Below are 41,037 nucleotides of genomic sequence, written 5' to 3'. Positions count from 1 at the left end.
AAATAAACCATCCGGGCTTCTCGGGTTGGTTGGAAAAAAGAGCCTTCGGGCTCTTTTTTTTTGCCCAAAGATACCAATGTCTCCAGGGAGACTCCAAGTGGCTTCCAGCTACTCGGGTTACCCAGTCTTCTCAATAACAGCCCAGTGTGACAGGGTCATGAATCAACCTGTCCGATGGTACAATGGGGCTGAAGAATAACGGATGAGATGTAGACCATGACACGAGCCGAAGATCGAATTCTGGTACAGGAGCATCTGGCCCACCAGGCAGAGCCAAAAACCCTCAGTGGCGATGAGAAGGCCGCGCTGGAAGCGCGTATTCGCCAGGCCCTGAAGGATCAGGATGCCGTGCTCGTGGCGCACTATTACACCGATCCCGACATTCAGCGACTGGCCGAGGAAACCGGCGGCTGTGTGGCTGACTCGCTGGAGATGGCCCGCTTCGGTCGTGACCATGCGGCATCCACTGTCGTCGTCGCGGGTGTGAAGTTCATGGGGGAGACTGCCAAGATCCTCACGCCGGAAAAGCGGGTGCTGATGCCGACTCTGGAGGCAACCTGTTCGCTGGATGTGGGGTGCCCGGCGGATGAGTTCGCAGCGTTCTGCGATCAGCATCCGGACCGGACCGTGGTGGTGTATGCCAATACCTCCGCGGCGGTGAAGGCGAGGGCGGACTGGGTGGTCACGTCCAGCTGTGCCCAGGCCATTGTGGAGTCCCTGGATGCCCGTGGCGAGAAGCTGATCTGGGCGCCGGACAAACATCTGGGGCACTACGTCCAGAAGACCACCGGCGCTGATATGCTGCTGTGGGACGGCTCCTGCATCGTGCATGAAGAGTTCAAGCATCGTGGGCTGGAAGATCTGAAAGCCCTGTACCCGGATGCGGCGATTCTGGTGCACCCGGAGTCGCCGGATGCGGTGGTGGAGATGGCGGACGTGGTCGGCTCCACATCGCAGCTGATTCATGCAGTACAGACCCTGCCGAACGACAAGTTCGTGGTTGCCACCGACAACGGCATCTTCTACAAGATGCAGCAGCTGGCGCCCAACAAGACCCTGATCGAAGCACCTACGGCCGGAAACGGCGCGACCTGTCGCAGCTGTGCCCATTGCCCGTGGATGGCGATGAACGGCCTGGAAAACCTGCTCCATGTGCTGGAGTCTGGAGATCAGCAGGTGCACGTGGATGACGCGTTGAGAGAGCGTGCGCTGGCGCCTTTGAAGCGCATGCTGGATTTCACCGCCGACATGAACCTCAAGGCCGCTGGCAACGCCTGAGGGCATTCAGTCCACCGTCAGCGGCGGCGTTTGGCCAGAGCCTGGCTGACCTCGTTCAGTCTTGATGACAGGCTCTGGTAGGATGGCGTCCCCGGGGGCGCCTTCTCCTGCGCCTCCAGCAGTTGCCGGTGGGCTGATTCCAGATCCCCCATCAGAATCGCGTACTCCGCCCGGGCTTCGTGCACACCAACGATGTTCCGCGCCTGACCTTCCGCTTCCGCCAGTCTCAGCCAGAGATTCTCCCGTTCCGGATATTGCCTGATCAGTGTGCGCAGATAGCCGCTGGCGGCGCGGGCATTGCCATCCGCCAGTTCGGTGCGGGCCAGCATGTCGGTGATCGGAGCGTTCTCCGGGTTGCGGCCCAGTGCCTCGTGCATCAGGGCGTTGGCCTCGGTGGCGCGCTCCTGGGCGAGCAGGGCCTCGGCCAGCGTCACCTGGTAAGTTATGCGGCCGGGCTGGTGCGCCAGCAGCTGTCGCAGGGTCGATTCGGCCTCGGCAGGCCGGCGATTGCCCAGATAGGCGACTGCCAGTCCGTAATGATCCGCGGGGCTCTCGCCGATCGGGGTGCCGGCAGTGCGGCGCTCGAAGAAGGCGACGCCGTGTTCCGGCGTGGTGGCGTAGTGGGCCTGCAGGCGCGCTCTGACCAGGTGATACTCCAGCCGGTCTGCAACCTGCGTGATGGGGTACTGCTCGGCACGGGAACGGGTGTCCGAGACCCGGCTCTGGGTCAGCGGGTGGGTGGACAGGTATTCCGGCGGCTGATTTCCCTGCAACCGGTTCTGGCGCATCATGGTTTCAAACATGGCCGGCATGCCGCGGGGGTCAAAGCCGGCATCCGCCATGATGTCGAGACCGATCCGGTCGGCTTCCTGTTCGTGGGCGCGACTGTATTGCAGCATGTTCTGGATGCTTAGGGCCTGGGTGCCGGCAATGGCCGCCAGGCCGACGTCGGATTTTGTGACGGCGGACAGAATGATGCCGGTGACCATGCCGGCGATCGCCAGCGGGGCGTTGGTTTCCTGCTGTTCCAGGCGGCGGGCAAAGTGGCGCTGGCTGAGGTGGGCCAATTCGTGGGCGATAACGGAGCCAAACTGCTGCTCGCTGCGGGCGTAGAGAAACAGGCCGCCGTTCACACCGACGATGTTGCCGGGTACCGCAAAGGCATTGATATCGGGACTGTCAATCAGCACCAGGGTCAGGTGCTTGTCGCCCAGAGGCACCGAGGGCAGCAGGCGGTGGACCATCGATTCCAGGTAATCCGCCACCAGCGGGTCCTGGATGCGCGGTGCGGAACGGCGGATGGACCCCATAACCTGACGGCCGATTTCGGCTTCCTGCTGTTCGGAAATCAGCCCTCCGCCGAGGCCGCCAATGGTTGGCAGGGCCTGATCGGTCGCCGCCAGTGGCGTGGCCAGCAGGCTGCAGATGGCCAGCGCGGCAAATCGACGGCGAAACCGGCACCTGAAAGCGGAGCAGGTGGTGCCGGTTACGGTGCGAAGCTGTTTGCGGTAAGCCATAATGCGGTACTATTCCTGGCTGCGTCATACTTGGCCGCTGGATCGGGCGATGGTCGTCCTGTCGACAGTCAGGCCTGGTTCAGAGGGTCTTGGGATGCTCTGAATGCGTTCAGAATCCTTCTGGGGGCGGGTGGTTCACCGGTCCCTCGCTGTGTTGCCTTTACTACTTTACCTTTGCCTCATCCGAATTGTGACCGAATCATGCCAGACAAGTTGCTTGATGCGTCAGGGCTGCAATGCCCGATGCCTTTACTGAAGACCAAGTTGGAGCTCAGCGCCATGGTGGCCGGGCAGCAGTTGGAAGTGTTGGCTACCGACCCAGGCTCGGCCCGAGATATTCCCGCCTACCTGGCGATGTCCGACCATCGGCTAATCAGCCAATCCGAAACCGAAGGCCGCTATCGCTTTGTGATAGAGTGCGGCCAGTCCTGAGTCCCTGCCGGAGCCGTTCATGGTCAGAATTCTACGTGGTCTAGCCGATAAATACTTTTCAGATGACGAAGCTGTCATCCTGCTACTGCTGTTGGTGGTGGGTACCCTGGCAGTGGTCTTCTTTGGTGCCATGCTGGCGCCCGTGATTGCATCGGTGATCGTGGCTTTCATCCTGCAGGGGCTGGTGAGCAAGCTGATGGGATGGGGAGTGCCGGAGACGCTTGCCATTGTCGGCGTTTTCCTGGTGTTTATGGGTATCCTGCTGGGTTTCCTGTTTGGTCTGATGCCGTTGGTGTGGACCCAGGTCACTGCGCTCGCCGGGGAGGCGCCTCGCATCTTCCGTGAGTTACAGAGCTACATGGAGGTGCTGCCGGATCAGTACCCGAACCTGATTTCTATTGACGCGGTGAACACCGTCTACCACGAGGTGACGTCAGAAGCGGCGCGGATGACTCAGTGGCTGGTGTCCTTCTCGCTCTCCAGCATTCCGGATCTGCTGGCCGTGCTCATTTACATGGTGCTGGTCCCGATTCTGGTGTTCTTTTTCCTGAAGGACCGCAAGCTGCTGCTGGGAGCACTGGCCCGTCTGCTTCCTCACCAGCGGCCGCTGATGCTGCACATCTGGGAAGAAGTGAATCTGCAGTGTGCCAATTACGTCCGCGGCAAGGCGGTCGAGATCCTGATCGTTGGTGGCGCCACCTACGTTGCGTTCAAACTGCTGGGCGTTCCCTACGCCGCTTTACTGTCGCTGCTGGTGGGGCTGAGTGTGGTGATTCCCTACATCGGCGCCGCCGTAGTAACCATTCCGGTGGCGATGATTGCGCTTTTCGCCTTTGGTTGGGGCAGTCACTTCATCTGGGTGATGGTGGTGTACGGCATTATTCAGGCGCTGGATGGCAATGTGCTGGTACCGGTGCTGTTCTCTGAAGTAAACAACCTGCACCCGGTGGTCATCATCGTGGCGGTATTGTTTTTTGGGGGTGTCTGGGGGCTGTGGGGGGTGTTCTTTGCGATCCCTCTGGCAACCATGCTGAAGGCGATTTTCTCCGCCTGGCCGGTCAAGCGAGAGCCGCTGGGGCCGATTGACGACGTGGGCTGACGAGGCGCCAGCCCATTGGAAGGCCCGGGTTGCCGGCTGTCGGTAACCCTGGTCTTTGAATGCGATGTTAGCCGTTCACTTCCTGGGCGGCAGCCAGCACTTCGTCAACATGCCCTTTGACCTTGACGCTGCGCCACTCCCGGCGCAGGACGCCTTCCTTGTCGATCAGGAAGGTGCTGCGATCGATGCCCATGTATTCCTTGCCATAGAGCTTCTTCAGCTTGATCACATCAAACTGCTGGCACAGTTCTTCATCCTTGTCTGAGATCAGCTGGAACGGAAACTCGTGCTTCGCGCGAAAGTTGGTGTGGACTTTGAGGCTGTCCCGGGAGACACCAAACACGACCGTGTCACAGGCCTCGAAAGCGGCGTGCTGATCGCGGAAGTCCTGCCCCTCGGTGGTGCAGCCCGGGGTGTTGTCCTTGGGGTAAAAATAGATCACCAGGTTTTTCTTGCCGCGGAAGTCGGACAGCCGGACGGTTTGATCTTCCGTTGCTGGCGCTTCAAATTCGGCGACTGGCTGATTCAGTTCGACAGTGGGCATGGGAACTCCTGTTTGCTGTTCGAGATATAGTTTGCGAGTTGGGACGTCTTACTATCTGAAGGTCTTACAACCTGAAAGTCTTGCAACCGGGAAGTCTTGCAAGAAAGTCTTGCAAAAACGTCATACGGCGACGGTGCGTCTGGCGGTTCACTCCCCGGGCCGGATTGCCCGTCACTGCTGGCGTGAATGCAGGGTAGGGTGATTCACTGGGAATCATGACTTTATGCAAGGGCTCCCTTGTGTCGGTTGGCACCCAACATTACCATAACCGTTTTATCTGGACGGAGTCTTTATGATTACTGGTAGCCTCGTCGCGCTGGTGACGCCCATGCATCCGGATGGCAGTATCCACTGGGAGCATCTGGACGCACTGGTAGACTTTCACATTGAAAATGGCACCGACGGCATTGTTGCGGTCGGCACCACTGGGGAATCTGCAACCCTGGACCCGAAAGAACACTGCCAGACGATTGGTCACATCATCAAACGGGTGAACGGCCGTATTCCGGTGATTGCCGGTACCGGCGCCAACAGCACCCGCGAGGCGATCGAGTTGACCACTGAGGCGCACAAGCTGGGGGCCGATGCCTGCCTGCTGGTGGTGCCTTACTACAACAAGCCCAGCCAGGAAGGACTCTACCAGCATTTCCGTGCCATCGCCGAAGCCGTGCCGGTCAATCAGATGCTGTACAACGTGCCTGGCCGTACCGCCTGCGACATGATGAACGAAACTGTGGAGCGTCTGGCGGACATTCCCAACATCGTTGGCATCAAGGACGCCACGGGCAACATCCCCCGTGGTGCCGAACTGATCGAGGCGGTCAAAGGTCGTCTGGCCGTCTACTCCGGTGACGACGCCACAGCGGCTGACCTGATGCTGGCCGGTGCCAAGGGTAACGTGTCGGTAACGGCCAACGTCGCGCCCCGGGCCATGGCCGATCTGTGCAAGGCTGTCATCGCCGGTGACCGGGATGAAACCGCACGCCTGAATGACCTGTTGAATCCGCTCAATCGCAAACTGTTCCTGGAAGCGAACCCGATTCCGGTGAAGTGGGCACTGGCCCGGATGGGACTGATTGGCGAAGGTATCCGCCTGCCGCTGACTGTGCTTGATCAAAAATTCCACAGCGAAGTGGAAGACGCCCTCAACGCCGCTGGTGTCCTCTGAGTCAACGCACTAACTGGAGATGCCTGATGGTTCAACCGTTCAGGACAGCACCGCGTTCCCGCGGTGCTTTTGCTGGTCTGGCGGTCGGTTGCGCCCTGGTCGCGGTATCAGGGTGCAGTGCGGTGGACGACCGCTCCCTGGAGTACGTCAACGCCCCCGCTGGTGAGCCGCTGAAAACGATCGACGAACGTCAGCGTGACCGGATCGGCAACGCCTACCCCATTCGCGAGATTGATAGCGCCGACAGCGGTGGCATGTACGCCGGCGATCTGCCGCGACCACCCGACATGACGGCCGATATCCTCGAGCAGAACTACCTGATCGAAGAACTCGACGACCAGGCCTGGCTGCTGATCAACGAAGTGCCAGGCCAGGTCTGGCCTGGTGTCACCGCCTACCTCAATGAGCGGGGCTTCGGTGTTGCCCAGGACAGTCCCCAGCTCGGCCTGGTGCAGAGTGAACTGGTGAACTTCAGTCGTCGTGCCCGATCTCTGGTAGGGCTTGAGGATGGCCAGGCCAATGAGCCTCGGATTCTGGTCCAGGCCCGTGTTGCGCCGGGTGTCCGTCGCAAGACCACCGAGGTGCAGTTGCGCCCCCGTGTGGTGGAGGGCAACCCCGACGAGCTGATGTCCTGGCAACCGCGCACGGATGACAAAACCGTGGAAAAGAACCTGCTTCAGGATCTGGCCACCTTCCTGCAGGCGCGGGCCGACACCAAATCCTATTCCCGTGCGGCGCTGGGCATCAGCAATGAGCCGCGGGTGAAACTGGTGTCGGAGGATGAGATTCCCCGTGCCATTCGGATGGATCTGGCCTTTGACCGGGCCTGGGGCGAGGTCCAGCGGGCCCTGCGGGAGGCCGAGGTCGCTGTGGTTGACCTTGACCGCAGCCAGGGGCGCTTCTACGTCGATTATCGCTCGAGTGAAGAGCTCGACCCGGGCATGTTCAGCTGGTTCGCTGACGAGCCGGAGCCGAAGTACACTTTCTACGTCAATCTCGAACAGCAGGGGCAGGCTATCCAGGTGACCACTGGCCGGGCGCCGGATCACGACGGCGCCAATCGCGCCACGCTGCTGCTGACGGAACTATTTGATCACCTATATTGAGCAGCCACGGTGGCTTTGAGCCACCGCTGCCGGAGATACCAATGGAAAAGCGCGAAGAGCTTTACGCGGGCAAGGCCAAATCGGTCTTCCGCACTGACGACCCTGATCTGTTCGTTCTGGAATTCCGTGACGACACCTCGGCCTTTGATGGCGAGAAGAAAGAGCAGCTGAACCGCAAGGGCATGGTCAATAACCGCTTCAATGCCTTCATCATGGACAAACTGGAAGCCGCTGGCGTTCCAACCCATTTTGAGAAGCTGCTGTCTTCCACCGAATCCCTGGTCAAGAACCTGGACATGATTCCGGTGGAGTGCGTGGTACGGAACATCTCGGCGGGCAGTCTCTGTCGCCGTCTGGGCGTAGAGGAAGGTCAGACCCTGAATCCGCCGACCTACGAGCTGTTCCTGAAGAACGACGAACTGCACGACCCGATGGTCAACGAGTCTCTGTCGGTCAGCTTTGGCTGGGCAACGGAAGCAGATCTTGAGCAGATGAAAACGCTGACCTACAAGGTCAACGGTGTGCTCAAGCAACTGTTCGATGATGCCGGCATGTTGCTGGTGGACTACAAGCTGGAGTTCGGACGCGCGGGTGGCCAGGTTGTGCTGGGTGACGAGTTCAGCCCCGATGGCTGCCGGATCTGGGACAAGGAAACCCGCAAGAAGATGGACAAGGACCGCTTCCGTCAGGGCCTGGGCGACGTTATCGAAACCTATGAGGAAGTCGGGCGCCGGCTTGGCATTACGTTTGACTGATTCGTCAGCCTCGCCGATGTGCAATCATTGGTAGCCAACCTCAATGGTATAGTGAAGGGGATAGTTATGCGTAATCGTATTCTGGCGCTCGGAGCCTTGCTGGCGGCGGCGCCACTGGCCCAGGCGGACATTATCGGGGCCGGCGCCTCGGTGAGTTACTGGGACGCGGAAGTGGCCGGCAAAGCCGGCCAGAAAGGTGACCTGCTGGATGTCGAGAACGATCTCGATCTGGGGGATAACAGCAACACGACCATCGCCCTGTACCTGGAGCACCCGGTACCGTTGCTGCCAAATGTCCGGATTGCTCACAGCTCTCTGGACCAGTCAGGCGATAGCGAACTGACTACCGATTTTGGCGGTATTGGCGCCGGTGTGCCAGTGACATCGGACCTGGAGTTCGAGCAGACGGATCTGACGCTGTACTACGAAGTTCTCGACAACTGGGTCAACCTGGACCTGGGGATCACTGCCCGGGACTTCAGCGGCGAGCTGGTGGTTACCCAGGTCGGTGGTGCTATCAGCGACACCACCAAGGTTGATGCCGTAGTGCCGATGGGCTATGTGGCTGCCCGCTTTGATCTGCCGTTCACCGGCGTATCGGTGGGTGCAGAAGGCAACGCCATCAGTTTTGACGGTGACTCGATGTACGACGTCAACGCCTATGGCCAGTACGAGATTGCGCTGGTTCAGCTTCGTCTGGGCTACCGCGAGATCGCAGTGGACTATGAAGACGGCAGCGATCGCTTCGACATCGATGTGTCCGGCCCCTTCATCAGTGCCGGCCTGTCATTCTGACACCGGAAGCGGCGGTTGGTTGAATGATGGTTGTCACCAGGAGCGCCTTTTGGGGCGCTCTTGTTGTTTCTGAGGCACCACATTATTCAGCGCCACTACTGGCAACAGGCTGCATTCGCTAAACTAACCTCAGTGACCGATGCTGGACCATCGGAATCCCTTTTTGACCCTGGAGATATCACCTTGAAAATCCTGGTTACCGGTACCGCTGGTTTCATTGGCTCCCATCTGGCCCATCGACTGCTGGATCGTGGCGATGAAGTTATTGGTGTCGACAACGTCAACGACTATTACGACGTCAATCTCAAGGAAGCCCGGCTGGCCCGTCTGCTAGAACGGGACGGTTTTACCGAAGTACGGGAAGACGTGGCCGACCGTGACGTCATGGCAACGGTGTTCCGGGACCACAAGCCGGAACGGGTCGTCCACCTGGCGGCTCAGGCTGGTGTGCGCTATTCCCTCGAGAATCCCCATGCTTACGTAGACGCCAATCTGGTGGGGTTCATGAACATCCTCGAAGGTTGTCGGCACAACGACGTCAAGCACCTGGTGTACGCGTCCAGCAGTTCGGTCTACGGCGCCAATGAGGCCATGCCATTCTCTGTCCACGACAATGTCGACCACCCCCTGAGCCTGTATGCGGCGTCCAAGAAAGCCAATGAGCTGATGGCCCACACCTACAGCCATCTCTACAACCTGCCCACCACCGGTCTGCGGTTCTTTACCGTGTATGGCCCCTGGGGGCGCCCGGATATGGCCCTGTTCATTTTCACCCGCAAGATTCTGGCGGGGGAGCCGATTGATGTGTTCAATCACGGCCACCATCGTCGGGACTTCACGTACATTGATGACATCGTCGAAGGCGTTGTCCGCACCCTGGACCACGTAGCGCCCGGCAATCCGGACTGGTCCGGTGAAAAGCCGGACCCGGGTACCAGTCGTGCCCCCTATCGAATCTACAACATTGGCAGCAATAATCCGGTGGAGCTTTCCCGGTTTATTGAGATCATTGAGGAGCGCCTGGGCCGTAAGGCCGAGAAGAACCTGCTACCACTGCAGGCGGGCGATGTACCGGCCACCTACGCCGATGTGGATGCGCTGATCGAGGATGTGGACTACAAGCCATCGACCACCGTTGAAGACGGCATTGCCCGGTTCGTAGACTGGTATCGCTCGTTCTACAACGTGTGATCTGAGTGTACGATCAGTTGTGAGTGCGACCAGTTGTGAGTACGACCAGCGATGAGTAAGACGAGCTGAGATTTTACGACTAGCCACGAAGGGAGACCGCAATGAGCAATCTGAAAGAGCAGGCCTGTGAGGCTTGTCGAGCTGATGCCCCTAAGGTTTCTGGCGCCGAACGGTCGGCACTGCTGAAGGAAGTGCCCGACTGGGAGGTGGTTGAGCTGGATGGTGAGCTCCAGCTGCGTCGGGCCTTCAAACTCGCCAATTTCGCCGATGCCCTGGCCTTTGCCAACCGGATCGGAGACTTGGCGGAAGCGGAAGGCCATCACCCGGCCTTGCTGGTGGAATGGGGTAAGGTCACGGTGCGCTGGTGGACCCACAAGATTGGGGGGCTCCATCGCAATGACTTCATTATGGCGGCGCGAACGGACGTTTTGGCCGCGGGCTAGTGCCCCGTAACGACGTCATCCTGTGCTGGTCTGCCTGACAGGGAAGTGGGCCCGTCTGGGCTCTGTATTGACGGATGCATTATCGCAGGGAAGGACAGGATGATTGTTCCAGAGTTCTGGGCTGAAGCCAGCGAACGACGCAGGGTCGACGGCCGGCAGTTTACTGTAAAACGTTTTGGCTGGTCCGACAGCAGCGAGGCGGAGGCCCGGCAGCATGCCCAAACCCGGTTGGCCGAAGCGCTTGAGGAACTGGTTGAACGGGGTACCGTTCGCCGCGTCGATCACAAGGTTACCTACAATGGCGCCGAGGGTCTGCCGATTCGTGAGGAGGTTGTGGCCCGTCACGGCGATGTGGTGATTTCCCGCAATGGTTATGGTGCCCTGTGCCTGAATACGTCGGATGTGTTTTTTGCCGACATTGATGTATTACCGACGTCTTCCGAGCTCTACACCCTCACCGCCATCGTCTGTCTGGCAACGCTGGGCTGGTTGGCCGGCTCCAGCGCGGGAGGCCTGGGATTGGCGCTGGCGGGCGGTATCGTCGGGTTGCTGTTGGCGTTGCCATTGGCGAAGCTGCTGTTTGCCGCGGTGATGACGTGGCGAAAGAGCCCGGAAGAGCGCGCACTGGCCAACATCCGGCGTGTATCGATGGCCCATCCGCAACTGAATCTTCAGGTCTACCGCACACCGATGGGCTATCGCGTACTGGTGCTGAATGAGACCTTCGACCCGACCAGTGAGCGTACCCTCAAGCTTCTCTCCGAGTTCAATTCCGACCCGCGTTACATTGCCATGTGCCGCAATCAGCGCTGCTTCCGAGCCCGGGTCAGCCCGAAACCCTGGCGCATGAAGCTGGATCGGATGAAACCCAAATCCGGTGTCTGGCCGATCCGACAGGATCGCATGGCTGAACGCCAGGCCTGGGTGGAGAGTTATCAGCAAAAGGCAGCCGACTTCGCTGCCTGCCATTACCTGATGCACCTGGGCGCAGACACCCGAACCGACCAAGCGGAACGGGTGCAGGCACTGCATGATGACTACAGCCAGGCTCACCGAACCAGCCTGCCTGTCGCCTGAGCGCCATCTTTCTGAGGACTGTCGGCCTGAGTGCTCTCTGCCTGAGTGCTCTCTACCTGAGTTGAGTACTACCAGCGTGCGGTCAGTGCCGCCCGCAGGGTGCGGCCAGGCTCGTGCACCCGAATCGCTTCGGGATTGAACGGGTCGGTGTTGGCGCGGCTGACATGGGGGGCCCAGGTCTTGTCAAACAGGTTGTCGACAGCCCAGGTCAGCGACAGGCCTTCCATCAGCGGGTGAAGACCGGTCAGATTGATCACCCCGTAGCCTGGTGAGGTGTCTGCATCCTGTCCGGACCCCAGGTCCACCCGGTCCTGGCGGCGGGCGAGCTGCCATTCGATCCCGAGCTGATGTCCCTGGTTGTGCCAATCCAGGGTCTGGCTGAACTGCAGCGGCGGTATCTGGGGCAGAGCGCTGTTGCTGTCACGGTTGGTGCCCCGAACCGTTGCCAGGGTGCTGGCCAGCTGCCAGGGGCCGTGGTGCCAACTTACCTCCGCCTCGGCGCCGAGCAGTCGGGCGTCGACATTGCGGTAGACCGACACCTGATCGGCATTGCGGGTGCGCAGGATGAAATCCTCCACCTGATCCACCCAGATGGCGGGTCGCCAGCTCAGTGCTCCCTCACGACCCTCAAGCGCCAGTTCCAGTTTGTGGTGTTTCTCGGTGTCCAGCGCCGGGTTACCGACCCAGCGCTTGGCGGGCATCATGCTCCAGCTCGCCAGGTAGCGCTCGGTCACGCCGGGGCTGCGTACGCTGCGACTGGCCGTTACTTCCAGGGCGTGACCCGGCTTGAACTGCCAGCGGCTGTCCAGGAACGCGCTGATGTTGTGGTCGGTCTGCTCAAGTTCGGTGGTGCCATAGACCTGCTGGTAGATCGCCGCGGCAGAGTTGCTCATCATGCCCATGCCGAATGGTTTGTCGGCGGAGTCCGGGCTCATTTCCACCCGGTCGTAGCGGACACCGCCACCCAGCTGCCAGTGGCGTGTGAGCCGGTGGCTGGCCTCTGCAAACAGGCCCACGCGGTCCCGGTCCACGTCGGGCCAGATCACCGAGGTCAGCATCGCCAGGTCATCCCCGCCAAAGCGTTCCGCTTCCCAGTTGTTACGCTCCAGATCCAGGCCAGTCGCCCAACCGGTTTGGGCCGATGCGGTTTGATCGAGCGTCAGGCGCAGTCCCTGGGTTCGGGTCTGGGAATCGGTGACCATCGCCATGCCGGAGGTTCTCAGGCTGACGCTGTCCATGCGATGGTCGACATCCGCCTGCCACGCCACCAGTTCCCAGTCGCCGGACCCTACCGGGCTGCCCAGGGTGAGGCGGGCGATGTCGGTATCGGTTTTGGGGGCGTCCATGCCCGAGCCCGCGTACTTGACGTCACGCTCCTGTTGTCGCCGCAGCAAACCCTGAAGGTAAAAGCCGTTGTCAGCGGTCCAGCCTGCGTCCAGTCGACCCTCCCGGTTGGTGAAGGCACTGCGGATCTGGTTGCCGTCGCCGTCGTCATAGTCATCGGCTTTGTCATGACCTCCGGCCAGTCGCACCCAGCTGCGTTCATTGCCAAGGGCGGCACTGCCATTGATGATTGAGCCGCTGCCGTTATCCGATCCGCCGGCGGTCAGGTGACCGGTGAAGACGCCGTCGGCGAACCTGGGAGCGGCGGTAGTGGCCATGATCTGGCCACCGCTAATCGGTCCCCAGCGCAGCGTCTGATTGGTCGTGCGTACATCCAGCAGAGGTGTCAGCGCCGAGCTCAGCCGACTGGTGGCCGGGTCCATCCGGTTGGGGCAGGCGCCTTCGACGCGGATGCCATCAAGGAGCACATCGACACGGTCCCGGCCCTGACCACGGATGATCGGATCAAGGCCTCGGCCGCCCATACGGGACAGCGAAACCGAGGCGTCACCGGCCAGTCTCGCCACCGGCTCCGGCACCAGAACCTCGCTGGCGGGCGACTGCCATCGGTCGCCGGTAACCTGAATCAAGGGCAATGCGGTCGCGGGCTCTCCGGCCACCGATACCAACGGCAGGGCCACGCCCCCTGCCAGCCAAACCAGCGTCAGTCTGTGTACTGCTTTCACGGCTGTCTCTCCTGAATTGAACGTGGCGCCAATAGTAATCAGCGGGCCCGCGCCTGGCCTGAGACAGAATGCCGCATCTCCAAGTAGGTATTCCCAAAGGAAAAGCCGTTAGAATGCGGGTTATGGCTTGGTTAACCTATTCAGAATCCGGATTCCAGCAGGCAGGTCGCTACCTTCTCGGGCTGCGGCTGGCGATGGCCGCGGCCCAGTTGCTGGCGTTGGCGGTGGCGGAAAGCATGGTGTCGTTGGCCCAGGGTGGGGAAGCGCTTTGGCTGACGTTGATCTATGCCTCCCTGGCGGTCGGCGGCTGGTTGTGGTTTGAGCGCTGGCCGCCGGCGTCTGCCCTGGTGGTGGCGGCCGGGCTGGCGCTGGATCTGCTGATGATCGGCGGCTGGCTGTTTCTGATCGGTGGTTACACCAACCCACTGACATCGCTGATGCTGTTACCGATTGCGGTGGCGATTGTGGTGCTGCCACTGGCCCAGAGTATCGGGCTGACCCTGCTTGGTATTGCGCTTTATACGGTGCTGGCGCGCTGGTACCTGCCGGTGACCATGGATCACCACCATGGCAGCAGCATGGCCCAGTTGCACCTGTTTGGTATGTGGCTGACGTTTGTGTTGACCTCGGCGATCCTGCTGCTGGTGGTTGGGACACTGGCCCAACGCCTGCGGAGACAGCAGGTCCAGCTGTCGAGGATTCGTGAAGGCCGCTTGCGGGACGAGCAGGTTATTGCTCTGGGGCTGTCCGCAGCGGCCGTCGCCCATCGCCTCAATACGCCCCTCAATACCCTCTCGCTGCTGGTGGATGACCTGAGGGCGGGGGAGACGAGGCCGGGACAGCAGGAAGACCTTGCGCTGATGGCCCAGCAGTTGGATCTGTGTAGCGGTCACCTCCGCCAGTTGACGTCAGCGGCGCGGCAGGCCAGCGCCGCGGAGCTGGAAGTGATTTCCGTTGCGGCCTGGATCAGGCGGCTGCGGGAGTCGGCGACCCTGCTCTGGCCAGGTGCCACGATGGAGTGGCAGGCGACGGTTCCGACCTCTGCCATCGCCGTGGATGCAACGCTGGACCAGGCCGTTCTCAACCTGCTTGCCAATGCACTGACTGCCAGCCCGGACTGGGTGGGGGTTGCCGTCAGGGACGTCGCCGGACGGCTGGAACTGGTGGTACAGGACCACGGTGATGGCCTGGAGACCACGCTCCAGGGTGCCCCCGGTGCCAGGGTTGTCGACTCTGATACCGGCCTGGGGGTTGGCCTGTTTTTGTCCAATGCCACCATCCAGCGATTGGGCGGCACGCTCAAGGCACGGGTGGAGCCTGGCGGCACCACGATGATCATCGAACTGCCGCTGGCAGAACAGGGGACAAACCATGGCTGACATCGCAAACTGGTTACTGATCGACGATGACGAGGCCTTTCTTCACGTGCTCAGACGGTCTCTGGACCGCCGGGGTATTGTTGCGGATGTTGCCCATTCGCCGCAGGAAGCCCGACAGCGGCTGTCAGAGCAGCATTACAGCCAGTGCGTGCTGGACCTGAACCTGGCCGGGGACAGTGGGTTGCAGCTATTGCCATTGCTGCTCGACAGTCAGCCGAATCTGAAGGTGGTGGTGTTGACCGGCTACGGCAGTATCGCTACAGCCGTGGAAGCGATGCGCCGTGGTGCCGTCAATTACCTGTGTAAACCGGTGACGGTGGATCAGCTGATTGCCGGGTTCGATGCCCTGGAAGCGCCGCCGGAGCTGAGGCCGGAGCCCCCCTCCGTTGAAGAGATGGAGTGGGAGCACATCCAGCGTGTACTGACGGAGAACGACGGGAATGTTTCCGCCACTGCCCGGGCCCTGAACATGCACCGACGGACATTACAGCGCAAGCTGCAGAAGCACTCGCTGTGGCGGGATTAGCTCCCTGGGGTCGATTGTCAGTGAGCTGACAGCGACGGCGGGCTGATGTTGTGGTCTTGCCCGATACGGTTCCGCCGCGTAATCTGATGTCCCGCGTCAGTGCGGTGGCCTTGGACAAGGCCAGGGAAGAGAACAACAAGGAAGAAAAGGACGTTCTGTTATGGATGATGTGAGTAAGCCGGGGCGGTGGCTTGTCGACGCTACTTTCTGGCTGGGGCATATTGCCTTGATTGTGCCTGTCTGGCTGGTCGACGATTTCTCCAATGCCCCGCTATGGGCGCTTCCTGCTGTTCTGGTGGGATTGATCAGTCTTATCGTTTACTTCTTCGCCATTGGTGTGTTTGCCCACCGGATGGGGCGCAGTGCCATTGTGTGGGGAGGGCTGGCGTGCCTGCTTTCGCCGCTGGGCGTGTGGGGGTCCTACCTGGCGTCGTTCTTTATTGAGCCCAGGCGCTCAAGTCAAATTGCGCCTCTGAGGTGACAGCTATCTTTTTCTGGTTTCTCCTGCCAGTCGCAGCTGCCAGGCGGTGATGGCCGGTCCGGCGAGCTCGAAGATTACGGTGGCGCCGATCACCAGTGGCAGTAGCAGGGTCAGTTCCGGCAGCCGCTCGGTGGCTACCAGGGCCAGTCCCAGAGCAACGCCGGCCTGGGGCAGCATGCAGGCGCCGGCGTAGCGCCGGACCACCGGTTCGGAGCGCGCGAATACACCACCCAGGTAGCCTCCGGCCAGTCGACCGGCAACCCGCGCCAGCAGGTAGACCAATCCCAGCAGCCCCAAGGTGGGCAACAGCGCCCAGTCAAGACTGTAGCCGGCGAGGAAGAAAAACAGGGCGAAGAACGGGTCGATTACCCCTTCAATGGATCGGAACGGACGCACGTGATGGTGGGCCCGGTTGGCGACCACCACGCCCAGGGTCATGCAGGTGAGCAGGTAGGACACCCCGAGGTATCCGGCCAGGCCGGCGGCCAGAAATACAAAGCCGGCCGCCTCCAGCAGCATCGGCTCGCCAGGCTTCAGGCGACCGGTGAGCCAGGCCATGGGCCAGCCAATGGTGGCCCCGAGGATCATGGCACCGAAGACGTCTGTCACGCCATGGGCCACCAGGTCGCTGATACTGTTGCCATTGCCGGCGACCAGCTCGGCAAACACCAGCAGGATACTGAACAGGATCGCGCCCCAGGCATCGTCAATGGCCACCACCTGGGTAACCACCCGGGTCAGCGGGCCTTTGGCGCCGGCTTCGCGGATCACATCCAGGGTGGCTGCCGGGTCGGTGGCGGTGGCAATCGCGGCCAACAGCAGCGCAGCCGGCAGGTTGCCGGTGAAGGCCCATACCGCCAGGAACATCACCAGCGCCGTCACCAGCGTCACCGTGAGACTGAGCACGATCGCTTCCCGGCCTTCCCGGAGATCCCGCAGAGACATCCGCTCCCCCAACAGAAAGCCGACCATCGCCAGCGTAAGCTCGGTAATCAGTTCGAAACTGCCGGTTGCCTGCAATGGAATCACGTCGAACAATGCCGGGCCGGCAAGGGCACCCAGCAGCAACAGAAGGGTGACCCGGGGAACGTGGACCTTCCCCCCGAGCGTGTGGGCTCCCAGTCCGAGCAGCATAATGATGCCCAGAAGCAGCAGATCGTGAGTGTGTTGCATGATGGCGGTCGTCGGTTATTGAGGCGTCTTGATCCCAGTTGCACAGAGAGGCTTCAGCGATTCCCGTTCTCTGAGCTATTGTGAGAGATCGAATCTAGCACGTAAGCTCTTCAGACCCCACTGACACGGCACGAACTCTTTTGCTCGGGTGATGGCCATCGATGAGAACAGAACTGTGACCCAGGATGATCAGCCAGTGACTATTCGCGCCGCAAGGCCGACCGACAGCCAGGCGGTATTGCGTCTGGCGGCAGCCCTGGTGCCTGACGGCGAAGGAGTGGACTCGCGTCGGGCGTTAAAGACACTGCTGGCGCTGCCTGATCATCGGGTCTGGGTTGCTGAGCTGGCAAGCGCTGCCAACCCGGCTATGGCCAGAGGTGCGGTCGTTGGTTGGATGCATGCGTTCATCGCCCGCCGGGTCGGTACGGTGCCCTTCGTTGAAGTCGGGGGGCTGGTGGTTGAAACCGCCCGGCGACGGGGCGGAATTGGCTCGTCGCTGCTGGCCCGGGCGACAACCTGGGGAGACTCGTTGGGCATGCCTGTGCGCGTGCGTTGTCGGGACGAACGGGAGGACAGTCATGCGTTCTATCTCGCCGAGGGTTTCAGGCACATCAAGAACCAGCGGGTATTTGAATGGCCGCGGTGATCAGAGGCTGCCAAGCTCGGCTAGCAGTCCGCAGGCGCTGGCGCCGGTCATCTCATAGGGGTTGAACTCCGCTTTTCCGGAGAACCTGAGGATCTGTTGCCGCGCCAACTGCCCGGATGGAACGTAGCCCATGGCCCACTGATCGAACCGTCGCTGCTCGATCTCGGCGTAATCAAGCAGCAGTATGTCGGAATGCCTCGGGTCCTGAAGTATGCGCTGGTACAGGTGATTGACGCGGGTGCGGGAGCCTTCAAGGCATTGCAGGAAATAGCGGTGATTGAAGCACAGCAGACCGGTGATGTCGTATTGCTCGTTGTAGGCACGGGAGGTTTCCAGAATCCGTGCGACGGCCTGTTCGTCTACCGACGCTGAAACACTGGAAGCGTAAACGAGACTGACAAGAAGCATGTTGATTTCCTTGGCAAAAGGCTGTGTTCCGGCAGCGAGTGTTGCCACCAGCCTTCTACAGGAGAGTAGATGGTGTATCTGCAGTCTAGCTTTGAATTCGCTTTCCGGCCTGTGTACCTGCAGAGCGCAACCCCATGACTGATCAGGTTCGGGTGATGCCGGGGGTGCTGCTGTTTGTCGGCCGGGCGCTCGAGGCTGAAGAGCATGCCCACGTGGCGGCGCAGGTGGTTTGGCCCCGTGGTGACAGCGAGCTGCTGGTCGGGAACCGGCGCTGGTGGCCGGAGGCGTTCCTCATCGGTTGGCGATGTCCGAAGGGCTGTTGCTGCTGATCGAGCCGCAGTCATGCTGGGGTGAGGTGCTTGGTCGCCGGCTTGATGGTGAGGACTGCGTTACCTTGCCGCTACCGGAGTTGGCACCTTCGGCGGCGGAAACCTCGCTGGCAGACGGTTGGCTGGTTCCGGCGATGGCACTGCTTTGCTCCCGGCTTGGCTTGCCCCTGCCCGGGCCCGCCATGACGGCGGTGGGGGACCACCGAATCCGCCGGTTGCTGCAGGCCATGGATGAGTGCTTCGCGGTCGACCGTTGCCTCAAGCCCCAGGGCTGGAGGGCCGCAGACGCGGCCCGTTCGATGGCGTTGTCCGAGGGCCGGTTTCTGCACCTGTTTCGGGACCAGGTGGGCATGGCCTGGCGTCCTTACCTGCTGTGGCGTCGTCTTCTGTGTGCGGTGACGGCGATGGCAGAAGGGAAGGCTGCGACGGAGGCGGCCCACCTGGCCGGCTTTTCCGACAGTGCCCACCTCAGTCGGACCTTTCGTCGGTGTTTCGGTCTCTCAATCCGTCAGGCATCCCGCCTGCGTTCGCGCAGCTGATCTGGGCCGCACGAATCCGCTCCAGCAGGTTTCTGTTTAGCCAGTTTGTTCAAGTTTGCGATGGGATAGGGCGGTACTGTTTCTCCAACACCCATGGACCGCTGGAGAACGCAATGAGTCAGAACGAGTCGCCATACCTGCAGCCAACGACGATGCTGGATTTCGGGCACCCGGATGTTCAACGCCTGGTGCGTCAACAGGGCTGGCGGGAGCTGCCTGAGCCTGAGGTGGCCAGGGCCATCTACCTGTTTGTTCGTGACCAGATTCCGTTTGGCTACAACGCCAGCGATGACCTCTCGGCGAGTAAGGTGTTGGCGGACGGCTATGGTCAATGCAACACCAAGGGCACGCTGTTAATGGCGTTACTCCGGGCGGTGGGGATTCCGGCCCGTCTGCATGGCTTTACCATCTACAACGAGCTTCAGCGCGGGGCAATCCCGGACTATCTGTTTGGGTTGGCGCCGGATCAGATCATCCACAGCTGGGTGGAGGCGCGGGTGGGCGGTCGTTGGCTGGAGCTGGAGGGTTACATCATTGACCAGCGCTATCTTGCCCGGGTTCAGAGGCGTTTTTCAGGCCATCGGGGGCCGTTCTTTGGCTTCGGCATCGCGTCGAGGTGTCTGTCATCGCCTGATAATGAATGGACCGGCGGCAATACCTACATCCAACGGCTCGGCATCGCGCAGGACTTTGGCCGCTATCAACAGCCCGACCAGTTCTACCGGGAGCGGGGAGGCAACCTCAGTGGTTGGAAGCGGTGGGCTTTTCGTTGTGTGATCAGGCACCTGATCAACCTCAATGTGCGTCGAATCCGGCGTGGCGCCGGGCTACCCGGGACACGGGCCTGATGCCTTCGCCGGGCGCTCCCAAGGGGGTGTCGGTGTGTCAATATGCTTTACAGGTTGCACAGATCGATCATTTAATACCTTTTAAAACCAATAAGATGAAAACTTGGCTGGTTTTTCGCATGGGTTTACAGCAACGCCTGGGGGAGTTGTTTGGGTTCAGTAATCCCCGGCCAAGGAGATAACCATGACTACCAACAACCAATGGACTCGCGGTGGCTGCGCCGCATTGCTGCTCGGCATGGCAGGTGGCGCGTATGCGGTGCCCTTTACCCTCGATTTTGAAGGGGTTGGGGATCAGGCGCAGATCCAGGATTTCTATAACGGCGGGACGGACTCCGATGGCAACTCAGGAACCAACTACGGCGTTGGCTTTGGCGACAACGCGTTGGGCGTGGTTGACGGGGATGCCGGAGGTAACGGCAACTTCGCAAATGAACCCTCACCGGACACCATCATGTTTTTCCTCTCGGGCTCGTCCATCCTGAACTACTCGCCGGGGTTTGATACCGGGTTTTCTTTCTATTACACCACCTCCCAGGCGGCATCGGTGACGGTGTGGGACCAGGAGAATGCCGGTGGTTCCCTGCTGGGACAGATTGATCTGGTTGCTAACAGCACAGCCAACAACTGTACTGGCGATCCGTCAGGCCAGTTCTGCAACTTCGATGTTGGCAACGTGACCTTTTCCGGAACCGCGAAATCAATCGATTTCTCCGGCACCGCCAACCAGGTAGGGTTCGACAACATCACCTTCGGTTCGGACGACCCGAATGTGCCTGGCGATGACACGCCGACCACCGTTGTGCCGGAACCGTCAACGCTGGTGCTGCTGGGGTTGGGGCTGATCGGTGTGTCCGTCACACGCCGTCGCCTGAGGATGACACCGGCCACCGCCTGACGGTGATTGTGGTGTCGAAAAATTGAACACCCGGGAAGCCCCGCCAAAGGCGTCGTAGCCTTGGCGGGGCTTCTTTGTGCGACGCCTGTTTCCCGCCGCTAACACTGGCCCTGTTCGTTCAGAGGGCGCTTGTTCAGCGCCGGCTCCTGGCCCGGGGCGACCGTCAGCCACCAGACATGACGGTCCCAGTCACCCAGTACGATGCGCTGGGCGGGCTGGCCATTGGCGACCAGGTCATGAACCGCCGGCCGATGGGTGTGGCCATGGATCAGACGTTGGACGCCGTGTTCTTCCATGACGTTGACCACCTCTTCCGGGGTGACGTCCATAATCGACTGTTCCTTGCCCTGGTTCTTGGCCATGCTGATCTCCCGCAGCTGGCGGGCGGTCGTCTGCCGGTCAGCCAGCGGGCGTTGCAGGAACATGATCTGCCACTGACGGTTGCGCATGGTGGCGCGGAACTTCTGGTATTCCACGTCAGCGGTGCACAGGCTGTCGCCGTGCATCAGCAAGGTGGGCGTGCCGTACAGGTCCACCACAGTCGGGTCATCCAACAGGGTGGCGCCGATACGCTGACAGTAGTCATCCCCGATGAGGAAATCCCGGTTGCCGTGCATCAGATACAGTTCGGTACCCTGATCACTGAGGGCGCGCAAAGCCGATGCGACCTGCTCCTGCAGCGGCGTCCGCTCGTCATCACCTATCCAGGCCTCAAAAAAGTCACCAAGAATGTAGAGGCGTTCAGCGCCCTGGGCTTCGCCAGCCAGGAACGCCAGAAATGCCTCGGTGATATCCGGCCGGTCTTCCTCCAGGTGGAGGTCTGAGATGAACAGCGTGGTCACGCTGCGCCTCCATCCTCCAGCACCTCGGCTTTCTCGATGACCACATCGTCATGAGGGACATCCTGATGGCCGGCTTTCATGGTGGTGGGGACGGCGCGAATGGCGTTGACGGTGTCCATGCCTTCAACCACCTTGCCGAAGACACAGTATCCCCAGCCTTCGGCGGTTTCTGCTGTGTGGTCGAGGAAGCCGTTGTCCTGTACGTTGATGAAGAACTGCGCGGTGGCGGAGTGAGGGTCCATGGTGCGAGCCATGGCAACGGTGCCGGCCATGTTGCTGAGGCCGTTATTGGCTTCATTGGCAATCGGTTCACGGGTTTTGCGGGGGGTCATGCCGGGCTCGAATCCACCGCCCTGGATCATGAAGTTACTGATCACACGGTGGAACACCAGGCCGTCATAAAAACCATCACGGACATACTGTTCGAAGTTTTTGGCGGTCTCTGGGGCCTTGTCATGGTCCAGCTCAAGCTTGATGTCGCCGTGAGAGGTTTTCAGCAGAATCATTCTGGTTTCCTGTGTCGTTGGGAGCGCGCCGTGCCGTCACCAGCGGGACGCAGCAATGAATCGGGTTCGTTTCTGGGCGGGCCAGTCTGCCTTTATTGCCCTTAAGGATCTATTGTACGTAACTCTTTCACCCACGTAACGCTTCAGGTGGCGTCAGGGCTTCCCGGTTTTTTCCGGGTGCGACGACGTGTCGGTGTTGGCCGGGGTTATGCCTGACGAGGGAATGCGTATAATACTGCGTTTACGCTAAAGATCCTCTGACGGACTCCGGATCGCTTCTGAGTGAACGGGAGCCTGGTCAGTGGCTCTTTCAGCACCACCCAAGCAAAGCTGGCCCCGTTTTGCCGGGGTTCCAAACGCACCGTCCCACGAAATTGAGATCGTATGAGCGCCGATTCCAAGAAAGCCCACAACTTTATTGAAAGCCTGATTAAAGACGAAATCAGCAGTGGCAAGCACGCCGGCAAGGTTGTTACCCGTTTTCCGCCGGAGCCAAATGGCTATCTGCACATTGGTCACGCCAAATCCATCTGCCTGAACTTTGGCATTGCAGAGACGTTCCAGGGCGAGTGTAACCTTCGGTTTGATGACACCAACCCGGAGAAGGAATCCCAGGAATACATCGATGCGATCCGCAAAGACGTCCAGTGGCTGGGTTACGAGTGGGCCGGTGATATCCGTTTTGCCTCCGATTACTTCGACGCCATCTACGATTTTGCCGAAGAGCTGATCGAGAAGGGCAAGGCCTATGTGTGCTCCCTGAACGCCGAGCAGATGGCCGAGTACCGTGGCAGCCTGACCGAGCCGGGTCGCAACAGCCCGGACCGTGATCGTCCGATTGAGGAAAACCTGCAGCTGTTCCGGGACATGCGCGCGGGCAAGTATGCCAATGGTGAGCTGGTGCTGCGGGCCAAGATCGATATGGCCTCGCCCAACATCAACCTGCGCGACCCGATCCTGTACCGGATTCGCTACGCTGACCATCACCAGACCGGTGACAAGTGGTGCATCTATCCGATGTACGACTTCACCCACCCCATCTCCGACGCGATGGAAGGGATTACCCACTCGCTCTGCACGCTGGAATTCGAGGATCACCGGCCGCTGTATGACTGGGTACTGGATAACATCACGCCGCCGGCACGGCCGCGGCAAACGGAGTTCGCCCGTCTCAACCTGAACTACACCATTACCAGCAAGCGCAAGCTCAAGCGCCTGGTGGATGAGGGTGTGGTTGAAGGCTGGAACGATCCGCGGATGCCAACGGTGTCCGGGATGCGTCGACGGGGCTACACGCCAGAGTCGATCCGTGCCTTCTGTGACATGATCGGAGTCAACAAGGCTGGCGGCACCGTCGATGTCGGCATGCTCGAGTTCGCCATCCGCGAAGACCTGAATGCCCGCGCGCCCCGAGCCATGTGCGTCATGCGCCCGCTCAAGGTGACCCTGACCAACTACCCGGAAGACCAGGCTGAAACCCTGACCTTGCCGGTGCATCCGCAGAACGAGGCGATGGGTACCCGCGAAGTACCCTGGACCCGCACCCTGTATATCGACCGGGAAGACTTCGTTGAAGAGCCGCCGCGTAAGTGGAAGCGTCTGGCACCGGATCAGGCGGTACGGCTTCGTGGCGGATACGTGATGACCTGCCGCGAGGTGGTCCGCGACGGCGAAGGCAACATCGTCGAGCTCAAGTGCGAGTACGATCCCAACACCCTGGGCGTTAACCCGGAGGGGTACAAACCCAATGGTGTGATTCACTGGGTGTCCGCAAGCGACAGTGTTGAAGCGGACATCAATCTTTACGATCGTCTGTTCAACCATGAGTCTCCAGACAGTGACAAGGAAGGCGACTTCCTGGATCACCTGAACCCGGATTCCCTGGTTAGTCTGACTGGTGCCCGGGTTGAGAAAAGCCTGGCCCAGCCCCGCAATGACCTGCCGTACCAGTTCGAGCGGGAAGGCTATTTCTTCCTGGATGCCGATGCCTCCGAGCCCGGTCGTCCGGTTTTCAATCGTACCGTCACGCTCAGGGATTCCTGGGCCAAAGCCAAAAACTGATAGTCCATAGGCCGTTAACGTGATTCGAATCTACAACACGCTGTCCCAGCAGAAGGAAGAGTTCCAGCCCATCGAACCCGGCAAGGTTCGTATGTATGTCTGTGGCATGACGGTTTACGACTACTGTCACCTGGGGCATGCACGGGTGCTGGTGGCGTTTGATGTGATTACCCGTTACCTGCGGCATTGCGGCTACGACGTCCATTACGTTCGCAACATCACCGACATAGACGACAAGATCCTGCTGCGGGCGGAGGAGAACGGTGAGGTCTATACCGATCTCACCGAGCGCATGATCAGCGCAATGCACGAGGATGAAGGCAAACTTGGGGTTCTGCCGCCGACGGAAGAGCCCCGGGCCACCGCCCACATCGACAACATCATCGCGATGATCCGCACGCTGATCAGCAAGGATCACGCCTATGTGGCCGATAATGGGGACGTCTACTTTGCCGTGGACTCGTTTGACGGTTACGGCAAGCTCAGCAAGAAAAAGCTGGATGACCTGCTTGCAGGTGCGCGGGTCGATGTCGAGCAGGCCAAGCGTTCACCGGCGGATTTCGCGCTGTGGAAGGCTGCCAAAGCCGGCGAGGTGAGCTGGAACTCGCCCTGGGGCGATGGTCGCCCGGGGTGGCACATCGAGTGCTCCGCCATGTCGACCTGCTGCCTGGGAGACACCTTTGACATCCATGGTGGCGGGCCGGACCTGATGTTCCCGCACCATGAAAACGAGATTGCCCAGTCTGAGGCGGCTACCGGGCAGGAATTTGCCCGCACCTGGATGCATGCCGGCGCGATTCGTGTGAACAAGGAGAAGATGTCCAAGTCCCTTGGCAACTTCTTCACCATCCGTGAGATCCTCGAGAGCTATCCCCCCGAGGTGGTGCGGTACTTCCTGGTGTCCAGCCATTACCGCAGCCAGGTGGACTACTCCGAAGATAATCTGGCCGAAGCCGGGCGCAGCCTGACCAAGCTCTACCACGCCCTGCGTGGTCTGGTACCTGCCAAAGATGTGGCAGACACCGCCCATGACCGGCAGTTCCAGGCGGCCATGGACGATGACTTCAACACCGCCGGTGCGATCGCGGTGCTTCATGGTGTTGCCGCGGAAATCAATCAGCACCGGCGCCAGGGCGACGAGCAGGCGGCGTCCGACAGCGCCGCCGTGCTGGTCCGGCTCGGCAAGGTGCTGGGATTGATGCAGCAGGACCCGGAGGCGTTCTTCCAGGCCGATACCGGCGGAGAGCTGACCGCCGAGGAGATCGAAGCGCTGATCCAGGCGCGGGCGGATGCCCGCAAGGGACGGGATTTCGCAGAGGCCGATCGAATCCGGGATGAGCTTGCCAGTAAAGGCGTGATTCTGGACGATTCACGAGAGGGCACCAGCTGGCGCCGGGGTTGATGGCGGTCATTTCCAGGCATGAATTTATACGTGATTTAACGTACAATGCCGCGCCTAGAAAGATAGCGCAGGGAGCCACGGATGAACTCCGAATCGTCTCTGCGCGATCTGAGGGCTGTAGCTGCAAGGCGTGGTCCGCAGCCAATGGTCTGGGCCGCACCCGGATAGCCCTTGGCAAGGGCCGCAACGCCGCAGATGCGGCCCTCAGAGCGCGCCCTTCGGGGCCTTCAGAGCGATTCACACTCGGCGTTGCGACTTTTTGAAAGGCAACCAGCCTGTCTGCAAAGTCGCGCCTTGATTGTGAACCGCTCTGAAGACCAGAGATGATCCGGAGTTCATCCGTGGCTCCCCAACTCCCGGTTAGCCGGGAGCGAATAACCGGGCGTTTCGATCCGGTAAACAGGGAACACAGTAAAACCACTGAGGCAAACAACGATGACAGAACGCGTGCAAGTCGGCGGCCTTCAGGTCGCAAAGAACCTGTTCGATTTCGTGAACAATGAAGCGATTCCGGGCACCGGCGTTGAGGCCGACAAATTCTGGGCGAACGTCGACAGCATCATTCACGAGCTGGCTCCCCGCAATAAGGAACTCCTGGCTCAGCGTGACGCAATCCAGGAGAAAATGGACGCCTGGAACCGGGATCATAAAGGTCAGTCCATCAACATGGACGAGTACAAGGCCTTCCTGAAGGACATCGGCTACCTGGTCGAAGAACCTGCCGACTTCAAGATCGACACCGCCAACGTTGATCCGGAAATCGCCACCATGGCCGGCCCGCAGCTGGTTGTGCCGGTGATGAACGCGCGTTTTGCTCTCAACGCCGCCAATGCGCGTTGGGGCAGCCTGTACGATGCCCTCTACGGCACCGATGCCATTTCTGAAGACGATGGCGCCGAGAAAGGTCGTGGTTACAACCCGGTGCGCGGCGCCAAGGTTATCGAGTGGGCCCGCAACCTGCTGGACAGCTCCGCTCCGCTGGCCGCTGGCAGCCACAAGGATGCCGCCAAATACTACGTGGACGGTGGCAAGCTGGCCGTCAAACTGCAGAATGGCGATGTCACCGGTCTGAAAGACGAGTCCGGATTTGCCGGCTATGTCGGTTCCGCGGCAGAGCCGACCGGTATCCTGTTGGCCAAGAATGGCATGCGATTTGAGATTCAAATCGACGCCAGTCATTCCATTGGCAAAGATGACGGCGCCCACGTCAAAGACGTCCTGATGGAATCAGCTCTGACCACCATCATGGACTGCGAGGACTCCGTTGCCGCCGTTGATGCCGACGACAAGATCGTCGCCTACAAGAACTGGCTGGGCCTGATGAAAGGCGATCTCGAAGAAACCTTCGAGAAGGGCGGTCAGAAAATGACCCGTAAGCTGAACGCAGACCGCGTTTACACCGCGCCAGACGGTGGCGAAGTAAGCCTGAAAGGTCGCAGCATGCTGTTCGTCCGCAACGTTGGTCACCTGATGACCAACCCGGCGATTCTGCTGAAAGACGGCAGCGAGATTCCCGAGGGCCTGATGGATGGCCTGATCACCTCGCTGATCGCAATCCACGACCTCAAGGGGCTTGGTCAGTTCCAGAACAGCACCAAGGGCTCTGTCTATATCGTTAAGCCCAAGCAGCATGGTCCGGAAGAAGTCGCCTTCACCAACGAGTTCTTTGCCCGTGTCGAGGACGCCCTGGGTCTGCCGCGCTTTACCCTGAAAGTTGGCATCATGGATGAAGAGCGCCGCACAACCGTGAACCTGAAGGCCTGTATCCATGCGGCCAAGGATCGCGCGGTCTTCATCAACACCGGCTTCCTCGATCGGACCGGCGACGAGATCCACACCTCCATGGAGCTGGGGCCGTTCATCCGTAAAGGCGAAATGAAGCAGGCTGCCTGGATCAACGCCTACGAGAACTGGAACGTCGATATTGGTCTGGAAACCGGTTTCTCCGGCGTTGCCCAGATCGGTAAAGGAATGTGGGCAATGCCGGACCTGATGGCTGGCATGCTCGAGCAGAAAATCGGCCATCCGAAGTCTGGCGCCAACACGGCGTGGGTTCCGTCCCCGACAGCGGCCACTCTGCACGCATCGCACTACCACCAGGTAAACGTATTCGACGTGCAGAAAGAGCTGGCGAACCGTCAGCGCGCTGCGCTGGACGATATTCTGACCGTACCGGTTCTGGCAGATCCGTCTTCTCTGAGTGCTGAAGACATCCAGCAGGAGCTGGACAACAACGCCCAGGGTATCCTCGGATACGTTGTGCGCTGGATCGATCAGGGTGTAGGCTGCTCCAAGGTGCCGGATATCAACAACGTCGGCCTGATGGAAGACCGTGCAACCCTGCGGATTTCCTCCCAGCTGCTGGCCAACTGGCTGCATCACGGTATCTGCACCGAAGCGCAGATTGAGGAAACCATGAAGCGCATGGCCGCTGTTGTTGATCAGCAGAACGCTGGTGATCCTGCCTACCGCAACATGGCTCCGAACTTCGATGACAGTATTGCGTTCGAAGCGGCCATGGCGCTGGTTCTGAAGGGTTGTGAGCAGCCGAACGGCTATACCGAGCCGCTTCTGCATGCCTACCGCCTCAAGGCGAAAGCCAAGTACGGTCAGTAAATCGACCGATAAATAAAAAACCCGCCAATCCGGCGGGTTTTTTTATTGCCTGCTCGCAGAGCGGTCAGGCATGGGATGCAGCGTTGCCCGGTCAGTCCGTGTGCAGCTCGTTGGCGGCGTACAGCGTGTTCTGCAGCAGGGTGGCGATGGTCATCGGGCCAACCCCTCCGGGCACCGGAGTAATGTAGGCAGCGCGCTCTGCGGCGGCCTCGAACTCGATGTCACCACGTAGCTTGCCGTCTTCCATCCGGTTGATGCCAACGTCGATCACCGTGGCGCCAGGCTTGATCCATTCGCCCTTCACCAGGCCGGGCTTGCCTACGGCGGCAATGACGATGTCAGCCTCGGAGACGAAGCGTGCCAGGTCATCGGTGAAACGATGGGTGACGGTCGTGGTGGCGCCCTTGAGGAGCAGTTCCATGGCCATGGGGCGGCCTACGATGTTGGAGGCCCCGACAATCACTGCATGCTGGCCCTTATAGGGCGTGCCGACGCTGTCCAGCAGGGTGATGATGCCGGCGGGTGTGCACGGGCGCAGCTCTGGCCGACGCTGGACCAGTCGCCCGATATTGAATGGGTGAAAGCCGTCAACGTCTTTGTCCGGGCGGATCTTGACCAGAATCGGATCGGCGTCCAGATGAGAGGGCAGGGGAAGCTGAACAAGAATGCCGTCCACCGCAGTGTTCTCGTTCAGCTCTTCGATCAGCGCCTCCAGGGCCTCCTGAGAGGTGTCTTCCGGCAGGTCGTAGGACAGGGAGATAATCCCGGCTTCTTCGCAGGCCTTACGTTTATTGCCAACGTACACCTGGGATGCGGGGTCATTGCCGACCAGCACCACGGCCAGTCCGGGCGCGCGCAGTCCCTGTTGGCGACGGGCCTCAACGCCCGCGGCAACCTGCTGTCGGACCTGGGCGGCGATTTCTTTTCCGTTGATCAGTTTCGCAGTCATGTCGATATCTTTGGGTCCAGCCTTATAAAGCGGCGCATTGTCTCATGGTTCGTCGTCTACTCCAATTCACCGCGCCGTTCTTCTATCACCCGCTGGCCGCTGTCGTGTCAGGCTGCAATGAGGGTAGCAGCGCCCATGGGTGGTATCGGTGTCGTAGTCGTGTCGTGATAGCGCGTGTAGTAGAGGATAGAAGGTAGAGGATATGGTGGTAACGAGTGCACTGCCAGAGAGTGTGGCGCTAGTGTTAGGTAGTAGGTAGAGAGTGTAGTGGTTAGTAGGTAGAGAGTGTAGTGGTGGAAGGTGTAGTGGTGGAAGGTGTAGTGGTAGAATCACAAAAAGTGGCATCGGCAATTGGCTGCTGGCGGAATTATCTGAAGAAAATTCCAAATCGTTGTTGACGAAGCGGAAACCCGACGGTAATATGCGCGCCAACTTTGCTGAGGCACTTGTTGTTCAGGTTGAACGGGGTATAGCGCAGTCTGGTAGCGCGCCTGCTTTGGGAGCAGGATGTCGGGAGTTCGAATCTCTCTACCCCGACCATTTCCATTCTGGATATTCAAGTGGGTGAAAGGTTAAGCGCCCGTAGCTCAGTTGGATAGAGCAACGGCCTTCTAAGCCGTGGGTCGCAGGTTCGAATCCTGCCGGGCGTGCCATTAAGCCGTCGGCCGGTCGATAAGCGGTCCAGGTCAAGGCAAAGTTCAAAGCGTTAAAGTTTGAAGTGATAATGTGGTGGACGTAGCTCAGTTGGTAGAGCTCAGGATTGTGACTCCTGCGGTCGAGGGTTCGAACCCCTTCGTCCACCCCACTTTCCCTCCTTGTTGATTTCCCGCTGATCAGAATTTTAAGATGTCATTAGGGCATCGATTCTGTGCTTGATGTGCGAAAGTGGCGGAACTGGTAGACGCGCTGGATTTAGGTTCCAGTGGGGCAACCCGTGAGAGTTCGAGTCTCTCCTTTCGCACCACCTATCCCCCTGATTTTTTATTCCTTTCTGTAGTTTGTTTTGCCTTCGCGCATTTTGTGCCTTCTCCTTTGTAGGCTTTGCTCTGGCGACAGGTTTCGCGGCATTTCGTGTTTCTCTCCGCCTGGAAAACCGTGGTAGACTACCGCTTTTAATTTTGCGCTGCCTGGGTTGACGGCCGGCAAGGTAGTGACCAGGGCGCAGGTAATTATTCATTCACTTACTGACCGGTAATTCGAGGAACTTCCATGCAAGTGTCTGTAGAAACGACATCCAACATCGAACGTCGCATGACAATCGGTGTGCCCGCCCAGGAAATTGACGCGGCGGTTCAAAAGCGCCTTCAGGAAACCGCGCGTACCGTTCGCCTGAACGGTTTTCGTCCGGGCAAAGTGCCTATGAGCGTTGTAAAGCGTCGTTTCGGTGCCAGCGTTCGCCAGGAAATCGTCGGCGAAGTCATGCGCGACAACTACATGAAGGCACTTGAAGAGCAGGATATTGCTCCGGCTGGCTGGCCGCGCTTTGAGCCGAAGTCCATGGAAGAAGGCAAGGACCTCGAGTTCGTGGCCATCTTCGAAGTGCTGCCGGAAATCGAGCTGGGCGACCTGAGCAAAATCAGCATTGAAAAGCCGACCTCCGAAATCACCGACAAAGACGTCGACAACATGATCGACAACCTGCGTCGTCAGCAGGCCACCATGAAGTCCGTGAAGCGCAAGTCCAAGAACAAGGACGTGCTGACCATCGACTTCAAGGGCTTTATTGACGGCGAAGAGTTTGAAGGTGGCGCGGCTGAAGGTCACCGCCTGACTCTGGGCTCTGGCCAGATGATTCCGGGCTTCGAGAAGGCCATCGTTGGCGGTAAGGCCGGCGAAGAGCTGGAAATTGAAGTTACCTTCCCGGAGGACTACCACAACGAAGAGCTGGCCGGTAAGCCTGCCAAGTTCGAAATCAAGATTCACGAAGTAGAAGAGCCGCAGCTGCCTGAGCTGGATGAAGAGTTCTTCCAGAAGTACGGCATTGAAGCCGACAGCGAAGAAAGCTTCCGTGCCGAAGTTCAGAAGAACATGGAGCGCGAGCTGAAGCAGGCGATCTCCAACAAGGTCAAGAACGACGTTGTTGACGGCCTGCTGGAAACCACTGAACTGGAAGTGCCTCAGGCGCTGATTGACCAGGAAATCGACCGTCTGCGTCAGGACGCCGTACAGCGTTTCGGTGGCCAGGTAGACTTCCAGCAGCTGCCTAAAGAGCTGTTTGAAGAGCAGGCGAACCGTCGCGTCAAGACCGGTCTGCTGTTCCAGGAAGTGATCAAGAGCAAGGACCTGAAGGCGGATGATGCCAAGGTCGAGGAGAAGATCCAGGAGATCGCCTCCACTTACGAGCAGCCGGAAGAGGTTGTTGCCCACTTCCAGAACAACGCCGAGCAGAAGTCCCAGATCGAATCTGTGGTTCTGGAAGACGCGGTTGTTGACCTTGTCCTCGAGCAGGCTAAGGTGAAAGAGAAGAAAATGAAGTACGAAGACGCCGTCAAGGCCGGTCAGCCCCAGCGTTAAGACTGGGGCCTGATGGCTTCGCGAGCGAGAAAAGAAAACAGCCGGTCATGCCGGCTGTTTTCATCTTGGGCTGGGGGTGGCAAAGTAATGCCCCGGTAACAGTCATCCAGGGGGAAGGGCTGATCCTTTCTTCTTTACATAACGAACAATCTACCAAACCCCGGTGACCGGGTGGTCACAATACGTCCAGAAGGAGTTCAGGCGCATCATGATGCAAAAACCGATTGATGGTCCGGCAATGGTAACGAGCGCCGGCCTGGTGCCGATTGTTATTGAACAGACTGCCCGGGGTGAGCGGCAGTTCGACATCTATTCCCGTCTGCTGAAAGAGCGGGTGGTATTTCTGGTGGGGCCTGTTGAGGACCACATGGCCAACCTGGTGGTGGCCCAGCTGCTGTTCCTGGAGTCGGAAAACCCCGACAAGGACATTCACCTGTACATCAACAGCCCTGGCGGTTCTGTCACTGCGGGTATGTCCATCTACGACACCATGCAGTTCATCAAGCCGGACGTGAATACGCTGTGTATTGGTCAGGCGGCTAGCATGGGGGCATTCCTGCTCGCCGGTGGCGCTGAGGGCAAGCGTGCCTGTCTGCCGCATTCCCGGGTGATGATTCACCAGCCACTTGGCGGTTATCAGGGCCAGGCCACGGACATTGAGATCCACACCAAGGAAATCCTCAAGATCCGCCACACCCTGAACACCCTTCTGGCCCAGCACACTGGCCAGGATCTGGAGACCATCGAGCGGGATACCGAGCGCGATAATTTCATGGATCCGACCCAGGCCAAGGAGTACGGCCTGATCGATGCAATATTTGATAAGCGCGTTCAGAATAAGTAATACTGGAACCAATCGCATCACCATTTGTCGACGTAATTGGTGAGTGCGTCGACAAATCCAGACCAGAGGTAAGTCAATGGCAGATGAAAGAAACGGCAGGGGCGACGATAACGGCAAGTTGCTGTACTGCTCGTTTTGTGGAAAGAGCCAGCATGAAGTCCGTAAGCTCATTGCAGGGCCCTCGGTGTTCATCTGCGACGAATGCGTCGACCTGTGTAACGACATCATCCGGGAGGAGATCCAGGAGAGTTCACAGGAAGAGGCGAGTGATCGTCTGCCCACGCCTGATGAAATTCGCACTACGCTGAATGAGTATGTTATCGGGCAGGACCGGGCCAAGATTGTTCTATCTGTCGCAGTGTATAACCACTACAAGCGGCTGCGTTACGGCGAAGGCAAGGCCGAAGTCGAGCTTGGCAAGAGCAACATTCTGCTGATCGGTCCTACCGGCAGTGGTAAAACCCTGTTGGCAGAGACCCTTGCGCGGATGCTGAACGTGCCGTTCACGATCGCGGACGCCACCACGCTGACAGAAGCCGGTTACGTGGGTGAGGATGTCGAGAACATCATCCAGAAGCTGCTGCAGAAGTGCGATTACGACGTCGACAAGGCTCAGCGCGGTATCGTCTACATCGATGAGATCGACAAGATTTCCCGCAAGTCCGACAACCCGTCGATCACCCGGGATGTGTCCGGCGAGGGTGTTCAGCAGGCACTGCTGAAACTGATCGAAGGAACGGTCGCGTCTGTACCTCCACAGGGCGGTCGCAAGCATCCCCAGCAGGAATTTCTGCAGGTGGATACCGGCAATATCCTGTTCATCTGCGGTGGCGCCTTTGCTGGCCTCGACAAAGTGATTCAGGATCGCTCCGAGCGCAGCAGCATCGGCTTTACGGCCTCAGTCGTGAGCCAGGATGACAGCAAGAGTACGGGCGACATCATCAAGGACGTCGAGACCGAGGATCTGGTGAAGTACGGCCTGATTCCCGAGTTTGTCGGTCGTCTGCCGGTGGTGGCCACACTGACCGAGCTTGACGAGGCAGCGCTGGTTCAGATTCTCACTGAGCCCAAGAACGCGCTGACCAAGCAGTACCAGAAACTGTTCGATATGGAAGGGGTTGAGCTGGATTTCCGTGAAGACGCACTGCGTGCGGTTGCGCGCAAGGCCATGGAGCGCAAGACCGGCGCCCGGGGTCTGCGGTCCATCATGGAAGCCACCCTGCTGGACACCATGTACCAGATCCCTTCTGAAACCGATGTCACCAAGGTGGTGATCGACGAAAGCGTGATTGATGGCGACTCCGAGCCGTTCAAGATCTACGCCAGCTCCGATCATGCCAAGGCGGCTTCCGACGATTGATCGTTGGCAGGTTTCAGCAATATGAAAAAGGGCGGCAACGCCCTTTTTTTTCCTCTCCGTTTTGTGGTCGGCTGTTAGTGTCGCCGGTCGGGGCACCTGGCCCCGCGTGCCGACTGGCCCTGACGGACAGCCCCGACGCAATTCCTCCTGCAAAAATATTGCAATTTTACCAAGCGCCCCAATGAAGGGTGATAAGCTGAAAGAAACAAAACCCGAGGATTTCTTATGACCCTGATCCCCGAAGAGTCTGTACAAGAATACCCAATGCTCCCGTTGCGGGACGTGGTGGTATTCCCACATATGGTGGTTCCGCTGTTCGTGGGGCGCGACAAATCAATTCAGGCGCTCGAAGCCGCGATGGAGGGCAGCAAGGAAATCCTTCTTGTGGCACAACGGGATGCCGGCACCGATGAGCCGGGCCCGGAAGACGTATTCGAAATGGGGACTCTGGCCACGGTGTTGCAGTTGCTGCGACTCCCGGACGGCACCGTCAAGGTGCTGGTGGAAGGCAATACCCGTGCTCGCATCCAGACCATGGAGGAGGGCGAGTTCCTGACCGGCACCGCGATCCTGATGGACGAAGAGTCGTTGCCGGAGCGCGAAGGCGAAGTACTGGTCAAGACCCTGATGGAGGAGTTTGAAAAGTACGTCAAGCTCTCCAAGAAAGTGCCGTCGGAAGTCTCCAATGCGCTGACCGGCATCACCGAGCTGGAGCGTCTGGTGGACACCATGGCCGCGCACCTGGAGCTTCGCATCCCTGAAAAACAGGAACTCCTTGAAGCGCTGGATGTCCGCCAGCGGGTGGACCTGCTGCTGGGCAAGCTGGACGGCGAGATTGACCTGATTGAGGTAGAGAAGCGCATCCGTGGCCGCGTCAAGAAACAGATGGAGCGCAGCCAGCGGGAGTACTACCTCAACGAACAGATGAAGGCCATCCAGAAGGAGATGGGCCAGCTGGGTGAAGGTGGTGGTGATTTCGAGGAGCTGGAGCAGCGCCTGGAAGAAGCCGGGCTGCCCGAAGAAGCCCGCAAGAAGACCGAAGCGGAACTCAACAAGCTCAAGATGATGTCGCCCATGTCCGCCGAGGCGACGGTGGTACGGGGTTACATCGACTGGATGCTGGCCGTGCCCTGGAAGAAGCGCAGCCGCGTTCGCCATGACCTCGAGAAGGCCCAGGAAATTCTGGACCGGGATCACTACGGTCTGGAAGAGGTCAAGAAGCGCATCCTGGAGTACTTGGCGGTCCAGAGCCGCGTGAAGAAGGTGAAAGGCCCTGTGCTGTGCCTGGTAGGGCCGCCCGGGGTTGGTAAGACCTCCCTAGGCCAGTCCATTGCCCGGGCCACCAATCGCAAATACACCCGGATGGCACTGGGTGGCGTGCGTGACGAGGCTGAGATTCGCGGTCACCGCAAGACCTACATTGGCGCCTTGCCCGGCAAGCTGCTGCAGAAGCTGTCCAAGGTCGGGGTCAAGAACCCGCTGTTCCTGTTCGATGAAATCGACAAGATGGGCATGGACCACCGGGGTGATCCGGCATCCGCATTGCTGGAAGTGCTGGACCCGGAGCAGAACCACACCTTCAACGATCACTACCTGGAAGTGGACTACGATCTGTCAGACGTGATGTTTGTCTGCACCTCCAACTCCATGGACATTCCGTCGGCGCTGCTGGACCGGATGGAAATCATCCGTATCCCCGGCTACACCGAAGACGAGAAGGTCAACATTGCCCTCCGGTACCTGGTGCCCAAGCAGGTCAAGGCCAACGGGCTGACCGAGAAGGAGCTGGATCTGCCGGAAGAGACCCTGCGATCGCTGATCCGCTACTACACCCGGGAAGCCGGTGTGCGGGGGCTGGAGCGGGAGATTGCCAAGATCTGTCGCAAGGTCGTGCGGGAGCATGTGGAGGCCGGCGAACGCAAGACGCTGACCATCACCCCGGAGATGCTGGAAGACTATTCCGGTGTCCAGAAGTTCAAGTACGGTCTGGCGGAAGAGACCAACCAGATCGGGCAGGTGACCGGCCTGGCCTGGACCCAGGTTGGCGGTGAACTGCTGACCATTGAGTGCGCATTGACCAAGGGCAAGGGCCGTGTCGTCAAGACCGGTTCGCTGGGCGATGTCATGCAGGAGTCCATCCAGGCGGCCTTGACCGTGGTCCGCAGTCGTGCCGTCGGGCTTGGTGTGAAGGACGATTTCCACGAGAACTACGACCTGCACGTCCACGTTCCCGAGGGCGCAACGCCAAAAGATGGTCCCAGTGCCGGTATCGGTATGTGCACCGCGCTGGTCTCCGCACTGTCGCAGATTCCGGTCCGCGCAGACGTTGCCATGACCGGTGAAATCACCCTTCGCGGGCGTGTGCTGGCGATTGGCGGGCTCAAGGAAAAACTGCTCGCGGCGCACCGCGGTGGCATCAAGACCGTGGTGATTCCGGAAGAAAACGTCCGCGATCTCAAGGAGATACCGGATAATATCAAGGAATCTCTGGAAATCCGTCCGGTAACATGGATCGACGAAGTGCTGGATATTGCCCTGGCTTACAGCCCTGAACCGCTCAGCGAACAGGTGTCAGCTGAGGCCGGATCAGGCAAATCCAGAGACGATGATGCCGATTCTTCCGAGCGGATAAATACGCACTAATCCTCGGCGGCGTTGTTGACACGCTGGAGAGCCCGTTGGTATAACTGTTTCGCCGTGAAGCAGCCAATACCAAGGGCTCCCGCGCAGTTTATGCCTATTCCGAATTCCGGTTTTCAACCGAATGGAATAAAAAAAGTGAAGAATGGAATTCTCTGACCGCTTATGCGATAGTCGGGAACGTCCTAAAGAATAGCCAACTTATATCTATAACATCTTCAACCTGAAATCGAAGGGGTTTAGTGTGAACAAGTCCGAACTAATCGATGCAATTGCAGAGTCCGCTGACATCTCCAAGGCAAGCGCGGGTCGCGCTCTGGACGCGATGACAGACTCCGTAACTGACGCTCTGAAAAAAGGTGATCAGGTGACTCTGATCGGTTTCGGTACCTTCTCGGTGAAAGAGCGTGCTGCTCGCACCGGTCGTAACCCGCAAACTGGCGCTGAGATCAAGATTCCGGCCTCTAAAGTACCTGGCTTCAAAGCTGGTAAGGCCCTGAAAGACGCCGTTAAGTAAGGCTCTTTCTCCGGCGGTGTCGTTGATGATGTCGCCCAGGCGGCCCGGAGACTGGTTCCGAGAGGCCGCCCCAGGAATATGGAGGCGCATCCCGCATCGGGTGCGCCTTTTTTATGTTTGAGATACCAGAGGCCTGACGCCAGTATTCGCCGCACCCCATCGACGCTAGGCGAAACGGATGGCGATCCGGGAGGACCATGCTTCAAGATATTCGTGAGAATGCCCAGGGCACCATTGCCAAGATAATCATTACGTTACTGATCGTGTCACTGTCCATCTGGGGGATGGATGCGATCATCGGCGGCTTTTCCGGCGAGCCGGAAGTGGCAACAGTGAATGGTGAACCGATCACCGAGCGGGAGTTCAATCGCCTGGTTCAGATTGAGAGCCAGCGCCAGCTGTCCCAGATGGAAGAGCCCGACCCGTCGCTGCTTGATGAGGACAGCATTCGTCGCCAGGTACTCGACAACCTGATTCAGGATCGCATCCTGACCCAGGACGCGGCAAACCAGGGCATGACCCTGACGGATGCCGACGTGGACGCGCTGATTACCCAGATGCCGGAATTTCAGGTGGATGGCACGTTCAACCGTGACCAGTTCATGATGGTGGTTCGCAACATGGGCATGGGAGTCGCTGAATTTCGCGAGTTCCTCCGTAAGCAGTACGTGGTTGGCCAGATCCGCTCCGGCCTGGCTGGTAGTGGCTTTGTGGCCAAGACGGCCGCACAGCAACTGATGAGCCTGCAGAACCAGACCCGGAGCTTCCGTGTTGCCTCGATCCCGGCTACCGCGGTAGCGGATTCCGTGGCGGTCACCGATGAGGATGTTCAGGCTTTCTACGACGCCAACGGTGACGCGTTCATGCAGCCGGAAAGCATCGATGCCCAGTATGTGGCACTGAGCCTGGAGTCCCTGGCTGATCCTGACAGCGTCAGCGAGGAAGAGGTTGCCGCACTTTACGAGAAACGCGCAGAAGAGTTGGCCGCGGAAGAGCGCCGCACCGCCCATATCCTGATCAGCGGCGTTGACGATGTTGACGCAACAGTCGCGGAAGTGCAGGAAAAGCTGGCAGCGGGTGAGGATTTCTCTGCCCTGGCTGAGACCTATTCGGCCGACGTGGCATCCGCCAAGAATGGCGGGGATCTCGGTTTTGCCGGTCGCGGCGTGTTTGCCGATGCCTATGAGGCGGCGATGTTCGAGCTGGCGCCTGGAGAGGTGTCAGAGCCCGTCCAGACCAGTTTCGGTACCCACATCATCAAGCTGCTGGATGTCCGCGACAGCGAGGTCCCGGCACTGGCTGAGCTGGAGGCGGATCTGCGTCGTGAGCTGGCGGTACGGAAAGCCGATGAGGCCTATGCCGAAGCGCGCTCTGAGCTGGCTGATATCGCCTACAGCGCCAATGATCTGAACGAGCCGGCGGAGGCTCTGGGTCTGGAGATCCGTGAGCGTGAGGGCGTTACCCGCGATGGCGGTATGGCTCCGTTCGACCATGCCGGTCTGGTGCGTCAGCTGTACTTCGAGGATGCCCTCAAAGACGGCTATAACACCGAAGTGATCGATGTGGGGGATAACGTCTCCGTGGTTGCGCGGGTGAAAGCGCACCATCCGGCCCGCCAATTGCCGCTGGAGGAGGTTGCAGCCCAGATCCGCACCCGACTGGAAGCCGAGAAAACCCGCGAGGCCCTGGCCGAGCGTGCTACCCAGCTGATTGAGGAGCTGGAGTCCGGCCAGTCGCTGGCGGACATTGAGGGCATCACAGAGCTTGGCATTGAGTGGCAGAGCTTTGACGAGCAGCCGCGCAACACCCAGTCAGTGCATCCGGCTGTGGTAGGCGAGGCCTTCTCTCTGGGCCGTCCAGCCGCTGAGGAGGCCGTTTACGGCTTTGCCAGTACCGGAGGTGCGGTCGCGGTGATCGCCCTGGACAGCGTCCATGAGGGCGAGGTGGACCAGGAGGGACCGCAGTTCCAGCAGATCGACGATTTCCTCGCGACCCTGCAGGGACAGCGCGAGTACACCGCCTACCAGCAATACCTGCGCGAGCAGGCCGAAGTGGACCGCCTCTGATCACGACTCGGTGAGCAGGGCAGTGCCTGAAAATCCCCCGGGAGCGTCCGTTTCCGGGGGATTTTTTTGTTTCAGAAACAAATTTGAAGAAAAGACTTGACCCACCCACCGTGAATCCTTATAGTGCGTCCCCGTTGCAGGACACAGGACCATAGCTCAGTTGGTTAGAGCGCTACCTTGACATGGTAGAGGTCCCCAGTTCGAATCTGGGTGGTCCTACCAATTCTGCAAAGAAAGTCAGTTACTTACGGAGATCGTGAGAACTGGCTTTTTTTATTTTCGGAATATTTTCGGAAAACAAAACGCTTATACAGTACTGCAGATTGCCCCCAATCTCTGGAGCGACCGCTCCGAAATACCACGCTAACCCGCCAGTATCTCCTCCAGGTCCAACCCGGCTTTTACCCGGACCCAATCCTGGGAATGCCCCCTCTGATATCCCTGTGTCATCCGCTCATCAGCGTGAGCCATAAGCGGCTGGATATAGCTTTCATTGTCATACCCCTGCTGTTTGTAGATCCACGACCCGAGTGAACGAATCTCGTGGAAGGTCGGCCGGCTCTCCCTGGGAATTCCATCAAACAGCCCTGTCTCATCGCGGAGACGACGAAACTCAGCGGTAAAGTGATTGGGGAGTATTTGGGTTCAGTGGTCTCGCTCATCAGAGTGAATCTTGCGGGACGGGCGCCGGTGAACAATGTAGGGCGATGCAATCCCGGACTGCCGGGCTCGTGGTATCAGCTCAGCCAGTTGCGGGCAGTCGATCTCCAGGTGGGCATGCTCGTGTTTCTTCGTCTTCTGGCGGACCACCTTGATCAGGCCGTCCTGGTAGTCAGAAAACTTCATGTTGAGCACTTCACTACGGCCCTGGAGCGTCACCAGGGAGATCTCCATCGCAAACTGCATCCAGAACGGCGAGATCGCGTGGATGGCCTTGAATCCTTCGAGGGTCAGCCGTTGGCGGTTCTTACGGTACTCGGTCTTTGCATAGGTCACCTCAGCCGGATGGCCGATATCGACAGGGTAGAGCCCCTTCATGATGGCCTTCTGAGACCGCCCTCTGTCGCAAACAGGGGAGGGGTAAAACCGTGTGGGTTAGCAGACCGGTAACCGGAACCGGCAGGCCCAAAGGCCTCTCACACGGCCCGCCCTATAATGCCGAGCGTGCCATGTTCTCACCATCCCTCACACCCCAATTGTCAAACTCTGTTGCACGCCCTTGCCACACAGTGCAGAGCCATATAGCGTTTACCTAACACAGCGTCATGAAGCGCCGGTGGTTGGCCCTGGAGTCGCCAGCAGCCCATTGCCGACCATGGCAGCACCTGGTCTTCCGGAGCGATGGCCGATCTGTCAGCCGGATGACACCTCTAAAGGATGTGAGGAACAGCATGTTGAACCTGGATCGACTTCTCCCACCCGATGTTCTGGCTGACTTAGCCAAATGCTATCCACTGTCCGTTGGCAAAAGGCAAGACCCCGAAGACCTCATGCGGTTGGCGGGATATTGTTGCATCTGACACATTTCACGCAAACGGATCTTGGAATAATCTCGCTAAGTGCTTGATAGAGTACGAATTGGAATATAGGTTTTATGGGGAAATGTGGCGGGATATCACGTCAGGTGACGTGTTTAAACACGTCATGTGCCGTTGAATCAATGTTAAATATATGGCCAACTTGGAGAGAAGATGAAAACTAATAGCATTCCGGAAAACATAGAGAGCAGACTTCCTGATGGGGTTGATGTCTACAGCTTCGATGTGTCAGAGGATGGGAAACTGGCTGCGATTTTAGTTTGTGGTGAAGACACTGATTTCCCAGAGCCCTGGATTTACAACTCTGAAACAGACGAATTGAAATGTGTAGATAATGATGTTTTGATGAATTTTCCTGTTTCGAAAGCATTTTTTGCGGAAGGCGCAGTAGATATGGTCGCAGTTGAGGTGGACCCAATCAGTTGGACAACCTGATGGTGTCCCTAAGCTATGATTCGGTTGTTTCCCTGGCTCAGGCTGC

The 41,037-nt window shown here is 59.3% G+C and carries 37 protein-coding genes and 5 tRNA genes; 33 read left to right on the top strand and 9 right to left on the bottom strand.

Annotation, left to right across the window (positions count from 1 at the left end):
* The first annotated feature begins 216 nt into the window (after positions 1-216).
* Positions 217-1,278: a quinolinate synthase NadA gene (gene nadA / locus MLD24_RS03390; RefSeq protein ID WP_248164040.1), complete on the top strand. Its 1,062-nt coding sequence runs from the start codon at positions 217-219 to the stop codon at positions 1,276-1,278.
* Positions 1,279-1,295: 17 nt separating this feature from the next.
* Here nadA and MLD24_RS03385 read toward each other — a convergent pair whose 3' ends face one another.
* Complete coding sequence (locus MLD24_RS03385) at positions 1,296-2,795, bottom strand: M48 family metalloprotease (protein ID WP_248164027.1); 1,500 nt, start codon at positions 2,793-2,795, stop codon at positions 1,296-1,298.
* A 201-nt stretch (positions 2,796-2,996) separates the two neighbouring features.
* Here MLD24_RS03385 and MLD24_RS03380 point away from each other — a divergent pair, with 201 nt between their 5' ends.
* A complete protein-coding gene (locus MLD24_RS03380) occupies positions 2,997-3,227 on the top strand; it encodes a sulfurtransferase TusA family protein (RefSeq protein ID WP_227171285.1) in 231 nt (76 codons plus the stop codon).
* A gap of 19 nt (positions 3,228-3,246) precedes the next feature.
* Positions 3,247-4,326: an AI-2E family transporter gene (locus MLD24_RS03375; protein WP_227171284.1), complete on the top strand. Its 1,080-nt coding sequence runs from the start codon at positions 3,247-3,249 to the stop codon at positions 4,324-4,326.
* 67 nt (positions 4,327-4,393) lie between these two features.
* Here the strand turns inward: MLD24_RS03375 and MLD24_RS03370 are convergent, their stop codons facing one another.
* Positions 4,394-4,870, bottom strand: coding sequence for a peroxiredoxin (locus tag MLD24_RS03370; RefSeq protein ID WP_248164008.1), 477 nt, complete (start codon positions 4,868-4,870; stop codon positions 4,394-4,396).
* 292 nt (positions 4,871-5,162) lie between these two features.
* Here MLD24_RS03370 and dapA point away from each other — a divergent pair, with 292 nt between their 5' ends.
* The 7 genes from dapA to MLD24_RS03335 all read left to right on the top strand — a co-directional run bounded on the left by dapA (position 5,163) and on the right by MLD24_RS03335 (position 11,405).
* On the top strand, positions 5,163-6,038 hold the full coding sequence (gene dapA / locus MLD24_RS03365) for a 4-hydroxy-tetrahydrodipicolinate synthase (protein WP_248164005.1): 876 nt from the start codon (positions 5,163-5,165) through the stop codon (positions 6,036-6,038).
* Positions 6,039-6,064: 26 nt separating this feature from the next.
* The gene (gene bamC, locus MLD24_RS03360) at positions 6,065-7,144 is read left to right on the top strand and encodes an NlpB/DapX family lipoprotein (RefSeq protein WP_248164002.1); all 1,080 of its coding nucleotides are present in this window, start codon (positions 6,065-6,067) and stop codon (positions 7,142-7,144) included.
* Between the two features lie 41 nt (positions 7,145-7,185).
* Positions 7,186-7,899, top strand: a complete 714-nt coding sequence (purC, locus tag MLD24_RS03355) for a phosphoribosylaminoimidazolesuccinocarboxamide synthase (protein WP_248163999.1) — start codon at positions 7,186-7,188, stop codon at positions 7,897-7,899.
* A gap of 66 nt (positions 7,900-7,965) precedes the next feature.
* A complete protein-coding gene (locus MLD24_RS03350; RefSeq protein ID WP_227171279.1) occupies positions 7,966-8,694 on the top strand; it encodes a TIGR04219 family outer membrane beta-barrel protein in 729 nt (242 codons plus the stop codon).
* A 183-nt stretch (positions 8,695-8,877) separates the two neighbouring features.
* Entirely contained in the window at positions 8,878-9,885 is a 1,008-nt protein-coding gene (locus tag MLD24_RS03345; protein WP_227171278.1) for an NAD-dependent epimerase, read from the top strand.
* A gap of 101 nt (positions 9,886-9,986) precedes the next feature.
* On the top strand, positions 9,987-10,328 hold the full coding sequence (locus MLD24_RS03340) for a 4a-hydroxytetrahydrobiopterin dehydratase (protein WP_248163988.1): 342 nt from the start codon (positions 9,987-9,989) through the stop codon (positions 10,326-10,328).
* 99 nt (positions 10,329-10,427) lie between these two features.
* Complete coding sequence (locus tag MLD24_RS03335) at positions 10,428-11,405, top strand: hypothetical protein (protein ID WP_248163986.1); 978 nt, start codon at positions 10,428-10,430, stop codon at positions 11,403-11,405.
* 68 nt (positions 11,406-11,473) lie between these two features.
* Here the strand turns inward: MLD24_RS03335 and MLD24_RS03330 are convergent, their stop codons facing one another.
* Complete coding sequence (locus MLD24_RS03330; protein WP_248163983.1) at positions 11,474-13,474, bottom strand: TonB-dependent receptor domain-containing protein; 2,001 nt, start codon at positions 13,472-13,474, stop codon at positions 11,474-11,476.
* 122 nt (positions 13,475-13,596) lie between these two features.
* Between MLD24_RS03330 and MLD24_RS03325 the strand changes: the two genes are divergently transcribed.
* The 3 genes from MLD24_RS03325 (at position 13,597) to MLD24_RS03315 (ending at position 15,860) form a co-directional block, all read left to right on the top strand.
* Positions 13,597-14,853, top strand: coding sequence for a sensor histidine kinase (locus tag MLD24_RS03325; RefSeq protein ID WP_248163980.1), 1,257 nt, complete (start codon positions 13,597-13,599; stop codon positions 14,851-14,853).
* Positions 14,846-15,379 (top strand): response regulator transcription factor, encoded by a 534-nt coding sequence (locus MLD24_RS03320; protein ID WP_248163976.1) that lies wholly within the window; start codon positions 14,846-14,848, stop codon positions 15,377-15,379. The genes MLD24_RS03325 and MLD24_RS03320 overlap by 8 nt, the downstream gene beginning before the upstream one ends.
* Positions 15,380-15,539: 160 nt before the next feature.
* Positions 15,540-15,860: a hypothetical protein gene (locus MLD24_RS03315; RefSeq protein WP_248163963.1), complete on the top strand. Its 321-nt coding sequence runs from the start codon at positions 15,540-15,542 to the stop codon at positions 15,858-15,860.
* A gap of 3 nt (positions 15,861-15,863) precedes the next feature.
* Here MLD24_RS03315 and MLD24_RS03310 read toward each other — a convergent pair whose 3' ends face one another.
* The gene (locus MLD24_RS03310; protein WP_248163959.1) at positions 15,864-17,033 is read right to left on the bottom strand and encodes a cation:proton antiporter; all 1,170 of its coding nucleotides are present in this window, start codon (positions 17,031-17,033) and stop codon (positions 15,864-15,866) included.
* 196 nt (positions 17,034-17,229) lie between these two features.
* Between MLD24_RS03310 and MLD24_RS03305 the strand changes: the two genes are divergently transcribed.
* On the top strand, positions 17,230-17,679 hold the full coding sequence (locus MLD24_RS03305; RefSeq protein WP_248163956.1) for a GNAT family N-acetyltransferase: 450 nt from the start codon (positions 17,230-17,232) through the stop codon (positions 17,677-17,679).
* Here MLD24_RS03305 and MLD24_RS03300 read toward each other — a convergent pair whose 3' ends face one another.
* The gene (locus tag MLD24_RS03300) at positions 17,680-18,087 is read right to left on the bottom strand and encodes a BLUF domain-containing protein (protein ID WP_248163952.1); all 408 of its coding nucleotides are present in this window, start codon (positions 18,085-18,087) and stop codon (positions 17,680-17,682) included. It abuts the gene before it with no gap.
* Positions 18,088-18,221: 134 nt separating this feature from the next.
* Here MLD24_RS03300 and MLD24_RS03295 point away from each other — a divergent pair, with 134 nt between their 5' ends.
* From MLD24_RS03295 to MLD24_RS03280, 4 genes are all read left to right on the top strand, one after another.
* Positions 18,222-18,416, top strand: a complete 195-nt coding sequence (locus MLD24_RS03295) for a hypothetical protein (RefSeq protein ID WP_248163949.1) — start codon at positions 18,222-18,224, stop codon at positions 18,414-18,416.
* A complete protein-coding gene (locus MLD24_RS03290) occupies positions 18,392-18,955 on the top strand; it encodes an AraC family transcriptional regulator (RefSeq protein WP_248164042.1) in 564 nt (187 codons plus the stop codon). Before MLD24_RS03295 ends, MLD24_RS03290 begins: the two co-directional genes overlap by 25 nt.
* A gap of 113 nt (positions 18,956-19,068) precedes the next feature.
* A complete protein-coding gene (locus MLD24_RS03285) occupies positions 19,069-19,803 on the top strand; it encodes a transglutaminase-like domain-containing protein (RefSeq protein ID WP_248163946.1) in 735 nt (244 codons plus the stop codon).
* Between the two features lie 184 nt (positions 19,804-19,987).
* Positions 19,988-20,701 (top strand): PEP-CTERM sorting domain-containing protein, encoded by a 714-nt coding sequence (locus tag MLD24_RS03280; protein ID WP_248163943.1) that lies wholly within the window; start codon positions 19,988-19,990, stop codon positions 20,699-20,701.
* A gap of 98 nt (positions 20,702-20,799) precedes the next feature.
* Here MLD24_RS03280 and MLD24_RS03275 read toward each other — a convergent pair whose 3' ends face one another.
* A complete protein-coding gene (locus tag MLD24_RS03275) occupies positions 20,800-21,543 on the bottom strand; it encodes a UDP-2,3-diacylglucosamine diphosphatase (protein WP_248163940.1) in 744 nt (247 codons plus the stop codon).
* Positions 21,540-22,049, bottom strand: a complete 510-nt coding sequence (locus tag MLD24_RS03270) for a peptidylprolyl isomerase (RefSeq protein WP_227171264.1) — start codon at positions 22,047-22,049, stop codon at positions 21,540-21,542. The genes MLD24_RS03275 and MLD24_RS03270 overlap by 4 nt, the downstream gene beginning before the upstream one ends.
* Positions 22,050-22,433: 384 nt before the next feature.
* Between MLD24_RS03270 and MLD24_RS03265 the strand changes: the two genes are divergently transcribed.
* The 3 genes from MLD24_RS03265 (at position 22,434) to MLD24_RS03255 (ending at position 28,128) form a co-directional block, all read left to right on the top strand.
* Complete coding sequence (locus MLD24_RS03265) at positions 22,434-24,110, top strand: glutamine--tRNA ligase/YqeY domain fusion protein (RefSeq protein WP_248163937.1); 1,677 nt, start codon at positions 22,434-22,436, stop codon at positions 24,108-24,110.
* Positions 24,111-24,129: 19 nt separating this feature from the next.
* Positions 24,130-25,512 (top strand): cysteine--tRNA ligase, encoded by a 1,383-nt coding sequence (cysS, locus tag MLD24_RS03260; protein ID WP_248163935.1) that lies wholly within the window; start codon positions 24,130-24,132, stop codon positions 25,510-25,512.
* Positions 25,513-25,947: 435 nt separating this feature from the next.
* Positions 25,948-28,128 (top strand): malate synthase G, encoded by a 2,181-nt coding sequence (locus MLD24_RS03255; protein WP_248163933.1) that lies wholly within the window; start codon positions 25,948-25,950, stop codon positions 28,126-28,128.
* 91 nt (positions 28,129-28,219) lie between these two features.
* On the opposite strand, the gene folD is transcribed toward MLD24_RS03255, so the two are convergent.
* On the bottom strand, positions 28,220-29,077 hold the full coding sequence (gene folD / locus MLD24_RS03250) for a bifunctional methylenetetrahydrofolate dehydrogenase/methenyltetrahydrofolate cyclohydrolase FolD (protein ID WP_248163929.1): 858 nt from the start codon (positions 29,075-29,077) through the stop codon (positions 28,220-28,222).
* A gap of 463 nt (positions 29,078-29,540) precedes the next feature.
* On the opposite strand from folD, the gene MLD24_RS03245 reads away from it, so the two are divergent.
* The 11 genes from MLD24_RS03245 (at position 29,541) to MLD24_RS03195 (ending at position 39,240) form a co-directional block, all read left to right on the top strand.
* Positions 29,541-29,617 (top strand) — tRNA-Pro (locus MLD24_RS03245).
* Positions 29,618-29,653: 36 nt separating this feature from the next.
* Positions 29,654-29,730 (top strand) — tRNA-Arg (locus MLD24_RS03240).
* Between the two features lie 76 nt (positions 29,731-29,806).
* Positions 29,807-29,882 (top strand) — tRNA-His (locus MLD24_RS03235).
* A 74-nt stretch (positions 29,883-29,956) separates the two neighbouring features.
* Positions 29,957-30,041, top strand: a tRNA-Leu gene (locus tag MLD24_RS03230).
* A gap of 245 nt (positions 30,042-30,286) precedes the next feature.
* Positions 30,287-31,591 (top strand): trigger factor, encoded by a 1,305-nt coding sequence (tig, locus tag MLD24_RS03225; protein ID WP_248163926.1) that lies wholly within the window; start codon positions 30,287-30,289, stop codon positions 31,589-31,591.
* A 208-nt stretch (positions 31,592-31,799) separates the two neighbouring features.
* Positions 31,800-32,435, top strand: a complete 636-nt coding sequence (clpP, locus tag MLD24_RS03220; RefSeq protein WP_227171258.1) for an ATP-dependent Clp endopeptidase proteolytic subunit ClpP — start codon at positions 31,800-31,802, stop codon at positions 32,433-32,435.
* Between the two features lie 76 nt (positions 32,436-32,511).
* Entirely contained in the window at positions 32,512-33,795 is a 1,284-nt protein-coding gene (clpX, locus tag MLD24_RS03215) for an ATP-dependent Clp protease ATP-binding subunit ClpX (RefSeq protein WP_227171257.1), read from the top strand.
* Positions 33,796-34,020: 225 nt separating this feature from the next.
* Positions 34,021-36,438 (top strand): endopeptidase La, encoded by a 2,418-nt coding sequence (gene lon / locus MLD24_RS03210; RefSeq protein ID WP_227171256.1) that lies wholly within the window; start codon positions 34,021-34,023, stop codon positions 36,436-36,438.
* Between the two features lie 241 nt (positions 36,439-36,679).
* Positions 36,680-36,952, top strand: a complete 273-nt coding sequence (locus tag MLD24_RS03205) for an HU family DNA-binding protein (RefSeq protein ID WP_227171255.1) — start codon at positions 36,680-36,682, stop codon at positions 36,950-36,952.
* A gap of 197 nt (positions 36,953-37,149) precedes the next feature.
* On the top strand, positions 37,150-39,018 hold the full coding sequence (locus MLD24_RS03200) for a SurA N-terminal domain-containing protein (protein ID WP_248163922.1): 1,869 nt from the start codon (positions 37,150-37,152) through the stop codon (positions 39,016-39,018).
* A gap of 145 nt (positions 39,019-39,163) precedes the next feature.
* Positions 39,164-39,240: transfer RNA gene (locus MLD24_RS03195), tRNA-Val, on the top strand.
* A gap of 423 nt (positions 39,241-39,663) precedes the next feature.
* Here MLD24_RS03195 and MLD24_RS03190 read toward each other — a convergent pair.
* Positions 39,664-40,056 (bottom strand): site-specific integrase, encoded by a 393-nt coding sequence (locus MLD24_RS03190; RefSeq protein ID WP_248163919.1) that lies wholly within the window; start codon positions 40,054-40,056, stop codon positions 39,664-39,666.
* A 653-nt stretch (positions 40,057-40,709) separates the two neighbouring features.
* On the opposite strand from MLD24_RS03190, the gene MLD24_RS03185 reads away from it, so the two are divergent.
* Positions 40,710-40,991 (top strand): hypothetical protein, encoded by a 282-nt coding sequence (locus MLD24_RS03185; RefSeq protein WP_248163917.1) that lies wholly within the window; start codon positions 40,710-40,712, stop codon positions 40,989-40,991.
* The last annotated feature ends 46 nt before the right edge of the window (positions 40,992-41,037 follow it).

The organism is Marinobacter xestospongiae, from assembly GCF_023156385.1.
GTDB classification, from domain to species: Bacteria; Pseudomonadota; Gammaproteobacteria; order Pseudomonadales; family Oleiphilaceae; genus Marinobacter; species Marinobacter xestospongiae.
This window is presented reverse-complemented; position numbering and strand designations above follow the sequence as displayed.

Bases quoted from the DNA above. Each gene is read 5' to 3' on its own strand.
- nadA (WP_248164040.1), top strand. From the start codon at position 217: ATGACACGAGCCGAAGATCGAATTCTGGTACAGGAGCATCTGGCCCAC.
- MLD24_RS03385 (WP_248164027.1), bottom strand. From the start codon at position 2,795: ATGGCTTACCGCAAACAGCTTCGCACCGTAACCGGCACCACCTGCTCC.
- MLD24_RS03380 (WP_227171285.1), top strand. From the start codon at position 2,997: ATGCCAGACAAGTTGCTTGATGCGTCAGGGCTGCAATGCCCGATGCCT.
- MLD24_RS03375 (WP_227171284.1), top strand. From the start codon at position 3,247: ATGGTCAGAATTCTACGTGGTCTAGCCGATAAATACTTTTCAGATGAC.
- MLD24_RS03370 (WP_248164008.1), bottom strand. From the start codon at position 4,870: ATGCCCACTGTCGAACTGAATCAGCCAGTCGCCGAATTTGAAGCGCCA.
- dapA (WP_248164005.1), top strand. From the start codon at position 5,163: ATGATTACTGGTAGCCTCGTCGCGCTGGTGACGCCCATGCATCCGGAT.
- bamC (WP_248164002.1), top strand. From the start codon at position 6,065: ATGGTTCAACCGTTCAGGACAGCACCGCGTTCCCGCGGTGCTTTTGCT.
- purC (WP_248163999.1), top strand. From the start codon at position 7,186: ATGGAAAAGCGCGAAGAGCTTTACGCGGGCAAGGCCAAATCGGTCTTC.
- MLD24_RS03350 (WP_227171279.1), top strand. From the start codon at position 7,966: ATGCGTAATCGTATTCTGGCGCTCGGAGCCTTGCTGGCGGCGGCGCCA.
- MLD24_RS03340 (WP_248163988.1), top strand. From the start codon at position 9,987: ATGAGCAATCTGAAAGAGCAGGCCTGTGAGGCTTGTCGAGCTGATGCC.
- MLD24_RS03335 (WP_248163986.1), top strand. From the start codon at position 10,428: ATGATTGTTCCAGAGTTCTGGGCTGAAGCCAGCGAACGACGCAGGGTC.
- MLD24_RS03325 (WP_248163980.1), top strand. From the start codon at position 13,597: ATGGCTTGGTTAACCTATTCAGAATCCGGATTCCAGCAGGCAGGTCGC.
- MLD24_RS03320 (WP_248163976.1), top strand. From the start codon at position 14,846: ATGGCTGACATCGCAAACTGGTTACTGATCGACGATGACGAGGCCTTT.
- MLD24_RS03315 (WP_248163963.1), top strand. From the start codon at position 15,540: ATGGATGATGTGAGTAAGCCGGGGCGGTGGCTTGTCGACGCTACTTTC.
- MLD24_RS03310 (WP_248163959.1), bottom strand. From the start codon at position 17,033: ATGCAACACACTCACGATCTGCTGCTTCTGGGCATCATTATGCTGCTC.
- MLD24_RS03300 (WP_248163952.1), bottom strand. From the start codon at position 18,087: ATGCTTCTTGTCAGTCTCGTTTACGCTTCCAGTGTTTCAGCGTCGGTA.
- MLD24_RS03295 (WP_248163949.1), top strand. From the start codon at position 18,222: ATGACTGATCAGGTTCGGGTGATGCCGGGGGTGCTGCTGTTTGTCGGC.
- MLD24_RS03290 (WP_248164042.1), top strand. From the start codon at position 18,392: ATGTCCGAAGGGCTGTTGCTGCTGATCGAGCCGCAGTCATGCTGGGGT.
- MLD24_RS03285 (WP_248163946.1), top strand. From the start codon at position 19,069: ATGAGTCAGAACGAGTCGCCATACCTGCAGCCAACGACGATGCTGGAT.
- MLD24_RS03280 (WP_248163943.1), top strand. From the start codon at position 19,988: ATGACTACCAACAACCAATGGACTCGCGGTGGCTGCGCCGCATTGCTG.
- MLD24_RS03270 (WP_227171264.1), bottom strand. From the start codon at position 22,049: ATGATTCTGCTGAAAACCTCTCACGGCGACATCAAGCTTGAGCTGGAC.
- MLD24_RS03265 (WP_248163937.1), top strand. From the start codon at position 22,434: ATGAGCGCCGATTCCAAGAAAGCCCACAACTTTATTGAAAGCCTGATT.
- MLD24_RS03255 (WP_248163933.1), top strand. From the start codon at position 25,948: ATGACAGAACGCGTGCAAGTCGGCGGCCTTCAGGTCGCAAAGAACCTG.
- folD (WP_248163929.1), bottom strand. From the start codon at position 29,077: ATGACTGCGAAACTGATCAACGGAAAAGAAATCGCCGCCCAGGTCCGA.
- tig (WP_248163926.1), top strand. From the start codon at position 30,287: ATGCAAGTGTCTGTAGAAACGACATCCAACATCGAACGTCGCATGACA.
- clpP (WP_227171258.1), top strand. From the start codon at position 31,800: ATGATGCAAAAACCGATTGATGGTCCGGCAATGGTAACGAGCGCCGGC.
- clpX (WP_227171257.1), top strand. From the start codon at position 32,512: ATGGCAGATGAAAGAAACGGCAGGGGCGACGATAACGGCAAGTTGCTG.
- lon (WP_227171256.1), top strand. From the start codon at position 34,021: ATGACCCTGATCCCCGAAGAGTCTGTACAAGAATACCCAATGCTCCCG.
- MLD24_RS03200 (WP_248163922.1), top strand. From the start codon at position 37,150: ATGCTTCAAGATATTCGTGAGAATGCCCAGGGCACCATTGCCAAGATA.
- MLD24_RS03190 (WP_248163919.1), bottom strand. From the start codon at position 40,056: ATGAAGGGGCTCTACCCTGTCGATATCGGCCATCCGGCTGAGGTGACC.
- MLD24_RS03185 (WP_248163917.1), top strand. From the start codon at position 40,710: ATGAAAACTAATAGCATTCCGGAAAACATAGAGAGCAGACTTCCTGAT.